We start from the raw sequence: 56,543 nt of genomic DNA, 5'->3' as shown, positions 1-56,543 counted from the left end.
GTTGACGTTGACGTAGCCGTCGGGGTTGTCGTCGACGTAGCCGATCCGCCAGGTCGCGCCGCCGTCGTCGCTGAGCAGGCAGTGGCCGCCGTTGTAGGCGCCCTCGGTGCCGTCGTGGCCGGCGGCCGGCGGCAGCGAGTGGTTGGCGGGCACCACGATCCGGCCCGCGTGGGGGCCGTGCCGGAGCTGGAGCGCGTGGCCGGGAGTGGTGGCGTACCAGCGCCATTCCGGCCGTTTCACGCTCGCGGTGATCTCGCGCGGGGCCGTCCAGGTGACGCCGTCGTCGGCGCTCTCCTGCACGAACACGCGGCGGCCGTCGGCGGCGGGCACCTGGCCGCGCCGGATCTTCGCCTCGGTCGCCGCCGGGCCCTGCCGCACCGACACCAGGACGATCCGGCCGTCGGAGGTCACCACCGGGGCCGGGTTGCCCACGGTGCCCCCGCGCGGCTCCTCGGCCACCACGCGGGCCTCGCTCCAGGTGTCACCGCCGTCGGCCGAGCGCTTGACCACCAGGTCGATGTGGCCGGAGTCGCCGGCCGAGCCGCGCCGCCCCTCGGCGAACGCCAGCACGGTCCCCGCCCGGGTGACCACGACGGCGGGGATGCGGAACGTGTGGAAGCCCTCGGTGCCCGCCCGGTAGGGCACGGACGTCGCGTACGCCATCCGGCCACGGTAGGAGGGACGGGTGAACGGCGGGTGTCCGTCAGCTGAGCTCCGAGAAGCGCTCGATCTGGTCGGTGCGGCCGGACACCAGGATGATGTCGCCGTAGGACAGCTCGGTCTCGGCCGTGGCGTACGTGAACGCCTCGCCCTCCTTCTTGACCGCGACGACCGTGACGCCGTACTTGCGCCGCAGGCCCGACTCCCCCAGCGGGGTGCCCACGTACTCCTTGGGCGGATGGGTCTTGATCAGCGCGAAGTTCTCGTCGACCTCCATGTAGTCCAGCAGCCGGCCGCTCACCAGGTGCGCCACCCGCTCGCCCATGTCGAACTCGGGCAGCACGACGTGGTGCACGCCGACCCGGCTCAGGATGCGCCGGTGCTGCTGGCTGACGGCCTTGGCCCAGATGTCGTCGATCTCCAGCTCCACCAGCAGCGAGGCGGACAGGATGCTCGCCTCCAGGTCGCCGATCGCCACCACGGCCCGGTAGAAGTCGGGCACGCCGAGCTGCTGGAGCGCGTCCAGGTCGGTGGCGTCGGCGGTGGCGAGGTGGGTGATGTGGCCCGCCAGCGCCTGCACGATCTTCGGCCGGTGGTCGATGGCCAGCACCTCGGTGCCCCGGCGGGTCAGCTCCAGGGCGAGCGAGCTGCCGAACCGGCCCAGCCCGATGACCACCACGGGGTCATTGCGCTTCTCAACCAACGATCATCCGCTCCTCAGGTAGTTCGTAATGCCGGGTCCGCTCCTTCAACGCCAGCGCGGAGCCGATCGTCAGCGGGCCTATCCTGCCGACGAACATCAGCAGGACCATCAGCACCTGGCCCGGGACCGTCACGTCGGCGGTGATGCCCGTCGACAGCCCCGCCGTGCTGAACGTGGCCACGACCTCGAACAGCACCCGGTCGAGGCTGTGCGGGGTGAGGACGAGCAGCACGTAGGTGCAGACGGCGACCAGGCCGGCGCTCATCATCGTGATCGTGACGGCCTGGCGCTGGGCCGACTCGGAGATCTGCCGGTGGCCGATGTTCACCTTGGACTCGCCGCGCAGCTCGGCCCACATGACGAAGGCCAGCAGCCCGAGCGTGGTCACCTTGATGCCGCCGGCGGTGCCCGCGCTGCCGCCGCCGATGAACATCATCAGGTCGGTGAACAGCCAGCTCGACGGGTAGAGCTCGCCGATGTTGACGCTGTTGAACCCGGCGGTGCGCGCCATGGACGACAGGAAGAACGCGGCGAGCAGCTTGCCCGAGTCGTCCAGCGCGCCCAGGGTGCCGGGGTTGCGCCATTCGGTGGCCAGGTAGACCAGGGTGCCGAGGACCAGCAGCACGATGGTGGCCACGACGGTGATCCTGGTCAGCACGCTCCACCGGCTCGGGTGCCGCCAGGACTTCAGCAGCTCGAACACGACGGGGAAGCCGAGCCCGCCCACGGTGACGGCGGCGGCGATCGTCAGGCAGATCCACGGGTCGGTGACGAACCCGATGACGTTGTCGGACCAGAGCGTGAAGCCCGAGTTGTTGAAGGCGGAGATGCCGTGGAAGACGCCCAGGTAGAGCGCCTCACCGATCGGCTCGTCGTAGCCGATCAGGAAGCGCAGCGTGAAGACCACGGCCGCGATCGCCTCGCACACCAGGCTGAAGACGACGACCTTGCGCACCACCTTGCGCATGTCGGCCATGGTCGGCGTCTTGGTCTCGGCCTGGGCGAACAGCCGGGCGCGCAGCCCCAGTCGGCCCGACACCAGCACGGTGAACACCGTGGCCAGCGTCATGATCCCGAGCCCGCCGATCTGCACCAGGCCGATGATGACCACCTCGCCGAACGTCGACCAGTGCGTGGGCGTGTCGACGACGACGAGCCCGGTCAGGCAGACGGCCGAGGTGGCCGTGAACACCGCGGTGAGCCAGCCCGGGGACAACCCTTCGGTCGTGGCGAAAGGGAGCATCAGCAGCAGCGTGCCGATCAGCGCGGCCGTGCTGAATCCCGTCGCGATGACCTGCGCGGGGTGGCTGTAGCCGCCGAGTGAGAAAGAGGCGGCTCGAACACGTCTCATCAGGTGCGAGGCTCCAGCAGGAAGCAATGAGATGGTCGAGGATATACGGCGCCGTCACGGTTCCGTATCGACCCCCGATTCCCAGGGAACTACCAGGAAGGATGAGTAGTCTCCCTCTGCATGAGCTGGCAGCGTAAGATCAGCAAGGCGCTGGTCAGGTTCACCGGATTCCAGGTCAATCGAGTAGGGAACCAGGGTATTGCGAAGGCGGCGGCCCCCGCGCCCGCCAAGCCGGCCGAGGTCGAGATCCGGCCGCCGGCGGACCCGGCGGCGGACCGGCTCCTCACCGCCCCCGTCTTCATCATCTCGCCGGTGCGGTCCGGCTCCACCCTGCTTCGTTCGATCCTCAACGCTCATTCGGCACTGCACGCCCCGCACGAGCTCCACGTGCGGCGCCTCAGAGTGGAGTTCGGCACGACCCTGGCCAGCAAGGCGATGGCGGCGCTCGGCCACAACCAGGCCGATCTGGAGCACCTGCTCTGGGACCGGGTCCTGCACCGCGAGCTGGTCCGCAGCGGCAAGCGCTACATCGTGGACAAGACCCCGGCGAACGCCTTCGCCTACGAGCGGCTCGCCACCTGCTGGCCGGACGCGCGGTTCGTCTTCCTGCTGCGCCACCCCGCCTCCATCGCGACCTCCTGGCACGAGGCCAGCCCCGACAAGCGCACCCCCGACGAGGCCGCGCTCGACGCGCTGCGCTACATGAAGGCGGTGCAGCGGGCCAAGTCCGCGCTCCCCGGCCTCACCGTGCGCTACGAGGACCTCAGCGCCGAGCCGGAGAAGGTCACCCGGGAGATCTGCGAGTTCCTGGGCGTGGAGTGGGAGGCCGGGATGCTCTCCTACGGCGAGCAGACGGTCATCCAGAAGGGCCTCGGCGACTGGCGGGACAAGATCCGCACCGGCACCGTCCAGCCGGGCCGCGAGCTCCCGCCCGAGGAGTCCGTCCCCGAATCGCTCAAGCCGATGTGCCGGAGCTGGGGGTACCTCCCGTGAAGATCCGCTACCTGATGCTGCACGCCTACGGCATGGGCGGCACCATCCGCACCGTGATCAACCAGGCCAACGCGATGGCCGAGTACGGGCACGACGTGGAGATCATCAGTGTGGTGCGGCGGCGGGAGAAGGCGCAGTTCGCCATCCACCCGGGCGTCCGGGTCAGCACGCTCGTCGACCAGCGGCAGGGCAGGCAGGCCGACTCGCTGCCGCGCAAGGCGTGGCGCCGGGTGCGCGGCAAGATCGTGCCGCGCGGCGAGTTCGCCGCCGACTACTTCACCGAACGGGTGGAGAAGGCGGTCATGGACTACGTCGCCGGGCTCGACCACGGCATCCTGGTCACCACCAGGCCCGCGCTCAACCTGATCGCCGCCCGCCGGGCCGGCAAGGGCGTGGTCAAGGTGGCCCAGGAGCACATGAACCTGACCGCCTACCCCGAGACGATCCGGCGCGACATCGCCCGCTACTACGGCAGGTTCGACGCCGTCGCCGTGCTCACCAAGACGAACCAGCGCGAATACCAGCAACTGCTGCCGGGCGCCCGGATCGTGCAGATCCCCAACGCCGTGCACAAGGTCGACCAGGAACGTTCCCGCCAGGAGAACCCGGTCGTCCTCGCCGCCGGGCGGCTCGTGCCCCAGAAGGGGTTCGACATGCTCATCCCGGCCTTCGCCGAGGTCGTCAGGGAGCACCCGGAGTGGCGGCTGCGCATCTTCGGCACCGGCCCGCGCAAGCCCCAGCTCGCCGCCCGCATCGAGGAGCTCGGCATGACCGGGCACATCTCGCTCATGGGCCGCACCGACCGGCTCGACGCGGAGCTGGCCGACGCCTCCGTCTACGTGCTCAGCTCCCGGTTCGAGGGGCTGCCGATGGTGATGATCGAGGCCATGACGCACGCGCTGCCGGTCGTGGCCTTCGACTGCCCGACCGGGCCGCGCGACGTGCTGACCGACGGGGTCGACGGGGTGCTGGTGCCGCCGCGCGACACCGAGGCGCTCGCCGCCGCGCTCAAGGAGGTCGTCGCCGACCGCAGGAAGCGCCTGGAGATGGGCGAGGCCGCCGTGGTGACCTCGCGCGCCTACGGCCCCGACGTGGTGATGCCCCAGTGGGCGGACCTGTTCGCCGAGCTGCTCGGCGAACCGGCCCGCCGCTGACGGTGACGGCGGCTACCAGTCGCCGTCACCCTCCTCCTCGCCGCCCTCGAACGCCTCCTCGATGAGCTCGCCGGCGACCATGCCGCCGACCACGCCCATCGCCCCGGCGGCGACCATCCCGCCGAGCCCGCCGCCCCCGTGGTGGTGGCGCTCCTCGTGGTAGTGGTGGCCCTGGTGGTGGTGGCCGCCGCCGTAGGCGCTCAGCCCGGCCAGCCAGCCGCCGATCTCGGCCGCCCAGTCCTTGTGCAGGGCCTCGTCGTGCCCGACGCGGAAGCGGCCGATGGCGTCGCCGTAGCCGCCGGAGCGCTTGTCGGCCTCGATGACGACGTGCATCCCCTCGGCGTCGGCGACGAACGTGAGCTCCGCCTCCTTGATCTGCCCGGGCGGCCCGTAGAACTCGATCTCCTGGTAGACCGGCAGCTCCTGGTGGATGCCGTGGATGCGGCCCACCTCCACGTCCGCCGACTTGAACGCGAACCCGAGCTGCAGGAACGCCTCCATGACCCGCTGCTGCGACGGCAGCGGCTCCACGCTCAGCGGGTCGAGGTCGCCCTTGTCGACGGCCTTGGCGATGGCCAGCTCGGTGCGGACGCCGAGCCCCATCCCGGTCAGCGGCTGCCCGCCGACCTCGCTCACCGGCGTCTCCCACGGCACGGCGACCTCGAACGGGATCGTCCGCTCCTCCCCCTTGGCCAGCGTGAACGGCCCCGAGACCCGCATCCGGTGCAGCTCGGCGAGCCCGTGGGCCTCGCCGTCGCCGATCTCCGCCTCGGCCCGGGCGACCAGGCCCAGCGTGACGTGCTCGATTTCGGCGTCGAAGTCGCCGCCCTTCAGCCGCACCTCACCCGCCAGGAGCCCGCCGGGCCGCACCCGCGGGGTGGTGAGGACGGTGTCGACCGAGGGGGCTCCGACGCCGAAGGCGCCCAGCATCCGCTTGAAAACCACGTGATTACTCTCCGTTCCGGTACGGCTGGCGTACCGGAGAACGATCACCGGTGCGGCGCGGTTCCCGTCATTCCCTGGCGGTCTTGAGCATCAGCTCGGCCACGGCGACGTCGACACTCTGGCTCAGCGACACGTGGCCGAGCAGGTCGGTCTGCCGCAGCACGTTGACCAGGTGGGGGGTGGGCCGGGCCAGGATGACCTCGCCGCTGCCCTCGGCCCGCATGCGTTGCAGCACCGCGGCCAGCACGCCGATGACGGAGGAGTCGTAGAACATCAGGTCGGCCAGGTCGAACACGAGCACCGGGCCGGGCGACCAGTCCCACACCGCGTCGACGTGGGCGCTGAACCGTTCGCGCCCGGCGTGGTCCAGCTCGCCGGCCGCCACCAGGACCGTGCACTCCCGGTGCCGGACCGTCTCGATGCGCAAAGCGGCCACGCACTACGCCTTCCCCGGGGTCCTGCCGTTAGTCCGGTGACTCGGGGGTAGGACGTAGGCCGTGACCGCCCCCTCAGTCGCCCCCCGGATCGCCGGTGAGCTCACCCGTGAGGTCGCGCAGCATCGAGCGCAGGACGCGGTCGAGCGCGGCGCTCTCGCCGGACGGCACCAGGGCGGCCAGCCGGTGCAGGTTGGCGGCGTGGTCGGTGAGCGTGGCGTCAATCACCCGCCGGCCCTCGCCGGTGAGCGCGATGCGGAAGCTGCGCCGGTCGTCGGGGTCGAGGCTGCGCTCGACGAACCCGGCGGCCTCCAGCCGGTCGAGCCGGTTGGTCATCCCGGCGCGCGAGAGCCGCAGCACCGCGGACAGCTCCGACGGGATCATCGTGTACGGGCTTCCGGCGCGGCGCAGCGCGGCCAGCACGTCGAACTCGCCGGGGCGCAGCCCGTGGCGGGCGAAGACGCGCTCGACGTCCGCCTCCAGCAGCCTGGTGACCTGGACCAGCCGGGCGAACAGGCCGAGCGGCTCCAGGTCGAGATCGGGCCGCTCCCGGCGCCACTGTCGCAGGACGGCGTCCATGGGGTCGGGTTCGGCGGTCATGGTCAACGATTCTACGGAGGTGAGACCACGATCACATCGATCCGGATACGCGGCATTCGTGAGGCCTATATGGTTTGGGACGGGGTTGAATTGGCTATCGGGGAGGTTCCTGCACCATGAGCCGGGGTACGAGCATCCTTCGTCTGACCGGGGCCGCCGCCGCGGCGGGCGTGCTGGCCGCGGCCATCGCCCTGCCGGCCATCGGCGGCGCCGGCGCGATGTTCGTCAGCGCCTCGGAGGACCTCAACCTCAAGCCCGAGGACCTCAAGGAGCCGCCGCTGGCGGAGAAGACCACGGTCCAGGACGCCAAGGGCAACGAGATCGCCACCTTCTACGAGGAGTACCGCGAGGTCATCCCGCTCTCCCAGGTGGCCGAGGTGATGAAGACCGCGATCATCTCCATCGAGGACTTCCGCTTCTACGAGCACGGCGCCATCGACATCGAGGGCACCATCCGCGCCCTCGCCAAGAACCTCAGCTCCGGCGGCATCGCCCAGGGCGGCTCCAGCATCACCCAGCAGTACGTCAAGCAGGTGCTGGTCAACTCCGCCGTCACCGACGAGCAGAAGGCCGCGGCGACGGAGGCCAGCTACGCCCGCAAGCTCAACGAGCTGCGCTACGCGATGGCGATCGAGGAGAAGTACACCAAGGACCAGATCCTGGAGAAGTACCTCAACATCGCCTACTTCGGCGCAAGTGCCAACGGCGTGGAGGCGGCGGCGAAGCGGTTCTTCGGCGTCTCGGCCTCCGAGCTGGACCTGGCCCAGGCCGCCACGCTGGCCGGAGCCGTGCAGAACCCCAACAGGACCGACCCCAACCTCGGCAGGAAGCAGCGCGCCGCCCTGCTGGAGCGCCGCAACATCGTGCTCAACCGGATGGCGGAGCTCGGCAAGATCACGCCGCAGCAGGCCGAGGAGGCCAAGGCCAAGAAGCTCGGCTACAAGGGCACCCCGCTGCCCGGCGGCTGCGAGACCAGCAAGTACCCGTACTACTGCATGTACGTGCGCGCCGAGGTGCTCGGCAACCCGATCTTCGGCAAGTCCAAGACCGAGCGCGCCCAGCTGCTCAGCCGGGGCGGCCTGACGATCCGGACCACGCTCGACCCCAAGATGCAGAAGGCCGCCGAGGCCGCGATCAAGAAGCACGTGCACGCCTCCGACCGCCCGGTGGCCTCCGAGGCGCTGGTCGAGCCGGGCACCGGCCAGATCAAGGCGATGGCGGCCAGCCGCAAGTACGGCAACAACAAGCGCAAGAACGAGATGTCGTACAACGTGGTCGCCAACGCGGCGCACGGCGGCGGCGTGGGCTTCCAGCCGGGGTCAACGTTCAAGACGTTCACGCTGCTCACCGCCCTCAAGGAGGGCATGAAGATCAACGACGGCCTGTCGGTGGGCGCCGGCTACCGGGCGCCCGGCTATTCGACGTTCAAGAACTGCAAGGGCGAGAGCATCGGCGACCCGTCGCACACCGTCACCAACGACGAGGGCTCGGGCGGCTTCAAGACGCTGCAGACCGGCACCTGGGGCTCGGTCAACACGTTCTTCATGAAGCTGGAGGAGAAGGTCGGCCTCTGCGACACGATCAAGACCGCGAAGTCGCTGGGCATCGAGCGGGCCGACGGGCTGCCGCTGCTGGAGTTCTCCACGTTCACGCTCGGCACGAACGAGATGGACCCGGTCACCGTGGCCAACGCCTACGCGGCGATCGGCGCCCGGGGCAAGTTCTGCGAGCCGATGGTGATCACGCAGATCACCGACCGCTACGGCAAGGTCAAGAAGTACGACCCGAAGTGCAAGCAGGTGCTGGACCCCGAGGTGGCCGACGCGGCGGCGAACGTGCTGCAGGGCGTGTTCACCCACGGCACGATGCGGGGCGTGGGCGGGATCGGCCGTCCGGTGGCGGGCAAGACCGGCACCTCCGACGCGCAGGCGACGGCCTGGTTCGCCGGGTTCACGCCGGACCTGGCGGGCGCGGTGAGCATCGGCGACCCGCGCGGGGCGCAGAAGTACAAGCTGAACGGCGTCACCATCGGCGGCAAGTACTACGGCTCCGTGTTCGGCGCGAGCGTGCCGGGGCCGATCTTCAAGGACACCATGATGGCGGCGCTCAAGGGCACCAAGGCGACGCCGTTCCACCCGATCAACACCGCGCGCTTCGGCGGCTGCGGCTCCAGCTGCGCGCCGGTGCAGCGGGACCGGGACGAGGCCGGCCAGCGGGAGGACCTCGAACTGGGTGACGGCACCGTGCGCTTCGACGACGGGATCGGCCGCTGAGCTCACCGTCTTCCTTACTCGCTGCCAATGGCCCAGTACAGAGGGCCTGTTAACGGCGGCGAAACATTGATAACGTGGGAGCGCTCCCAGGGATCTTCGGCGCGAGGTGCTGAGAATGTCCGAGCAGCCCACTTTGGCACAGGTCGCGGCGGCCGCTGGGGTTTCCCCGGCAACCGCCTCCCGAGTTCTCACCGGCTCCGTCCGGGTCAGCACGTCGACCCGCAGGCAGGTCTACGAAGCGGTGTCCCGGATGGGTTACGTGCGCCAACGAGCCCCCAGGGGATCGGTGTCGAGAGCCGCCGCGACAGGCGTGACCGCGGTCGTCTGCGATCATCTGCCGCGATTATTCTCCGAACCGTACTACGCGCGGCTCCTGTCGGCCACCGGCGCCGTCGTCGCCGAGCACGGCACCCATCTGATGGTGACGACCGTCAACCCCGCCTCGTCCACGCTGCCCACGCTGTCCGGCGCAGTGCTGCTCATCGGCGCCCGTGAGCGCCATCCCCTGGCCATCAAGCTGTGCACCTCCGGCATCGCGGTGCGCAACATCGGCCGCCCGCCCCACGACCTCAAGCTCCCGTTCGCCGACGTCGACAACCAGGACGGCGGCCGGCAGGCGGCCGAGCACCTGCTGCTCACCGGCCGCCGCGCCGTGGCGGCCATCGGCGGCCCGCCGTCGCTGCCCGCCGCCCGCGACCGGCTCGACGGGCTCGTCCGCACCCTGCGCGAGGCCGGCATGGCCGAGGTGCCCGTCGCCTACGGCGACTTCACCGCGGCCTCCGGCACCCACGCCATGCAGTGGCTGCTGCGCCACGCTCCCGGCCTGGACGCGGTGTTCGCCGCCTCCGACCTGATGGCCGCCGGCGCGATCCAGGCGCTGCGGCGGGCCGGCCGCCGGGTGCCCGCCGACGTCGCGGTGATCGGGTTCGACGACGCGCCCGTCGCCAGGCACACCAATCCGACGCTGACCACGGTCCGCCAGCCCGTTGAGGAGGTCGCCACCATCGCCACCCGGCTCCTGCTGTCAGGAACGACGGGCATCGACCCGATCCTCCCCACGGAACTGGTCATCCGTGACTCGGCATGAGCCCGGGGACATCCTCGCCCGCAGGTACCTGCTGCTGGACCCGCTGGCCACCGGCGGCATGTCCGTCATCTGGCGGGCCTTCGACCAGTCGCTGCAGCGGGTCGTCGCCGTCAAGGTGCTGACCTCGTCCCTGCAGACCGGTCTCGTCGACCGGATGCGCGCGCGGAGCGAGGCCAGGGCCGCCGCCCGGTTCATCCATCCGGACGCGATCGAGATCTACGACTACGGGGAGGCCGTTACCGCCAACGGGGAGGTCGCGGCCTACGTCGTGATGCCGCTGCTCGACGGCACGCCGCTGGCCGAGCGGGTGGCGGGCGGGCCGCTGCCGTGGCCGCGCGCGGCGGCCATCGGCGTGCGGCTGGCCCGCGTGCTGGCCGCCGGGCACGCGCGCGGGCTCGTGCACCGCGACGTCACCGGCGAGAACGTGCTGCTGACCGCCGACGGGCCGAAACTGCTCGACTTCGGCATCGCGGCCTGGGCCGGCGACCCCGACGACGACCGCGGCACCCCGCCGTACGTCGCCCCGGAGCGGCTCGACGGCGCCCCCACGCATCCGGCCGTGGACGTGTACGCGCTGGGCGTGCTGCTGTTCACCATGATCACCGGGCGGACCCCGTACCCGGAGACCACGTGGGAGGAGATCGAGGCGGCGCGCCGCACCTCGCCGGCGCCGCGCCCGGCGGGGGCGCCGCACGCGGTCGCCACGCTCTGCCAGCGCTGCCTGGACCCGGACCCGGCCCGCAGGCCCACGGCCGACGAGGTGGCCACGGCGCTGGCCGCCGCGCTCACGCTGCCCAGGCGGCTGCGCAAGGGCCTGGCGGTCGTGGGCGCGGCGGCGGTCATGTCGGTCGCCGCGTCGCTGGCCATGTCGGTGCTCGTGTGGTTCCAGCCCCCCGCCGAGCGGGCCGGGCCGGAGGCGGGCCCCTCGCCCACGGCCGCGGCGTCGTTCCCGGAGTCCGAGCTGTTCACGCGGTCCGAGCCGATCCCGCAGGCCGAGCCGTTCCCCGGGTCCGAGAGCCCGCCGGTCGAGGCGCGGACCATGCGGCAGGCCGTCGACGGGTTCCACAGCGCGCTGGAGACCGCCGTGTGCGGGGCCACCGACGGTGACGTGGCGCTCGACCTGAAGCAGGTGCTGCGCGGCGTGCTGGTGACGCCGGGCCAGGAGGAGACCGGGCTGGCCTCCCTGCGCCGCAAGCTCACCGACCGCGAGCGCGAAGGGAGGCTGACCCCGGGGTGCCGGTCGGCGCTGGAGGTGTCGCTCAACGAGATCACCGCCGCCCGGCGGGCGCCCTAGAAGGCGCAGGTGTAGCCGGAGGGGAGCTGGGTGCTCGACGCCGGGCGGGTGGCCTGGAAGCCGAACGTGGTGCTCGCGCCGGGCGCCAGCGTGCCGTTGTAGGGCAGGCTGGTGGCCGTCACCGTCTGGCCGCTCGTGGTGAGCGTCGCGCCCCAGGAGCCCGCGATCGCGTGGCCCGCGGGCAGCGTGAACGTGACCGACCAGCGGCTCGCGCCGGAGGAACTGCCGTTGGTGACGGTCACCGGCTGGATGACGTAGCCGGTCGACCAGCTCGTCTGGGTGGTGGGGGTGACCTCGCAGTCGCCGCCGCCGCTGCCCGGCAGGGTGGTGGCCGTGACCGCCGCCGACTCCGGCGAGGTGTTGCCGGCGCCGTCCCTGGCGCGGACCCGGTAGCTGTAGGTCGTGGCGGGGGCCAGGCCGGTGTTCGTGAACGACGTGGAGGCGGTGGTGCCGACCTGGGTGTAGGCGCCGCCGCCGGTCGAGCGCAGGATGTCGTAGCCGGCCAGGCCGCTGCCGCCCGAGTCGGTGGCGGCGTTCCACGACAGGGTGGTGGCCGTGGCGGTGGTGTTCGCGGTCCGCAGGCCCGACGGGGTGGTCGGCGGGGTGGTGTCGGTGCCGCCGCCCGTGGTGGTGAACGAGAAGTCGTCCACGGCCAGGCCCGCGCCGCCGATCCACGGCTCGAAGCCCGCCTGGACGCTCGTCAGATACCAGGAGCGCTGCCCGTAGCCTCGGCTGACCACGTCCGCGTAGAACGTGTCGATCGCGAAGTCGATCGAGGTCGCCGGGGAGGTGCGGACGTAGGAGATGACGTTCCAGCCGATGTTGCCGAACCAGACCTCCCAGGAGGACCCGGCCAGGTTCACGGTGCCGACGCGGTTGCCGATCGGCTGGATGGAGCCCTGCCGGTTGAGCCAGATCATCAGCTCGGCGCCGGTGTTCTGCCCGTCGGTGCGCGGCGTCGGGTCGAACCACAGGTCGTAGGAGGCGTTGTACGTGCCGCTGCCCGGATAGGTCATGCGCACGCTGGAGCGCAGGTTGCCGAAGCCGCTCGCGCTCGCCTGCATCGGCAGGCCGCTGCCGGTGGTGCAGTTGGCGTAGTGGCACCCCGCGTAGATCGACGGGTAGCCGGCCGGGGCCCCGCTGGTGGAGTTGTTGTGCGCGGACTGGGTGACGGTGAAGCCGCCGCTCTGGTCCACGTCGATGCACTGGGCCGTGTCGGCGCCCCAGACGTTGTTCTGGACGATGTAGCGCCCGCTCTGGACGCTCGTGGAGCCGTACTTCTCGCAGATCACCGGCGCGGCCTCGGCCGGGGCGGCGACGATGAAGGTGGCGAGCAGGAATCCGACGAACAGGTATAAGCGCCTCATGGCACGCAGGATTCGCCAGCGTCCGGACGCCCGGCAACCGGCCGGGGGCGGCGGGCCGGGCCGTCACAGCGCGCACCAGGGGAAACCTGCACGGTGATCGGCTGAAAGTTTCACGCCACGTTGTCGAACGAAGTGAAGACGTGTTGTAATGCGGCCACGCGAGTGCTGCCGGGCGGGCGGGTCGTGGCGGGTTCCTTCGTCATGCGAGCAAAGGAATCACCCATGAGAGTCTTCCGTTCGGCGGCCGTGGCGGTCGCCGCGGCCCTGGCTTTGATCACCGCGGCCTTGGTCGTCCCGGCCCAGGCGCACGGCGTCACCATGTTCCCCGGCAGTCGCACGTTCCTGTGCTGGCAGGACGGCCTGCGCGAGAACGGCGCCATCCAGCCCTACAACCCGGCCTGCGCGGCAGCCGTCGCGCAGAGCGGCACCACGCCGCTCTACAACTGGTTCGCGGTGCTGCGCTCCGACGCCGGGGGCCGGACCACCGGCTTCATCCCCGACGGCCAGATCTGCAGCGCCGGCACCGGCGGCCCGTACGACTTCACCGCCTACAACGCCGTGCGCAACGACTGGCCGCTGACGCACCTGACGTCGGGCGCCAGCATCACCATGCGGCACAGCAACTGGGCCGCGCACCCGGGCTCGTTCGTCTACTACGTCACCAAGAACGGCTGGAACCCGAACGCCCCGCTGAAGTGGTCCGACCTGGAGCAGTTCGGCAGCGTCAGCAACCCGCCGCAGTCGGGCGGGCCCGGCGGGCTCAGCTACTACTACTGGAACGTGCAGCTGCCCTCGGGCAAGAGCGGCCGGCACATGATCTTCGTCCACTGGATCAGGTCGGACAGCAACGAGAACTTCTACAGCTGCTCCGACGTCACCTTCGACGGCGGCAACGGCGAGGTCACCGGGGTCGGCCCCGGCGGCAGCACGTCCAGCCCCAGCCCCGACCCGACCATCACCCCGACCGACCCGCCGCCTCCCGGGGGCTGCACGGCCACGCTGCGCGCCACCGACACCGGCTGGGCCGGCCACTTCCAGGGTGAGGTGACCGTCCGCAACACCGGCACGACCGCGATCAACGGCTGGAAGGTCAACTGGACCTTCAGCGGCGGCCAGGGCTTCGAAGGCTCGCCCTGGAACGGCGTGCTGAGCGGCCAGCCGCCGTCGGTCGAGGTGAAGAACGCCTCCTACAACGGGCAGATCGCGCCGAACGGCTCCACCACGTTCGGCTTCAACGGCACGGGCAGCGTGCCGAGTCCCGTGCCCGCGCTGACCTGCACGCCCGCGTAGGTCATCGGGATGCTGGAAGACATGCGGAGGCCGCGGGCGCGGCGGGGACGGGTCATCGCCGTCACCGCCGTGGTCGTGGCCTCCGTCGCCGGGGCGGCGGTGGCGGCGAACCTGTGGCGGCCCGGGCTGCCGTCGCAGCTCAGGGAGCCGCTCGCCGCCCGGGTGACGGAGATCCTGGAGAAGTCGTCCCCGGCCGAGCACCACGAGCACGGCCACGAGTTCGGTGAGGACGCGGGGCGGGTCGTGTGCGCCGTCGAGCCGTTCGGCGTCGCGCCGGAGAACGCCGCCACCGTGTCCGAGGTGCGGTGGGTCTACGCCCGCCACATGTGCGCGATCACCGGCGCGGGCGCCGAGTGGGCGATGTCGGTGCGCGTGTCGGGCCCGCTGGCCGTGCGCCTGCACGACCCGGTCGAGGTACGGGTGCCGGAGCCCGGCGCCGGCTATCCGGAGCGGGTCAGGCTGGTCATCCCGCCGCGCCTGCACGAGGAGGCGTTCGCCGAGTTCGCCGATGACGAGGTGATCGAGGCGGCACGCCGGCGGTTCACCGAGGCGCGTTAGCGGGCAGGTCGAACGCGGCCGGCGAGAGGGGGAGGACTCTCCGGGCCGGCCGCGTTCACGCCATCCGGGCGGGATGGTGTCGTAGGGGCGGTTCACAGCAGGGGGACGGGCCTCACCTCCTCAGGGGCGTGGTACGGGGGTTCAGCCGGCGCAGGCGTAGCCGGAGGCCACGCTGGTCGAGCCGCTGGGCCGGCTGGCCTGGAAGCCGAACGAGGCCGGCAGCGAGGCGTTGTAGCCGAGGTTCCTGGCCGTCACCTTCTGTCCGTCGACCGTGACGGCGGCGTTCCAGGAGCCGACGATCGTGTGCCCGGCGGGCAGGGTGAACGTGACGGTCCAGCCGGAGCCGGTGCCGGTCACCGAAACGGGCGAGACCACGTACCCGTTGCCCCACTGGCTGCCGACGGTCGCGGTGACCTCGCAGTCGCCCTCGCCGCCGCCGGGGAGCGTGCTGAACGCGGTGGTGGGTGAGGGCGCCGACTGGTTGCCCGCCGCGTCCCTGGCCCGCACGTACACCGTGTAACCGGTGCCGGGGGTGAGCCCGGTCAGGCTGATCGACGGGGTGGCCGAGCTGCCGAGCAGGGCGCCGCCGCTGTCGTGGACGTCGTAGCGGGTGACGCCCACGTTGTCGGTGGAGGCGGTCCAGGTCAGCGTGGCGCCGGTGGTGGTGATGCCGGAGGCCGCCGGGGCGCCCGGGGCGGTGGGCGGGGTGGTGTCGTCCGGGCCGCCGCCGCCGTAGATCGCGGCCTCGCGGGCGGTGGCGGCGATGCCGTCGGCGCCGTTGAACAGCCGCTGGCCCCACGGGGTGAGCTGGTCGACGTCGAAGTTCGTCACCTGGTCGAGGTACTCGACGCCGCCGCCGTTGCCGCTCCACGACCAGCCGAGGTAGCCGAGGCCGCGGCTGACGGCCTGGGCCATGATCGTGTCCTCGTCGGGGTTGCCGTCGGAGTGGTTGTGCCCGAACTCGCCGACGACCAGCGGCAGCCCGGCGGTGCGGAAGGCGTCCATGTAGGAGGTGATCTCCGCTGCCGTGTCGAAGACGCCGTACATGTGGACGGAGAAGATCGTGTTCTTGTCCGGGTCGCTGTCGAAGACGGCCCGGGCGTTGTCGCGCATGGTGAACTGCCAGTCCTGGCCCCAGTTGGGGGCGTCCACCATGAGCGCGTGGTCGAAGCCGTTGGCGCGCAGCTTCTGGATGGCGGCCGTGGTGGCGGCGGCCCAGCCGGGGGTGACGGCGTTGTTGCCGACGGGCTCGTTGCCGATGTTGACGATGACGTAGTCTTCCTGGCCGGCCAGGGCGCTCTTGACGCTGATCCAGTAGTCGGCGGCGGCGTCGAGGGTGACGGCGCCGCTCTGCTCGCCGTAGCCCGTCGTGTCGTGATTTTCCAAGATGCAGATGAGTTTGTTCTGCTTGCACAGGGACACGACGTTGGCCACGTCGGCGACGCCGTTGGCGGTCCAGCGCCCGCCGCTGAGCACCACGCGGACGGCGTTGGCGCCGAGCGACTTGATGTCGGCGAACGCCCGGGTCTGCGAGGTGTACCAGGTGTGGGCGTGGCTGGTGCCACGGATGACGAACTCCTGGCCGCCCTTTTCGACGATCTTCGTGCCGCTGACGTGCAGGCCGGTCGCGGCGTGGGCGGGAGAGGCGATCAGGACGACGGGGAGGAGCAGGAGTGCCGCCAGCGCGGCGAGCCGGGATCTCATGTGGTGCCTTTCGCTGGGAGGTCCCGCCCCCCACCGGGGAGGGCGGGACCCGGGTTCTCAGGCGGTGGTGCAGGTGATCGGGTCAGGGGTCGCCCCGCTGCCCGACGCGATGAAGCCGAAGGAGGCGGTCCCGCCGGGAGCGAGCGCGCCGTTCCAGGCCTCGTTGCCGACGGTGAGCGTGCCGCCGGACTGGCTGTGCTTGCCGCCCCAGAGCTGGCTGACGGTGCCGGACTGCGCCCAGGAGACCGTCCAGCCGCCGATCGCCGACGTGCCGGCGTTCTTCACCGTCACCTCGGCCTGATAGCCGCCGCTCCAGGAGTTGACCAGCTTGTACGTCGCCGTGCAACCGCCGGTGGGCGGCGGCGTGTCGGTGGTGGCGAAGGACGTGCTCGCCGACGGCTCGGAGCTGTTGCCTGCGGCGTCCCTGGCCACCACGTGGACCGTGTACTCGGTGTCGGCGTCGAGCCCGGTCAGCTCGAAGGTCGTGCCCGGCGCGGTGCCCGCCTTCTCGCCGTCCAGGTAGACGTCGTAGCCGCTGACGCCGACGTTGTCGGTGGCCGCGGTCCACGACAGCCTGGCCGTGGAGCCGGTGATCGCGGAGACCGCCGGCTTGCCCGGGGCGCCGGGCGGGGTGTCGTCCTCCTCCTCGGGCCCCGGCGGGTTGCCCCAGATCTTGGTGGCGCCGCTGTAGAGCGTGATGTTGGAGGTACGGGCCGGCGTCGTGCCCGGCGTGGTCGGGATGCCCCGGTACGACCAGTCGTTGGCCGGGTCCCAGGTGCCCGCGCTGGCGATGCGGAACTGCACCTCACGGCGGTGCTGCGACTGCCCGGCGGGCGCGATGTCCTGCCCGGAGCAGTCGATGGCCGCATAGTAGGTGCTGCCGCCCGCCGCGTGCAGGGTCGGCGCCGCGCACTGGGTGTACGCCGACGACACCGTGATCTGCGACGCGGTGGTCGCCCCGTCGAGCGTGAAGTAGTAGCGGAACGACCCGTCGGACAGCACCCGGGCGGGCCAGCCCGACTGGTTGCGCACGATGGCCTTGATCTCGGTGAAGTTCGTGCCGGAGGCGTTGACCCCGGCCTCCACGAAGATCTCCGGCCCGTCGGGCGTCTCGGCGACCGGGAAGCCCGCCGCCGGCGCGCCGCCGTACTCCTTGTAGAGCCGGGCGAGCGCGCTGGTGAAGCCCGCGTTGTAGTCGGTGGCGACCTCGTTCATCACGTAGTCGTCCCGCTTGTCGGTGTAGGCGTCGTCCGGGTCAGGCGGCCCGCCGACGAGCGCGCCGTACAGCGTGTGACGGCTTTCCACAGGTGTGGATATCTGGTCCGTCCACGAGCCGTGCGCGGTCCGGTGGTGCGGCGCCTTCGGCGGGTTGGTGCCGAACCCGACCACGTACGAGGAGTTGCGCGGATTGTCGCCGAGCGCGTAGTTGATCTGCCGCACCGCGAAGTCGTGGTAACGGGCCTTGCGCGTGGCGTCGCTGATCGAGTCGCTGTGCACGAGCGCCGCGAACGCCGTGTTGGCCGCGTACCGCAGCGACCCCCACCGGTCCAGCACCGCCTGGCCGCCCGGCGAGTAGCGCACCTTCGAGCCGTTCACGCCGACCGTCCACCAGTCGAGCCAGCGGTTGGCGTCGTCGAGGTACTTCTGCTTGCCGGTCAGCTTGTGCAGCAGCACGTAGGCGCCGTAGGACTTGTCGTCCCAGGCGATGGTCCACTTGTACGACTTGATGGAGGTCTGGGGCTCGGTGCCGAGGCTGTCGTAGGTCGACTCGGCCTTGGTCAGGAAAGCCGGGTCGTCGGTGGCCCTGTACAGCCAGATCGCGCCCCAGACCAGCTCATCGGTGAACCCGCTCCAGGAGTTGTAGTAACCCTGGGCGTCGGTGATGCACTCGCTGTACTTCTTCCTGACCGTGTCGGCGAAGGAGTACAGCTGCTTGGCATGCGTCACCAGCTTGTCCGCGTACGCGGGGTCGGTCGGCCGGAAGACGATCGAGGAGGCGGCCATCGCCGCCGCCGTCTCGCCCGCCAGGTCCGACCCGCCGCACGACGCGTCGATCTTGTACGCCGGCCGGTCCATCGCCATGGCCTCGGCCGGGCCCCACCAGGCGTGGTCCCTGCCGCCGTGGCCGACCTGGCCGTAGAGCGTGTTGGGCGACGGGTGCGCCTTGACGAAGTAGTCGTTGACGAACCTGAGGTTGTTGAGCAGATGGGTGAGCTGGCCGGAGGCGGCGTAGGCGTCGCGGTACTCGACCGCGCCCCAGGCCAGCATGGTGGCGGAGAACGCCATCGGGAAGCCGAACTTCACGTGGTCGCCGGCGTCGTACCAGCCACCGGTGAGGTCCAGGCCGACGTCCGCGCCGTCGTCGAGGCCCGAGTCGCCGCGCCAGTTGACGCGGTTCCAGTCGGGCAGCTCGCCCGACTGCTGGGCCTCGTAGAACCAGAGCGACTTCTGCAGCGCCTCGCCGTAGGCGAATGCCGGGGCGGCGGAGGCGGGCGGCGCGGCGACGATCAGGGGCACGGCGAGGGCCGCCGCCGCGACGGCGGCGACCCTCTTCACGAGCGGGTTGTTCACGGGAAGAGCCGTCCGAACTCCGCCAGGGCGACGGCCACGTCGACCTGCGCCCAGAAGCGGTGGTAGTTGAACGTGGGAGCCGGCCCGGTGCCGTCCAGGTAGGCCTTGACCTCGGGCCAGTCGGGGTCGTTCTCGTAGAAGGACCTGATCGACAGGAACGTCGAGTCCGAGTTGATCGGGTCGCCGTTCGGCATCGTGCCGGTCCAGCCCGCGGGCACGTGGACCGGGTCGTCGATGCGCTGGTAGTCGGTCTTGGTCTCCTCGACCGAGACGCCCTTGTCGTCGCGGTTCTCCCACACGGCGTCGAGCAGCGCCTTGGCCGTGTCACGGGCCTCGGCGTGGTTCGCCCGGGCCGCGTAGTACATCAGCACCTTGGCGTAGGAGCCGGCCACGCCGACGTCCTGGGTGTGGTTGACGACCTCGACGTGCAGGTCGGGGTTGGCCGGCGGCATGCCGGACGTGGCGTTGAAGTTGCCCGCCGGCTGGCCGGTCCAGCGCAGCGTGGACGGGATCTGGTAGTCGCCGCCGGCGCCGACCGTGGTGTTGTCGAGCGCCCAGGCCACCCACTTGTCGAGCAGGGCCTTGGCGTCGGCGTTGCCGGTGACGTTGTACAGCTCGGCCACCCGCTCCATGGTCCACGCCTGGAAGCCGAACCACTGGTTCGACGGCGGGTCATGGTAGACCGGCTGCCAGTCGTAGGCCATGCCGTGGAACTTGGGCAGGTTCGCCGGAGGCGTGGCGTAGTGTCCGTTCCAGCTGTTGGTCGCGCCGCCGGCGATGGCGCCTTCGGCCGACTGCAGCCAGGTGTAGAACTGGAGCTGCCGGGTGAGGCTGGTGCTCCAGTCGGTGGCGCCGGTCGCGCTCTCCGGCCGCAGCTCGGCCACGTTCGACAGCGCCCAGGCCGCGAACGGGTTCTGATAGCCGGAGTGGTTGTGGCTGGAGCCGATCCGCCAGGCCCAGCCGGCGTTGGAGTCGGTCGCGCCGCCCCAGGCGTAGTACCAGGACAGCAGGTAGCTGGCGGAGTTCTTGCCGGTGCCGGCCGGGCACGACGGGCTGGTGCAGCCCGGCTGCTTGAAGTACTTGTCGTACATGGCGTAACGCAGGTAGTCGCCCATCTTGGCGGCCTTCTCCACGGTCGCGGAGATCTGGTCCGCCTTGCCCTGCGCCTTGGCCCAGGTCAGCGCCCAGTACGCCACCTGCACCGCGCGCGCGTCGGCGTCCGGGGCGTTGGTGTACTTCCACTGCTTGGCGTAGGAGGAGTCCTTGATGAACAGGTCCAGGTAGCCGTTGGTGCCGCCGTGCGCGAAGGTGTCGCAGGACGGCTGCGGGATCGTCTCGAAGACCGACTCCTCCGGGCCGCGCTGGTAGGTGTTGATGTAGGCGGGCTTGGTGGTGCCGTCGCCGCAGCGGCCGAAGCCGTAGGTGTTGTCCACGTCGAGCAGCCAGTGCATGCCGTAGACGTCACGGGTGCCGTACGCGGTCTGCAGCTCGTTGGCGATCGGGTCGGAGCCCACGCTGACGCCCTGGTCGATCTGCGACGGGTAGTTGCTGATCTCCAGGTGCTCGGCCGCGTACGTGGCCGGCTTGGCCGGGTTGTAGAAGGAGTTCGTCGGCTGGTCCCTGGTCGCCGGGATGATGTACGTCTCCATCGACTCCCAGGCGTCGTTGAACTTCGTCCAGTCGCCGGTCACCTGGCCGTAGACCGCCTCCAGCCACAGGTAGTAGCTGTAGGCCTCGGAGGTGGTCTCGTGCCCGTGGTCGGGCGCCTCGACCATGAACGTCTCCACCGAGTGGTACGGCACGCCCTCGGGCGAGAAGTAGCCGTTGGCGGGGTCGTGCAGGTCGTTGTACATCTCAGTGAAGCGCTGGATGTACTCGTTGTCGCCGCCGGGCAGGTCGTCGTCCGCCTCGGTGGCGGTGACGTCGACCGGGTCGTAGCCGGTGGCGCTCACCCTGAACACCGCGGTGCCGGCGGAGGTGTCGGCGTCGTCGGCGGCCGACAGCGTGACGGTCTGGGCGGTGTTCCAGTTGGCCGTGGTGAAGGTGCGGCCGGCCCCGGCGCTGACGGTCAGGTCGGCGTCACCGCTGGCCCGCGCGGTGTTCACGGTCACGCTCGCGGCCGGCTGGCGCGAGAGCTTGACGGAGAACGTGGCGGTGCCGGTCTCCGGTACGGCCACGGACTGCGGGCTCACGACGAGCGCCGGCGTGCTGTCGGAGCCGACGGCGATGCCGACGGGCGCGGAGTTCGTGGTGGCGCCGTCGTTGTCGGTGGCCCTGGCGGTGATCGAATAGCTGCCGGCGGCCACGTTCTGCCAGTTGTAGGTGTAGGGCGCGCTGGTGTCGGTGCCCAGCAGGGTGGAGCCCTGGTAGAAGTCGACCTTGGAGACCGTGCCGTCGGAGTCGGCGGCGGTCGCCGCGATCGGCACGGTGGCCGGGGCGGTGAACGTCTGGCCGGCCGTGGGCGAGGTCAGGGAGACCGTGGGCGCCTCGTTGTCGTCCTCGCCGCCGCAGGTGGTGCCGTTGATCGCGAACGAGGTGGGGGCCGGGTTGCTGCCGGTCCAGGAGCCGTTGAAGCCGATGGAGGTGCTGGCCCCGGTGGCGAGGGCGCCGTTCCACGGCATGTTCTTGGCGGTCACCCGGGTGCCCGACTGGCTCCAGGTGGCGCTCCAGCCCTGGTCGTACTTCTGTCCCGTGGTCGGGAAGTCGAAGGTCAGCGTCCAGTTCGTGAGCGGGTCGCCGAGGTTCTTGATGGCCACGCTGGCGGTGAAGCCGCCCTGGTTCGAGCCGCTGTTCCACTGGTTGGCGGTGTAAGTCACCTCGCAGGCGACGGCCGCGCTGGCGGGGGTCTGGGCGAGCACCGTGGTGGTGCTCGCCACCAGGACCAGCGCCGCGGCCGCGGATAACCGCCTGGCCAGGCGCGTGAGGAAGGGGCGGGGTCTGTGACTCACGGTTTCTCCATGGGAGTAGGGGGGTGGGAGCGCTCCCATGCCGCATTGTGCGCTTCGGCGAGGAGGAGATGTCAACGAAATGGCGTCCGGGTGACGGCCGGATTTCCTCTCACCTGCCTGCGTGGCATGAAAGTTTCACGGTGCTTGCCTGGCATCGCGCGAGCGTGTGGCCCGCCGGGGCCTCGGCGGGCCACCGGTCGCTGTACACATTTATGAATGGCCGCCCACTATGGGAGCGCTCCCACTCACCACAGGAGATGATGATCCGTGAAACTCCTACGCGGCCTTCGGAGATGGGCCGTCACCGCGACAGCCACCTGTGTCGCGGCCGCCGGTCTCGTCGCCGGGCAGACGACCGCCGCCCACGCCGCGGTCTCCTGCGACGTCGTGTACACCCCCAACTCGTGGACATCCAGCCCTGGTCAGGGAGGTTTCACCGCGAACCTCACGCTGAAGAACCTGGGCGACCCCCTCAACGGCTGGACGCTGGCCTTCGACTTCCCCACCACCACCCAGAAGTACACCCCCAGCGGGTGGGGCGCGGAGATTAGCCAGTCGGGCACCCGGGTCACCGCCAAGAACATGCCGTGGAACGGCGCCCTCGCCACCGGGGCCAGCACCACCATCGGCTTCAACGGCACCTGGTCCGGCACCAACCCCAACCCGACCACGTTCACCGTGAACGGCACCACCTGCGGCGGCCCCGGCGGTGAGACCCCCGCGGTCGTCACCTCCGCCAGCTCCGTCGCCGTCAACGAGGGCGGCACCGCCACCTTCACCGCCAAGCTGTCAGCCGCCCCCTCCTCGAACGTGACCGTCAGCACCTCGCGGACCAGCGGCGACGCCGACCTGAGCGTCACCTCCGGCGCCTCGCTCACCTTCACCCCGTCGAACTGGAACACCGCGCAGACGGTCACCCTGGCCGCCGCGCAGGACGCCGACACGACGGCGGGCACCGCGGTCTTCACAGTCGGCGGCACCGGCGTCACCTCGACCACGGTCAACGCCACCGAGGTCGACGACGACAGCACCCAGGAGCAGTCGCTCATCGTCACCCCGACGTCCGTGACCGTCCCCGAGGGCGCCACCGGCGCCTACACCGTCCGCCTGGCCACCCAGCCGTCCTCCGGCGTCACCGTCACCACGACGGCCGGCAGCGGCGACGCCGACCTCACCGTGAGCTCCGGCGCCTCCCTGTCGTTCAGCACGGCCAACTGGAACACGCCGCAGACCGTGACCCTGGCCGCCGCCCAGGACTCCGACGAGGTCAACGGCACCCGGACGTTCACCGTCGCCTCCACCGGCCTGACCTCCCGCACGGTCACCGCCACCGAGGCCGACGACGACGGCGACACCACCCCCGTCCACGTCGAGAACCCGTACGCCGGAGCCACCGGCTACGTCAACCCGAGCTGGTCGACGAAGGCCGCCGCCGAGCCGGGCGGCGCCGCCATCGCCAACACCTCGACCGCCGTGTGGATGGACCGCATCGCCGCCATCGAGGGCCCCGGCGACGCCCTGGGCCTGCGTGAGCACATGGACGAGGCCGTGCGGCAGGACGCCGCCAACGGCGCCACGCCGCTGACCATCCAGGTCGTCGTCTACAACCTGCCCAACCGCGACTGCTCCGCCCTGGCCTCCAACGGCGAGCTCCGCATCTCCGAGAACGGCTTCAACCGCTACAAGGCCGAGTACATCGACCCGATCGCCGACATCCTCGACGACCCGCAGTACGCCAACCTGCGCATCGTCACGATCATCGAGCCCGACTCGCTGCCCAACCTGGTGACCAACATCAACACCTTCGCCGACTGCCGCGAGGCCAACGGCCCCGGCGGCTACGTCGACGGCGTCCGCTACGCGCTCGACAAGCTGCACGCGATCACCAACGTCTACACCTACGTCGACGCCGCCCACCACGCCTGGCTCGGCTGGGACTCGAACTTCCAGCCGTCGGTCGACCTGTTCCATCGCACCGTCACCGGCACCGCGGCGGGCGTGGACAGCGTGGACGGCTTCATCGTCAACACCGCCAACTACTCCGCGCTCAAGGAGCCGCACTTCACCATCAACACGACGGTGAACGGCACCACGGTCCGCCAGTCCAAGTGGGTCGACTGGAACTACTACGTCGACGAGCACACCTTCGCCACCGCCCTGCGCAACGCCCTGATCGCCAAGGGCTTCCGCTCCGGGCTCGGCATGCTCGTCGACACCTCGCGCAACGGCTGGGGCGGCAGCGCCCGCCCGTCCGGCCCGAGCACCGCGACCAACGTGGACACCTTCGTCAACGAGTCGCGCGTCGACCGCCGCCTGCACGCCGGCAACTGGTGCAACCAGAGCGGCGCGGGCATCGGGATGCGGCCGACGGCCAACCCCGAGCCGGGCTTCGACGCCTACGTGTGGATCAAGCCTCCGGGCGAGTCGGACGGCTCCAGCAAGGAGATCCCGAACACCGAGGGCAAGAGGTTCGACCGGATGTGCGACCCGACCTACACCGGCAACGACCTCAACGGTCACAACATGTCCGGCGCGCTCGCTGACGCGCCGATCTCCGGCCAGTGGTTCTCGGCCCAGTTCCGCCAGCTCGTGCAGAACGCCTACCCGCCGCTGTCCTAACCCCTGATCACAGGGCCCAGGCCGCCGGATCAACCCCCGGCCTGGGCCCTGTAACCATGTGTCAGCCCCTGCTGCGCCACTCCGACACGATCCGCTCGACGTCGTACGGGACGAGGTTGTGCGGCGGGCCGGACAGCCCGGTCCTGATGGCCTCGCGGATCCGGTCGTTGATCTCGTTGACGATCAGCCGGACCTCCCCCTCGGACCTGGCCTCGGCGGCGGCCGCGAGCGCCTGTTCGGCGTCCTTGCGCAGTTGCAGGCTCGGCGGGAGCGGCATCGACAGCCCCTCGCTCTCCAGCTTCTGCTTGATCCACCAGTGCTCGTCGTACGGCTTGTCGGCCCCGGGGAGCGGCTTGCCGGCGCCCGGCAGGTCGTCGAACTCGCCGCGTTCCTGGGCTTCCCTGATCTGCCGGTCCACCCAGCTCTCGAACTGCATCCCGCCCGGCTTGCGCTCGGTCACCCCTGGTCCCTTCTCCCTACGCGAGGTTGTGGTGCGGGGCGGCGGGCGGCCGCCAGCCCAGCATCGCCTCAGTCATCCGCACGGACGCCACGGTCGCGGGCACGTCGTGCACCCGGACGATCCGCGCCCCGCGCAGGATCGCCATCACGTTGGCGGCGATGGTGCCCTCGGTCCGCTCCCCCTGCGGGCGGCCGATGCTCTCCCCGATGAAGTCCTTGTTGGACAGCGCCACCAGCAGCGGGTAGCCGACGGCGGCGACCTCGTCCAGCCGGCGCATCAGCTCCAGCGAGTGGTAGGTGTTCTTGTTGAGGTCGTGGCCCGGGTCGATGACGATGCGGTCGGGGGCGATCCCCGCCGCCAGCGCGGCCTCCACCCGCTCGCGCAGGTAGGCGGTGACGTCGGTGACGATGTCGGCGTAGTCGGGCCTGAACACCCGGCGCCCCGGCCCGCCCAGGCTGTGGGTGACGACCACGGTGACGCCGGTGCGGGCGGCGACCTCGGCGATGCCGGGCTCGCGCAGCCCGTTGGTGTCGTTGAGCACGTCGGCGCCCGCGGCGATCGCGGCCTCGGCGACGGCCGCGCGGTGGGTGTCGACGCTGATCACCGCGTCGGTGACGCGCCGCACCTCGGAGATCACCGGCACGACGCGGTCGATCTCCTCCTCGACGCCGATCTCGGCCTGGGCGGCGCTGAAGGCGAACCCGCCGATGTCGACCCAGTCGGCGCCCTGCTCGACCGCTCGCGACGCCGCCTCGACGGCCCGTTCGAGGGCGAAGGTCCGACCCTGGTCGTGGAAGGAGTTGGGGGTGCGGTTGACGATCGCCATGATCGCCACCTGTCGCCGGAAGTCGAACTCGCGCCGCCCGATCCGCCGCACCGGGTGGGACATCTCGGGCGGGGCAGTGCTCACTCCACCGGTCACGACACCATCCCCTTACGAGCTCGGGCCACCTGCTTGGCAGCCTACCTTCCGGGGAGGCCGGGCTTCCGGCCGTGTCGGGCGGTGAAATGTCAGGCGGTGAAGCGCATGCGGTGGCTGTCGGTGCCGACGCGGATGCGCCTCATCCGGGGGCGGGACGCGCACGGGCGCCGGGGCAGGCGCATGGCGAGATCGACGACGGTTCCGCAGGGACCGGTGTGGAAGTCGGCGTCGTCGCACAGCCGTTTGATCAGGAAGATGCCGCGGCCGGTGCCAGAGGTGTCGGGCGGGCGGTGACGGCCCTCGACGTAGCCGTTGGGGATGCCGGAGCCCCGGTCCGCGGTCTGGGCGCGCAGGACGCCGTCGGCCGTCCACAGTCTGAGCGTGCCGTGCCCGCCGGCGTGCGTCACGACGTTGATGACGCTCTCGTGAACGGCGAGGACGAAGTCCTCAAGCCTCGGGCCGGCCAGTCCGGCCCCTGATGCGTGCCGGGCGACGGCCTGCCGGATTCCGGTGACCTCCCGGCGGCTGATGGGCTGGGTCATGAGCGTGCGCATGGCAGCAGCTTCCTAGCGACGTTCCTCGTCATCGGCGGGCCGCGCTTCTGGACCTCACAAGGCTCCCCACTGCCCTGACAGCCGGGCTTCACACCTTCGACCGCCCGCCGATCCCGGTGGCGAACTCACGCAGCCGCCTCGGCGCGCTGTCGGGGGCGAGCGGCGCGGTGTCCATGCCGGCGCCGTCGTGCAGGCCCTCCAGCAGCGCCTTGATCGCGTCGGGCGCCGAGTGCCTGGGCGTCCAGCCGAGCACGTGGCGGGCGCGGTCCACGTTCATCAGCGGGATGCGCAGCGCCAGCTCCAGCAGGCCGGGCGCGGCGGGGATGAGCCGCAGGTGCCAGCCGGCGGCGACGGCGGCCCGCGCGACCCCGGCCGGGATCGGCACGGTCCTGGCGCCGAGCAGCTCGGCGAGCTCGGCCGGGCCGAGCACCGGCTCGGCGGCCAGGTTGAACGCGCCGGTGACGGGCTTGGTGACGGCCAGGCGGTAGGCCTCGGCGGCGTCGTCGGCGTGCAGGATCTGCATCTTGAGCCCGGGGATGTCGGGCACGAACGGGATCCGGCCCGCCCTGACCAGCCTGCGCGGCAGCAGCGGCCCGGCGAACAGCCTGCGCTGCTCGGTCGCCGCCTGCCGCTGGAAGATGAAGCCCGGCCGCATCCGCACCACCCGGACGCCCGGGTTGTCGTGCTCGAACACGTCCAGCACCCGCTCCACGTACGCCTTCTCGCGCCCGTACGCGGCCCCCGGGTAGCCGTGGGTGGGCCAGGTCTCGTCGACCCGCACCTCCTTCGGGCCGGGCGAGTACGCGCCGACGGATGAGGCGTGGACCAGCGCGGGCACGCCCGCCTGGGCGACGGCCTGGAAGACCCGCATGCTGCCGAGCACGTTGGCCCGCCAGGTCGCGGTGGCGTCGCGGGTCGGCTGGAACAGCCAGGCCAGGTGCACGACCGCGGCGGCGCCGTCGAAGATCTGCGCGAGATCGCTGGTGACGACGTCCGCCTTGACCCATTCGGTGCGGCCGGGACGCCAGCCGGGCAGCCTGCGGGCGACGCCGACGATGGACGTCACGCTCTCGTCGGCTTCCAGGGCCCGGATCACGCTCGTGCCGACGTTGCCCGTCGCACCCACCACCACGACTCTCATGGCGCACCGCCTGCCCCGTCAGAAAGGGACGAAACGCGCTGGTCAGGGTTCGATCAGCACCTTGATCGCGCCGTCCCGCTTCTTCTGGAACATCTCGTACGCCTCCGGCGCCCGCTGCAACGGGACCCGGTGCGTGGCCAGGTCCATCACGCCGAGCGGATCGGCGTCGTCGGTGACCAGCGGCATCAGCGCGCCGACCCACCGCCTGACGTGCGCCTGGCCCATCCGCAGCGAGATGCCCTTGTCGAACATGCGCAGCATCGGCATCGGGTCGGTCATACCGCCGTAGACGCCGATGACGGAGATCACGCCGCCGCGCCGTACGGTGTCGATGGCCTGGTTGAGTGCGGCGAGGCGGTCCACGCCCGCGTGGCTCATGAGCTGGGCGGCCAGCGCGTCGGGCAGCGCGCCCGTCATCGTCTGGGCCAGCTTGGCGGCGGGCGAGCCGTGCGCCTCCATGCCGACGGCGTCGATCACCGAGTCGGTGCCGCGCCCCCGAGGTGAGCTGCCTGACCGCCTCCGGCACGTCGGTGGTCTCGCTCGCGTCGACGACCTCGACGCCGTGTCGGCGGGCCATCTCCAGCCGCTCGGGCACGCCGTCGACGCCGATGACCCGGTGGCCGAGGTGGCGGGCGATGCGGGCGCACATCTGGCCGATGGGGCCGAGCCCGAAGACCGTGAGGCTGCCCCCGTCGGGCAGGTGCGCGTACTGGACGGCCTGCCAGGCGGTGGGCAGCACGTCCGACAGGTAGACGAACCGCTCGTCGGGCGGCCCGTTCGGCACCTTGATCGGGCCGAACTGGGCCTGCGGCACCCGCAGGTACTCGGCCTGGCCGCCCGGCACCTGGCCGTACAGCTTGGTGTAGCCGAACAGCGCGGCGCCCATGCCGTGCTCGCGGACCTGGGTGGTCTCGCACTGGGCGTACAGCTCCATGCCGCACATGTGGCAGTGGCCGCAGGAGATGTTGAACGGGATCACCACCCGGTCGCCCGGCCTGAGCGTGGTGACCTGCGAGCCGACCTCCTCGACGATGCCCATCGGCTCGTGGCCGAGGATGTCGCCCTGGGTCATGAACGGCCCGAGCACCTCGTACAGGTGCAGGTCGGAGCCGCACAGGCCGGTCGTGGTGACCTTGATGACGGCGTCGTTCGGTTCCTTGATCTGCGGGTCGGGGACGTCCTCGACCCGGACGTCGCGCTTGCCGTGCCAGGTGACGGCCTTCATGGCAACTCCTCAGGATCGGCTTCACGAGCCGCATACCCCCACAAAGCACCCCTAGGCCGGGGAGCGCGAATCGCCTCCAGGTGTCATGACAAACCCTCGGACCAGGCGTTCTTCAGTCCGGAAAAACTCCATCCGGTAAACATGCTTTACACCCTCCGTATTCGGTGAGTAACTACTGGTAGCGAACGGTAGACAGAAGGAGCCCGGCACCATGACGGTGAGCTTCACCCCCAACTTGCTGGGGCCGCGGATCGACGACCGCCTGATCGGCTTCCTCGACGAGTGGCAGGCGCCGGTCTCGGACCCGGACGTGGTGGCGGCCTACCGGTTGCTCGTCGAGTTCATCCTGGGCGGCGGCAAGCGCATCCGCCCGCAGCTGTGCTACTGGGGGTGGCGGGGAGCCGGCGGCGACGACTGCGACGAGATCATCAGCGCGGCGGCCGCCCTTGAGCTGTGCCACGCGGGCCTGCTCATCCACGACGACATCATGGACGGCAGCGATCTGCGCCGCGGCCAGGCCACGGTCCACCGCAGCCTGGCCCGGCTGCACTCCGGGCCCGGCGCCGAGGCGTTCGGCCGGGCGGGCGGCATCCTGCTCGGCACGCTCAGCCTCGCCTGGTCCGACACGCTGCTGTCGTCGTGCGGGGTGGAGCCCGTCCGGCTGCGGGCGGCCCACCACCTGTTCGACACGATGCGCACCGAGGTCATCAGCGGCCAGTATCTGGACATCCTCGCCCAGCTCCGGGCCGGCGTCAGCGTCGAGCAGGCGCTGACCACGATCCGCTACAAGACGGCCAAGTACACCGTGGAGCGGCCGCTGCAGATCGGCGGCGCGCTCGCCGGGGCCGAGGCCGGTCTGCTGCGCGCCTACTCGGAGTTCGGGGTGCCGCTGGGCGAGGCGTTCCAGCTGCGTGACGACGTGCTCGGCATGTTCGGCTCGTCGGGCGAGACCGGCAAGTCGGCGCTCGACGACCTGCGCGAGGGCAAGCAGACCGTCCTCTACGCGCACGCCGTCCAGCGGGCCACGCCCGCCCAGCTCGCCTACCTGCGCGCCTGGCACGGCAACCCCGACCTGACCGAGGAGCACGCCGCCGAGGTGTGCCAGATCATGACCGACACCGGCGCGCTCGCCGAGGTCGAGTCGATGATCGACGATCGGGTCCGCACCGCGGTCCGCGTCCTCGACGCCACGGCCATCGAGGCCGAGGCCCGCGTCGCGCTCACCGTCCTGGCAGCCGAGCTGGCGCACCGCGACAGCTAGACCGGCCCCGGGCACGGCGGGCGCTTCGTGCTGCCCACTGACGGTCACCGACCGTAACTGAACTTTCCTCTCAGTAACGTCCAACCTTCTCCTGATTGGTGGAGCACGTGACAGAAACGACAGAATCGACCGCACCGGTCAACGGCAACGGGCACCAGCTCAGCCTGAGCACCGACGCCGCGCGCAACCTGGCGACGACCACCAAGACCGCGCCCCAGATGCAGGAGATCACCTCCCGGTGGCTGCTCAAGCTGCTGCCCTGGGTGCAGACCTCCGGTGGCGTCTACCGGGTCAACCGCCGCCTGACCTACACGCTGGGCGACGGCCGCATCACCTTCAGCACCACCGGCTCGGAGGTCCGGGTCGTCCCCGCCGAACTGTCCGAACTGCCCATGCTGCGCGGCTACGACGACATCGAGGTCCTCGAAGCGCTCGCCTACCGCTTCGCCCAGCGGGAGGTCGAGCCCGGCGAGGAGATCGTGCGTGAGGACGAGCCGGTCGACCAGCTCGTGCTCATCGCGCACGGACGTGTCGGCAAGGAGGCCCAGGGCGCCTACGGCGACACGCAGAACCTGGGCGTGCTCGCCGACGGCGACTACCTCGGCGAGCAGTTGCTGTCCGGCGGCGGCCAATGGGAGTTCTCCGCCAAGGCGAAGACCGCCACCACCGTGCTGACGCTGTCGCGGGAGGACTTCCAGCAACTGCTGGACCGCTCGCCAAGCCTGCGCGAGCACCTGGAGGCGTGGCAGGCGGCCAGCGATCGGGCCAGCAACGACTACGGCGAGGCCGCGATCGACATGTCGTCCGGGCACAGCGGCGAGCCCGTGCTGCCCGGCACGTTCGTCGACTACGAGCTGAGCCCGCGTGAATACGAGCTGAGCGTCGCCCAGACCGTCCTGCGCGTGCACAGCCGGGTCTCCGACCTCTACAACCAGCCGATGAACCAGCTCGACCAGCAGCTCAGGCTGACCGTCGAGGCGCTGCGCGAGCGTCAGGAGGACGAGCTGATCAACAACCGCGAGTTCGGCCTGCTGCACAACGCCGACTTCAGCCAGCGGGTGCGCACCCGCACCGGCCCGCCCACCCCCGACGACATGGACGACCTGCTGGCGAAGGTGTGGAAGGAGCCGGCGTTCTTCCTGGCCCACCCGCAGACCATCGCCGCCTTCGGCCGGGAGTGCAGCAAGCGCGGCCTCTACCCGCAGTCGAGCGAGGTCAACGGCCACCGGGTGCCCGCCTGGCGGGGCGTGCCGATCTTCCCGTGCAACAAGATCCCGGTCTCCGGCCGGCGCACCAGCTCCGTGCTGCTCATGCGCACCGGCCAGGAGAACCAGGGCGTGGTCGGCCTGCACCAGACCGGCATCCCCGACGAGTACCAGCCGAGCCTGTCGGTCAGGTTCATGAACATCAACGAGAAGGCCGTCGTGTCCTACCTGGTCAGCGCCTACTACTCGGTCGCCGTCCTGGTGCCCGACGCGCTGGCCGTGCTGGAGGACGTCGAGATCGGGCGCGAGGACTAACAGAGCATTTCCGGCCAGGGATTGGTGGTGTTTCGGTTGTCGGAGTTGGAGGCACGGCTGAGCCTGGACACGGCGGCGGCGCGCAAGCTCGCCACGACGTCCAAGACGGCTCCGCACATGCGGGAGATCTCCCCGCGCTGGCTGCTGCGCGCGCTCCCCTGGGTGGAGCTCGCGGCCGGCACCTACCGGGTGAACCGCCGCCTCACCTACGAGACGGGCGGCGGCCGGGTGGCCTTCTCCCATACGGGGACGCGGCTGCGGGTGGTGCCGCCGAGCCTCACCGAGCTGCCCTTCCTGCACGGGTACGAGGACCGGGACGTGCTGGAGTCCCTGGCCGGAATGTTCGAGCAGCGCGAGTACGTGCGCGGCGAGGTGATCGCCAGGGAGGGATCGCCGCAGAACGAGCTGATCCTGCTCGCCCACGGCAAGATCGCCAAGCTGTGCACGAGCACGTACGGCAACAGCGTCGCGCGGGGCATGCTGTCGACCGGCGACCACGCCGGCAGCCGTGCGGACAGCCGATCGACGCCGTGGGAGGTCACGCTGGCGGCACGCACCGCCTGCGCCGTGCTGGCCCTGCCCTGGCAGGCGCTGGACGACCTGGCCGCGCGCCGGCCGTCGCTGGGCGAGCACCTCGCGCGGCGACCGGCCGGCCCGGCCAACAAGTACGGCGAGGCGGCGATCGACCTGCTGTCCGGGCACCGCGGCGAGGTCGTGCTGCCGGGCACGTTCGTCGACTACGACCCGGGCCCCCGCGAGTACGAGCTGAGCGTCTCCCAGGCGGTGCTCAGGATGCACACCAGGGTCGCCGACCTGTTCAGCAGCCCGATGGACCAGACCGAGGAGCAGCTCAGGCTCACGATCGAGGCGGTGCGCGAGGCGCAGGAGCGCGAACTGGTCAACAACCCGGACTTCGGGCTGCTCCACAACGTCGCCCCGGGACAGCGGCTGACCACCCGCACCGGGCCGCCCACCCCCGCCGACCTCGACGACCTGCTCTGCCGCAGGCGCAAGACCCGCTATTTCCTGGCCAACCCGCTGGCCATCGCCGCGTTCGGCCGGCAGTGCAGCGCCGCCGGCGTCTACATGGACAGCGTCGTGCTCGACGGCAGCACGCTGGCCGCCTGGCGCGGGGTGCCGATCCTGCCCTGCGACAAGATCCCGGTCAGCCGGGCCGGCACCAGCTCGATCCTGGCCATCCGCACGGGCGAGGACGAGCAGGGGGTCGTCGGCCTGCACCAGACCGGCGTCCCCGACGAGCACCGGCCCGGCCTCAGCGTGAAGGTGATGGGCATCGACGAGCGGGGGATCACCACCTACCTGGTCAGCGCCTATTACTCGGCCGCAGTGCTCGTGCCCGACGCGCTGGGCGTGCTCGGGGACGTCGAGGTACACAGCTGACCTTCACCTGATCTTCACAGCCGAACGGAGCCACGATGGCGCAACCCTTTGACCTGCCGGACTTCTACGTCCCGTATCCGGCCCGGCTCAACCCCCACCTTGAGGAGGCCAGGACCCACTCCAAACAGTGGGCCAGGAAGATGGGCATGCTGGAAGGCTCGGGCATCTGGGAGGAGGCCGACCTCGACGCGCACGACTACGCGCTGCTGTGCGCGTACACCCATCCTGACTGCGACGCCACCGAGCTCAGCCTGATCACCGACTGGTACGTGTGGGTCTTCTTCTTCGACGACCACTTTCTCGACGTGTTCAAGCGGACGGGCGACCGCGAGGGCGGCAAGGCGTACCTGGACCGGCTGCCCGCCTTCATGAGCACCGCGAGCCCCGAGCCGGTCAACCCGGTCGAGGCGGGGCTGGCCGACCTGTGGGCGCGCACGGTGCCCGGCACGTCGGCCGACTGGCGGGCGCGTTTCACGGAGAGCACCCTCAACCTGCTGAACGAGTCGCTGTGGGAGCTGTCCAACATCAACGCGGGCCGGGTGCCCAACCCGGTCGAGTACATCGAGATGCGCCGCAAAGTCGGCGGGGCGCCCTGGTCGGCGGGGCTGATCGAGCACGCGGCGGGCGCCGAGGTGCCTGCCGTGATCTCCGCCTCGCGGCCGATGCGGGTGCTGCGCGACGCCTTCTCCGACGCCGTCCACCTGCGCAACGACATCTTCTCCTACCAGCGCGAGACGCAGGAGGAGGGCGAGCTGAGCAACGGCATCCTGGTGCTGGAGACGTTCCTCGGCTGCTCGACGCAGGAGGCCGCCGACGCGGTCAACGACCTGCTCACCTCGCGGCTGCAGCAGTTCGAGCACACCGTCGCCGTCGAGCTGGGGCCGCTGTTCGTCGAGCACGGGCTCGACCCGCTGAGCTGCGCCGGCGTGCTCGCCTACGTCAAGGGGCTGCAGGACTGGCAGTCAGGCGGTCACGCCTGGCACCTGCGCTCCAGCCGCTACATGAACCAGAACGCCTCCGCCCCGGCGCTCGGCATGAAGTCGGTCGTCGACCTGCTGGGGCTCAAGCGCGTCAGGTCCTACGCGCACGTGCCGTACGAGAAGGTCGGGCCGCTGCCGGTGCCGGACCTCTACCAGCCGTTCGCGCCGGAGCTGTCACCGCACCTGGAGGCCGCCCGGCGCAACGTGGTCACGTGGGCGCACCGGATGGGGCTGCTGGAGGCGCAGCCCGGCATCACCGGCTCGGCCGTGTGGGACGAGGACAAGCTGATCGACTACGACCTGCCGCTCTGCGCCGCCGGACTGGACCCCGACGCGACACCCGAGGAGCTCGACCTGTCCTCGGCCTGGCTGGCGTGGGGGACCTACGGCGACGACTTCTTCCCCGTCGTGTTCGGCCACGGGCGCAGCCTGGCCGCCGCGCGGGCCACCGTGGAGCGGCTGTCGCTGTTCATGCCGCTCGACGGCGTCACCTACCCGGCGCCCATCAGCCCGCTGGAGCTGTCGCTGGCCGACCTGTGGGCGCGCTCGGCCGGGCCGATGAGCCAGGGCGCGCGGCGTACGTTCCGGGCGGCTATCGAGAAGATGGCGTCGAGCTGGCTGTGGGAGCTGGCCAACCAGGCCGAGAACCGGGTGCCCGACCCCGTCGACTACGTGGAGATGCGCCGGCTGACCTTCGGCTCGGACCTGACGATGGCCCTGTGCCGGCTGGCCCGGGCCGACCGGATCCCGCAGGAGGTCTACGACAGCGGGCCGATGCGCTCGCTGGAGAACTCGGCCCAGGACTACGCGACCCTGCTCAACGACGTCTACTCGTACCAGAAGGAGATCGAGTACGAGGGCGAGCTGCACAACGGGGTGCTGGTCACGCAGTGCTTCTTCGGCTGCGACCGCGACACGGCGCTGCGCATCGTGGTCGACCTGCTGGAGTCGCGGATGCGGCAGTTCCAGCACGTGGCCGCGCACGAGCTGCCGGTCGTGTTCGACGATCTCGGGCTGGGCGACGACGGCCGCAAGGCGGTCGCCGAGTACGTCACCGAGCTGGAGAACTGGATGTCGGGCATCTACGTGTGGCACCGCGACTGCCGCCGTTACGACGAGGAGTCGCTGCGCCGGCACCACCGGCCGCCTCGGCCCAAGCTGGCCGGGCCCACCGGGATCGGCACGTCGGCCGCGCTGATCCTCTAGCCGGTCCTTCGGGTGGGCTTCAGGGCACGGCCACCGGGCGGGATCCGTCGAACCAGCCCATCAGCTCCAGCATGCGGCGCTGGCATGGCGTGACGTTGCGCAGGCGGATCCACCGCTCGGCCGGGGGCAGCGCGGGCAGGGCCAGCACCCGGATGCCCGACAGGTCGACGAACGTGAGGGCGGCGGTGTCGACGGTCAGGTGCGGGCAGCCGTCACGCCACAGGGCCAGCGCGCGGGCAAGCGCGGGGCTGTTGGTGATGTCGACCTCGCCGCAGAGGCTCACGGCGGGGTCCGGCGGCGCGGCCAGCGCGACGATCCGTAGCTGCTGGTCCTGGTAGAGCAGTCGCTCCATCTGGTGCACACCCCCCATCGCTCCGAGTCCGGGGGTCGGTCACCGCAGCAGCGGCAACCGAGAACCAGGTTACACGAACTATGTTTCTCTTTGTAATGTTCGCGAGAAAAATGACCGTTTACAGCACTTTTATAGAAGGAATGGTCCGATGAGCGTTTCACTCCCATCGGACCGCTGATCGGGGCCGGAGCCGGGCATGCGAAAGCCCCGGCACTGGTGGTGCCGGGGCCGATCAGATTGCCCGTACGCCTGTCACACGCTGGTGCCACGACCCGGCGGCTCCGGGGCTCCCCGCGTCCGGGGAGGTGCGGGCCGGCCGGGCCGTGCGCGCCACCGGCGCCGCGGGATCAGTCCTCGACGTTGCTCAGGACGTTGCCCTCGACGTCCTGCAGGTGCAGGAAGGTCAGCACGTCGATGTACTTGACCGAGTCGTTGAGGACGTCGTTGGCCAGCGCCACGTCGTCGATGATGGAGAACTGGCTGAGGATCTGCTGGCCGGTGTTGCTGACGTTCGGGCCGACGTCGGCCGAGGCCACGCCCGCGGAGAAGCCGAGCGCGAGACCGCAGATGGCGGCACCGGCGAGAATGCGACGCATCATTTGTAGAACTCCTTCGTAGGAATCGGCGCGGAAAGCGCGTCATCGCGATTGTGTTCGCTGTGCTTTCGAGATGCCTCGGACAACGATCGCGTATCGCGGCTTCGACGGGCAAGGCGAGGCGCCTAAACCTAGGTCAAAACCGATTCACGAGAATCGTCGTGGGCATCGCGCCACCATATGTCCGGATTTATCAGGATTCGTCTGGTGGCTTTGACGGATTTTCTTTCACGTTATGGCCATATGCGCCTCTCGCCTCCCCAAAAGGGTGTTTTGTCCCCATCGGTCGAGAGGAAAGCTCTGGGACAGCAGCGCCGGCATCGAGAGCCGGTGAAACGAGTCGCAGAAGCGGTGGATTGACCATGGAGGCAAGACGCACATTTATCGTGATGGCCCTGGCGTGTGTGTTCACCGGCACGCTGGATTGCGCGCCGGCAGTGGCTCGCGACTGCGGCCCTGAATGCGGGCCGCGTTATTCCGAAACCTTTCACGCGGACCGGGCCGCCGCGGGCGCCATCGCGGTGCGGGCCGCGATCGAGATGATCGGCGTCCCGTACTCATGGGGCGGCGGCGGGGTGGACGGCCCCGGATTCGGCATCGGAAAGGGTGCGAAGACCAAGGGATTCGACTGCTCCGGCCTCACGCAGTACGCGTGGGCCTCGGCCGGGGAACTGATCGGCCGCACCACGAAGGAGCAGTGGCGATCAGGTGCCCGCGTGCCCAAGGAACAGGTGCGGCCCGGGGACCTCGTCTTTTACGACAACGATCCGCGGCGCTCCGGCCCCGAACACGTCGGCCTGGCCGTCGATCGCGAGCGTATGGTCCACGCCCCCTATACCGGCGCGTTCGTCCGGCTCGACCCGCTGGACCGGCCGACGTTCATGGGAGCCGTCCGGCCGACCGAGGAAAGAGCGGCGGACGCCGGCCTCTGACGCGCGGCCCCGGACGGCCTGCTCGATGGAGCAGGCCCTCCGGGCCGCCCGCCACCCGGCCCGTCGGTGCGCACCGGGCTGCCGTGGCCTCGAGTATCCACGGCCGCCCTTCCGGGAAACGTCCCGGCGTTTCAACCGGGACCCGGGCGGGGTGACGGTTCACCGGCTTTTGCCGGCGAGCTTTTCAGGTCGAGCGCCGATTTCCCGTCGCTCCTAGTCCTCGACGTTGGCCAGCAGGTTCAGCTCGACGTCCTGCAGGTGACCGACGGTGCCCAGGTCGATGTACTTGACCGAGTCGTTCAGGACGTTGTTCAGCGCGGTGACGTCGTCGATGACGCTGAACTGGCCGATGATGCTCTGGCCCGTGTTGCTCGCGCTCGGGCCGACGTCGGCCGAAGCGGCGCCGGCACAGAAGCCCAGCGCGGCGCCCACGATGGCTGCACCGGCAAGAATGCGACGGATCATGTTTCGTTCCTCCATTGATCGGCGCCTGAGAATTCCAGCGCCTTAGTCGTTTCTGCAGGGCTGTGAGGTGCCGCGGATAACAATTGCGGCAGCGGGCCGGAACCGCAACCGGATCTTCTCAGACCGAGGTCAAGGGGCGGCCTCGGTTTCTTGGCGATCGACACCGCCGCCGAACACAAATGCCGCGGCCGATCCGCGCAATCGAAACGGCATTTCTTTTGGCCTCACCCGGTGATGACGTAGCCGTTCACGCACCGGTGGGAAACCGACGATCACCCGCCGCTTGGGAATCGCGCGCGCCCGCAATACGCCGTGAGGTGTAGCGGCGGTGCCGCCTCTGGTCCGACGCGCGCCCCCCGGGACGCGGGTCACGATGGCCAGGAGTTCGTTCGGGAACCGGAGGTAAAGATGACTGCGATACGACCGCGTACCCGCAAGTCACTGCTGGTCATCCACATCGTCGCCTCGGTCGCGCTGCTGGGCGAGGTATGGGGACTCGTGGTGCTCAATACTGCGGCGACACTCACGAATGACCTCGCTTTGGCCCACGCCGCCTACCGGTTGATGCCCGCGCTCGTTTTCGCGGGCGGGATACCGCTCAGCATGCTGTCGCTCGTCACCGGCGTCCTGCTCGGGCTGACGAGCCACTGGGGGGTGCTGCGCCACGTCTGGGTCGCGGCCAAGCTGGCGCTGCTGCTCGCCACGATCTGCGCGGGGATGTTCCTGTTCGACCCCGAGGGCATGGCCGCCGCCACCGAAGGCGCCGCCCAGGTGGCCTCCTCACGGCAGTGGGCCCAGGTGGCCTCGCTCGGCTGCCAGCTCGCGATGCTGATGCTGGCGACCGGCCTGTCCGTCTTCAAGCCGCGAACCCGGATGTCACGGCTGCGCCCCGCGAGATAGGACAGGACCATGGAAACCGATCTGGTCACGGCGGCCGTGACCCGGGCCGAAGAGGCGTCGTTCGCCTACTCGTGCGATCCGGGCGTCGGCCGCCTCCTCGCCGCACTCGCCGCCGCCGTCCCTGAAGGCGGGCGCGTCCTGGAGTTGGGCACCGGCGCCGGCGTCGGGCTCGCCTGGCTCGTCAGCGGCCTCCTGCCGCGCACCGACGTCACGGTCACGAGCGTCGAACGCGACCCCGACCGCGCCGCACTCGCCGCCCGCGACGGCTGGCCCCCCTTCGTCGACCTCCGTACGGGCGACGCCCTGGACCTGCTCGACCGGCTCGGCGCCTTCGACCTGATCTTCGCCGACGCCACGGGCGGCAAGCACGTCGGCCTCGACCGCACCATCGCCGCCCTCCGCCCGCGCGGCATCCTCCTCGTCGACGACCTCGCCCCGGCCCCCGGCTGGGACGACGACCTCATCCGCAAGCAGCGCGCCGTCCGCGACGCCCTGCTCGCCCACGAACGGCTCGTGGCGGTCGAACTCGACCACGCCTCCGGCCTCGTCCTCGCCACCGCCCGCTGACCCTTGCCACCCACCCTCCCCTGCGCGGCACCCCCACCACGTGCCCTCCCTTTGCGGCACTCGCCGCTCAACCCAGAAGCCGGAGTGCGGGTGGGGAGCGGCCCACACCCCCGGCGGGCCGCCCGGGAGCCGCCTGGGTGCCGCCCAAGGGGTCAGTCGGAGAGGCGGTCGAGGGCTTCGGAGAGGCGGCGGAGGGCGGCGAGGGTGTCGCGGGCGGCGGGCAGCCCCAGCTCGGCCACCAGCCGGTCGGCGAGCTCCTGGTGGGCGGGATCGATGCGGGCGATGGCGGCCCGCCCCTCCGGGGTGGGGTTGAGCAGCTTGGCCCGCCGGTGCGCCGGGTTGGGCAGGTATTCGGCCAGCCCCTTCTCCACCAGCAGGTCGGCGATCCGCTGGACGCCCTGACGGCTCATGCCCATCACCCTGGCCACCCCGGAGACCGGCAGCGGCTCGTGCAGGATGGCGCCCAGCACCTGCCACCAGGCGGCGGTGAGCCCGGCGGGCCTGGCCAGCTTCTCGGCGACGTCGAGAAACTGGCCGTTGAGCCGGAAGACCGTCAACGCGCTGCCCGACAGCAGCTCGCCCGTTTCGCTCATGCCGCCATCAGCACCTCGTACGCCGACGCGTCGCTCTTGGCGAAGAGCCGGTACCAGGCGTCGAGCACCTCGGGCGTGTAGACGTCGAGCCGGCGGAAGATCTCGCGGGCGAAGGCGACGGGCTCGGTGGGCCCGGCGGTGATCAGGTCGCCATCGAGCACCGCGTCGCGGTCCTGGTAGCGCTTGGCGCCCCCGTACCCCTGCTGGGCCTCCAGGTACTGCAGCACGGCGCTCGTGTGGTCGCGGTCGTCGAGCAACCCTTCGCGGGCGATCCCGGCGACGGCGCCGCAGATGGCGGCGACGGGCACCCCGGCGTCGAGGAACGCGCGTGCCTTGCTGGCGTACGGAGCGAGGTCGTCGCCGGCGTCCCACAGGTCGGCGCCGGGCAGGATGAGCAGGCTGCTGTCCTGCGGCGTGAGCGCGTCGAGCGTCAGGTCGGGAACGATCCGCATGCCGCCGGCGGTGGTCACGGGCTCGCCGGTGAGCCCGACCGTGACGATCTCATAACTGCCGGGCTCCCGGTGGAAGCGGCCACTGCGCAGGTGGGCGGTGGCGTGTCCGGTCTCCCAGTCGGCCAGAGTGTCGTAAACGGCTACATGCACGGGCTTTGTCTTCGTCGTCATGACAACATACTGTCATAACGACAACATGCTGTCAACTCCAACCCGTGCGAGGATAGGCGCATGGCAGAGATCGTCGGCGGGGGACCTCCGGTCAACGACGCCGAGCGGCGGGTGATCACCTACCTCCGGGATCACGCACCGGCCGACTGGCTGCTGCTGCACAACGTCGAGGTTCCGCGCGGAGACGACGTCTTCGAGGTCGACCTCCTCGTGCTCACCGGCCACTCGCTCGTCGTCGTCGACGTCAAAGGCACCCGCGGCCGCATCGAGGTGTCGGGTTCGCGGTGGTTCCCGCCGCGGCGGGAGGCGTTCGGCTCGCCGGTGGCCAAGCTGCGCGGCACCGCCAAGGCGCTCAAGGGACTGCTCGTCTCCAGAGCCACACAGCTCGAACGCGTCTACGTCGACAGCCTGGTGGTGCTCACCTCGCCCGACGCCCAGCTCGTCGACCCCGCCGGGCGCGACGCCGTCAACGTCACCGACCTGCCCCGGCTCATCGCCACGCTGAGCGACGTCTCCCGGGTCAGGCGCGGGTGCAGCCCCGACGCCAAGCCCTACTTCGCCGCGATCCTCGACGCGCTCAACCAGACCGTACGGCGCAGCACCGCGCCCCCGCGCTACGGCAACTGGGAGGTCGAGGAGCAGCTCGGCGGCGACGCCAGGATCACCGAATACCGGGCCTTCAACGCCACCCTGCCCGGCAGCGAGACCGTGCTGCTGCGCGTCTACCAGGCCGACCCGCTGGCCGACCAGGAGTCACGGGCCGCCGAGCGGCAGCGCATCGCCAACGCCTACCAGTCGCTGGCCCGCATCCCGCCCCACCCGAGCCTGGTGCGCCCGCGCGACTTCTTCGCCATCGACGACGAGAGCCGGTTCGTGCTGGTGCTCGACGACGTCCACGGCCAGGCCCTCCACCTGCGGCTCGGCCAGGGCGTACGCCTGACCGTGATCCAGGACATGCTGAGCGGCCTGGCCCACGCGCACGCCCACGGCGTCATCCACCGCGCGCTCACCCCGGCCAGCGTGCTGGTGACCGACGACGGGCACGCGGTGCTGACCGGGTTCGACTACGCCAAGCCGGGGCCGCGCAACTACACCGTCGCCCACGAGCTGCACAACGTGCTCGACGCCCACTACGTCGCGCCCGAATGCCACGAACGGCCCGACCGGATGACGGCCGCCTCCGACGTCTACGCCGCCGGCGTGATCGCCTACCAGCTCCTCACCGGCGACCTGCCCGCCGGCCCCGACGCGCACGGGCCCGACGTGCCCGACGTGGTCCGGCGCATGCTCGACCACACCCCGGCCAAGCGCCCCACCGCCGCCGAGGCGCTCGACATCCTCCGCCACCCGCCGGCGCCCGCCCCCGAATCCCGGCTCAGACGCCTCGTCCGCCGCTTCGTCCCGGGCTCCTGACCTGCATACATACATTTTCTGATATTCGTACGTTCGCGATATCGCTATTAGACATGAGCTGATCACGTCTGGTTTGCTCCTGCCCTCTGACAGCGAACAGCGAAGGACTTGACATGCTCCGTTCCCGGCAGGCCCTGCGATCGGCCGCCCTGGCGCTCTCCCTCCTCGCCGGCGGCGCCACCCTCCCGGCCACCGCCGCGCCCGCGACCGCCGCCGCCGTGCACCTCGCACCCGGCGCGACGGCCAAGAAGGAACTGCGCGCCCTGGAAGCCGCCTTCCAGGGACGCATCGGCGCGTACGCCGTCGACACCGCCACCGGCCGGACTGTCGCCTACCGCTCGGGCGAACGCTTCCCGCTGCTGTCCACGTTCAAGGCCCTGCTCTGCGGCGCCGTCCTCCACAAGGCGCGCACCGCCGAGCCCGGGCTGCTCGCCAAGCGCCTCCACTGGACCGCCGACGACCTCGTGACGCACTCCCCCGTCACCGAGAAGCACGTCAAGGACGGCCTGACCGTGGCCGCCCTGTGCGAAGCCACCATCACCACCAGCGACAACACCGCCGCCAACGTGCTCCTCAAGGAGATCGGCGGCCCCGCCGCCGTCACCCGCTACCTGCGCACGCTCAAGGACCCCATCTCGCGGCTCGACCGTACGGAGCCCACGCTCAACGATTGGACGCCCAAGGAGAAGCGCGACACCACCACCCCCGCCGCCGCCGCCCGCGACCTGCGCGCCCTCACCGTCGGCGACGCCCTGCACCCCAAGGACCGGCACCAGCTCAACGCCTGGCTGATCGCCAACCAGACCGGCGACACCCGCATCCGCGCCGGCCTGCCCAAGACGTGGCGCATCGGCGACAAGACCGGCACCAACGGGTCCCGCGGGCTCGCCAACGACATCGCCGTCATCTGGCCCGCCAAGGCTTCCGCCCCGATCATCATGACCATCTACACCAACCGCACCGACCCGGCCGACCCGGTGGACGACAAGGTCATCGCCTCCACGGCCACCATCCTCGCCCGCGCCCTCAACACCCTCTGACCGCCTGGCCGACAAGCCCCTCCCCAAAGGGGCCCCGTACCCCGGAGGTGCGGCGCCGCGCCCGAGGGAGGGCAGGCGCCCCCGGGAGAGGCGAGCGCCCCCGCGAGGGCGGGCGCGCCCCCGGGAGAAGCAGGTGCCGCGCCTATGGCCGGCGGCCCGCCCCGAAGGGCCCCTGCCCGAAGGGCCGCATGCCCCCGCGGAGATGGTGGGGCCGCGCCCCCGGGAGGGACGGACGCGGCCCTCGGGAGGCCGGGCGGCGGGCCGCCTCCCCGAAAGGGCCCCTGCCCGAAGGGCCGCATGCCCCGCGGAGACGGCGGTGCCGCGCCCGAAACAGGGCCGGTACGACCCCCGGGAGGGCGGGCGTCGTGCCTTGGGCGGCGGCTTGCCCTCGTGGACGGCCGGCGTGTCCCGTTGGTTCGCGCGCTCCCGTGGGGGGGCCGGGTGGGGCCGAGGGTGTGCGTGGGCGGGTGGTGGCCCTTTCGGGAACGTGCGCCACTTCGGCGGGGTGGCCGTGTCGGCGGGGTGGCCGCGCCGGGGGCGGGGGCGTTGGGCGGTGGGGCGTACGGGTTAGGCGGGGAGGGTGCGGCGGAGGGCGGTGGCGTGGGCCTGGTAGTCGAGGGCGAGGCCGGTGCGGCCGGCAGAGAGGTGGAGGTCGGCGAGCAGTTGGGTGGTGGAGGCTTCGCCGCTGCGGTCGCCGAGTTCGCGGAAGACGAGGAGGGAGCGTTCGAGGCCGGCAGAGGCGGGGGCGAGGTCGCCGCGGGCGACCTGGAGGCCGGCGAGGCTTTGCAGGGCGTAGGCGCCGCAGTGCCGGTCGCCGAGGGATTCGAAGATCTCCAGGGCGTGGCGGTGGAAGGACATGGCCTGGTGGAGGTGGCCCATCTGGAGGCAGACGCAGCCTTCGCGGTGGGAGTCGCCGAGCTCCTGGGCGAGGCGCATGGCCTGGGTGAGGGATTCGGACGCCTGGGCGAGGTCGCCGGCGCGCAGGCAGGCGCGGCCGATGGCCTGGCGGGCGAACGCCTCGCCGTGCTGGTCCCCGGCGGCGAGGAACATGGCGAGGGCGCGGCGGAAGTGGCCGAGGGAGCGGGCGTGGCGGCCGCGGAACTGGTGGACGGCGCCGAGCCCGCAGACGGAGGTGGCTTCGGCGCGGAGGTCGCCGAGGTCGTGGAAGAGGCGGCGGGAGCGGGTGAAGCCGTCGGCGGCCTCCTCGTACCGGTCGCGGTAGAGGGCGACCTGGGCGAGGCCGCGGAGCATGGCGGCTTCGCCGTACGTGTCGCCTGCGGCGCGGGCGGCGGCCAGGGCGGCGGTGTGGGTGCGCTGCCAGGTGTCGAGGTGGCAGCGCAGGTCGAGGTAGGGGACCATGGCGGCGGCCAGGCCCCAGGCGGAGGCGGCGAGGCCGGTGCGGGCGGCGACGGTGACGGCGGCGGCGAGTGTGTCGTGTTCGGCTTCGAACCAGGAGAGCGGGTCGGCGGTGAGCCGGTCGAGGAGGGGTTCGGGGAGCCGCCAGCGGGGGGCGTCGGCGGCGGTGAGGCCGAAGACGGTGGTGGGCAGGCGGGCTCGGGCGTGTTCGGTGGTGGCGGTCCAGGCGGCGAGGACGCGGGCGAGCCCGTCGCGGTGGGGGGTTCGTGAGGTGGAGTGCTGGCGGATGAGGTCGGGCAGGCGGTAGCGGGGCTGGCCGACGGGGTCGGTGCCGACGAGTTCGAGGAGGTTGACGTCCACGAGCAGGTCGGTGACGTCGTCGGCGCGGTGCCGGTCGAGGGCGGCGGCGACGACCCAGCCGGGCTGGGGCGCGGCGCCGAGCAGGCCGAGGGTGGCGAGGGTGCGGGCGGCTTCGGCGGGCAGGTGGCTGTAGCTGCGGTCGAGGCGGGCGCGTACTTCTTCGAGTTCGCCGAGGCGGTCGTCCTGGAGGCGTTGCCGCAGGACGGACAGGGACCAGCCGGGGCGTCCGGCGAGGCGGGCACCGGCGCTGCGGAGGGCGAGAGGGAGCCGGCCGCAGGCGGTGACGATGGCGAGCGCGTCGGCGCGTTCGCGGGCGACCCGGTCGGGGCCGGCGATCCGGGCGAGGAGGCGCAGGGCGTCGTCCTCGGGCAGTTCGGCGAGGGTGACGTGGCGGGCGCCCGGCAGTTCGGTGATGCGGCGTCTGCTGGTGATGATGACGGCGCTGTCGTTGCCGGGGAGCAGGGGGCGTACCTGGGCGGCGTCGAGGGCGTCGTCGAGCAGGATGAGCATCGGTCGTTCGGCGAGCAGGGAGCGGAGCAGGGCGGAGCGTTCGTGGAGGGTGGGCGGGGGGCGTTCGGCGCCGAGGGCGCGGAGGGCTTCGGCGAGCAGGTCGGCGGGGTGCCTGCCGCCGAGGTCGAGGTGGAGCTGTCCGTGGGGGAAGCGGGGCCGGAGGAGGTGCGCGGCGCGTACGGCGAGGGCGCTCTTCCCGGCGCCGGGCGGGCCGGTGATCACGGCGACGGCGGCGGGGCGCGGGCGGGTGAGTGCGGCGAGTTCGGGCTCGCGGCCGGTGAAGTCGGGGATGTCCGGGGGGAGCTGGTGCGGGGTGGTGGGGAGGGAGTCGTCGGCGAGGACGGTCTCGTAGGCGCGGCGGAGTTCGATGCCGGGTTCGACGCCGAGTTCGTCGACGAGGCGGGCGCGGATGCCGGCGTAGGCGCGTAACGCCTCGGCTTTGCGTCCGCCGGCGTGGAGGGCGAGGATGAGGCGGCTCCACAGGTCCTCGCGGTAGGGGTGTTCGGCGAGGAGGGCGCGCAGTTCGCGGACGGCTCCGGCGTGGTCGGCCCGGTCGAGGCGCTGGGCGATGAGTTGTTCGGCGGCGCGGAGCCGTGCTTCGTGGAGGGGGTCGAGGCGGCGTTCCCACAGGGGGCTGCCGGGCAGGTCGGCGAGGGGGGCACCGCGCCAGAGGGCGAGGGCGTCGGCGTAGCGGCCGTGTTCGACGTGGTCCTGGAAGACGAGCAGGTCGAGCGTGTCGGCGGGGACGTCGATGGCGTAGCCGGATCCGGCGCCGCGCAGGGCGTCGCCGGCGCGGGCGGCGCGGGACAGGTCGGCGCGCAGGGAGCTGACGTAGGTGCGCAGGTTGGCCTGGGCGGAGCGGGGCGGGCGCTGCGGCCAGAGGACCTCGGCGAGCTGGTCGCCGCCGACGACCCGGCCGGCGTCCAGCAGCAGGGTGGCGAGCAGCAGCCGTGGCTTCCTGCCGGAGATCCGGACGGGACGTCCCGCTGACCGGACTTCCAGCGGCCCGAGCACGTGAAAAGTGACCGTCATGACCGCATCAGCTCCTCTTTGGAGGCCTGACAGCTTTTTGTATCGGTTCTGGATGTTCTTTGTGCGGTGAATCTCGACCCTGGGTTCAGAGCCCCTCCCGGAAAGGATCACCCGATGAGGTTCAGCGGAGCAATGGTCGCGGGTGTCGCACTCTTACTCAGCATAGGAACGGCGTCCACGGCCTCGGCCGACCCGTCGCTCGACCCGGAGCCGTCGTCCGACAGCGTCGGGATTCTGGCCACCAACTTCCAGCTGCCGTTCCCCTGCGGGCAGTCCTGGAACGGCAACTCCAGCGCGAGCAGCGCGCACCAGTCGTGGGAGATCGACTTCAACCGGGGCAGCACGGCCGGCGCCGACCTCGGCGACACGGTGGTGGCGGCGGCGTCGGGCACGGTGGGCATCTCGGCGCACCAGGGCTCGGCGAACGGCTACGGCAACCTGGTCAGGATCGACCACGGCAGCGGCTGGTCCACCTACTACGCGCACCTCAACACGCGGTCGGTCAGCGCGGGCCAGTCGGTCTCGCAGGGCCAGAAGATCGGCACGGTCGGCAACACCAGCAAGCCGGGCAACAACATCAGCCCGCACCTGCACTACGAGGTGCGGCAGGGCACCGGCTACCCGGACAACATCCGCAAGGCGGTCTTCAACGGCGTCACGTTCGGCTATCCGGTCCAGACGCTGACCTCGCGCAACTGCGGCGGCTCCAGCAACCCGTACACGCCGCAGGAGGCGTGCGGATCGGGCTACGACGTGATCGACTCGGCCGGGCTGGGCACGTCGGGCACGGTCTACCTGCTGTACAACAACGGCAACGGCAACAACTGCGTCGTCACGATGAAGCACACCTCGCTGGACACGCCCACGGCCACCACCGCGTATCTGGAGGTGCAGGGCAGCACCCGGAAGACCGATTCGGGCAACTACTCCTACTATGCGGGTCCGGTGTACGCGTACGCGCCGGGCAAGTGCGTCCGGTGGGGCGGCAAGGCGGGCTCGTCCACGTACGACAGCCCGTTCGAGCACTGCGGCTCCTAGAGCGCGTCGAGGATGTCGATGACGTAGAGCGTCGGCTCTCCCCGTGAGCTGGTGGGCGAGCCGATGGCGACCCGGCCGCCGACCCGCTGGCCGCGTAGGCCGTCGACCCAGCCGGGCGGCACCGTGTCGGGGGTCAGCCGGTAGGCGCTCGGGCCGCCGCGCTTGTAGGAGGAGTCCACGACTTCGCGTGTGGGCCAGGAGGCCGCCACGTACTGGATGACGATCTTGTCCCCGGGCATGACCTCGGCCCCGGACCCGCCGATGAGCGTGCGGGCCGGGGCCGCCGGCGTGAGGTCGGCGGGGACGGTGGGCAGCGGCCGGCCCACCAGGCGGGCGTCCGGCGGGTAGCCGCCGATGATGTCGAAGACCACGACGAGCGTTTCGGCGGGCGGGACGCCGTCGAGGCGCATGTCGGGCCCGAGCGTCTGGACGGCGGGGCCGACGAGCAGCACCCGGCTGCCCGCCGCCCGCCCGATGAGGGCTTCCTGCCAGGTGCGGGGCACCGCGCGCCCGTCGAAGACGACGGTGACGGGCTGGTTGGCCTCGTACGTGCTCAGGTGCGGCTCGTTGCCCGACCAGCGGCGGATCTCGACGTCGGCGAGCACCACGTCCCCGGGCATCGTGCGCCGTCCGGCGCCGTGGGAGAGCAGGACCACCCGAGGCGTGCGTCCGGGTTTGCCGGGCGGGATGGTGACCTCGGGCGGGGCGCCGACGGGGCCGGCGACGACGGGCAGCGTGCCGCTGTCGGCGACGCCACAGGAGGTGGCGAGCACGAGTACGGCGGGCCAGAGCAGGCGCACGATTCCTCCCGGTGCGAGATCCGCCCGCTTCCTTGCCGGGATCACCACAAGGCATGCCCACCTGCTGACAAAGGCGCGGCACACTAAGGGGCGTGAGCAAGCCGAACCTGGCCCGCAGGGTCGCCGAAGCCGCCGAGCTCGCGCTGACCCGCAACAAGTACGTGACGTTCCTGGACGTGGTGACGGGTCTGCGCTGGCTGCATTCGCGTCATGTCGACACCTGGCGGCAGGGCCGGGCGGCCACGCTGGCGGAACTGGCCGCCGTCGACGAGGACCGCCTGGTGGCCACGGCCGCGCTGCTCGGCGACTGGGCGCGGGCCAGGGGGCTGCGCCCGGTGGAGACGCCGTACGTGTCGGGCAGCCGTGACCGGCGGCCGTTGCGGTTCACGGGCGGGGGCGGGCAGGAGGCGTTCCGGGTGCACTGGCTGTCGCCGGACCTGAGCGAGGCGCGGGTGCGGCAGCTCACCGAGCGGCAGAGCAAGGCGCCTGATCTGGTGGTGGTCGCGCCGCTGGAGGCGTGGACGTGCGCGTCGTGCCGCGACACCGGGCCTTATCTGATCATGGAGGACGACCGGCCGCACTGCCTGACGTGCGCGGATCTGGATCATCTGACGTTCCTGCCGTCGGGTGACGCTGCGTTGAGCCGCCGGGCCAAGCAGGAGAGCCGGCTGTCGGCGGTGGTCGTCCGCTACAACCGGCGGCGCAAGGTCTACCAGCGGGCCGGGCTGCTGGTGGAGGAGGAGGCGCTGGCGCGGGCCGAGGAGCGCTGCCTGGCCGACGAGGAGGTGCGGCTGCGCCGCCGCGAGCGTGACGCGGTGCGCCGGGCCGAGCAGGACGTGGAGTTCCAGGCGCGGATGGCGGCGGAGATCGCCCGGCTGTTCCCCGGCTGCCCGCCGGACAGGGCGCGGGAGATCGCCGAGCACGCGGGGCTGCGCGGCAGCGGCCGGGTGGGCCGCACGGCGGCGGCCAAGGTCCTGGACGAGAACGCGATCACGCTGGCCGTGATCGCGTCCATCCGTCATCGCGACACCGACTACGACGAGCTGCTTATGTCGGGGGTGCCTCGTATGGTGGCCCGAGACCGGATCAGGGCCGCGATCGACCGCAAGCTTGAGGAGTTCCGGACATGACCGACTGGCACGACATCCGCGAGGAGCTGCGCGCGTTCGCGCTCGGCCTCCCCGAGACCCACGAGGACCACCCGTGGGGCGAGACCGTGATCAAGGTGAACAAGAAGGTGTTCCTGTTCCTCGGCATCGACGAGCGGACCGAGAAGTGGGACCCGACCTTCGGCGTCAAGCTGCTGTCGGAGACGCACGGACACGCGCTGACCGTGCCGGGGGCGGCGCCGAGCGGCTACGGGCTCGGCAAGGCCGGCTGGGTGACGGTGCCGTTCCTGGCCGAGCTGCCGGAGACCGAGGTGCTGCTCGACTGGGTCGAGGAGAGCTACCGGGCCATCGCCCCCAAGCGGGCGGTCAAGCTACTGGACGGCCAGCCGTAGCGCGAAGCCGACCAGCAGCACGCCGGTGACCCGCTCGACCCGGGCGCGCACCCGGGGCGTGCGCAGCAGCGCGCCGACCCGGTCGACGATCAGGTTGTAGAGGCTGAACCAGAGCGCGTAGAGCACGGCGATGATGCCCGACAGCAGCAGCGCGCTGCTCAGCGTGTCGCCGTGCGACGGGAGAAACTGCGGCAGCCACGTCACGAACAGCAGCAGCACCTTGGGGTTGAGCAGGTTGGACAGCAGGCCCCTGCGTACGTGGACGAGCGGCGAGCCGCCGGGCGCCGACTCGGCGGCCTCGGCGGTCTCGGCGGCCTTGCCGCGGCTCGACAGCAGCGCGTGGACGCCGAGCCAGAGCAGGTAGCAGATGCCCAGCCCGCGCACCACGGTGAAGGCGGTGGGCGAGGCCACGAGCAGCGCCGACAGGCCGATCGCGGCGGCGGCGGCGTGCACGGACAGGCCGAGCAGGCCGCCGAGCATGGTGAGCAGCCCGGCCATCCGGCCGTGGGCGAGCGAACTGCGCATGATCAGGGCCGCGTCGGGCCCGGGGATCATGATCATGACAAGCGTGGTGACCACGAAGGTCAGCAGCATGGCGGGGGTCTCCCGGAGCTGGAGGCGCGCTCCGGTCGACCCGCTCGTGCGCAGGCCGCACGGTGACGCGGGCGAACATCGGTGAAGTGCCTTGTGGGCAAGCCGATGTTACCTGGTCAGGTGACCGCGAGCCGCCGCGCGTATCGGTCGTCGCGCCAGAGCTCCTTCTCCAGCACCTCCAGCAGCGTGGTGGCCGCGTCGTACACGTCGGTGTAGCGCGTGTAGAGCGGCGCGAGGCCGAAGCGCAGGATGTCGGGGGCGCGGAAGTCGCCCTGCACGCCCCGGTCGATGAGCGCCCGCATGACCGGGTAGCCGTCGGGGTGGCGGAAGCTGACGTGGCTGCCGCGCCGTTCCGGGTCGGCGGGCGAGGCGAGCTCCAGCGCATCGCCGACGAGCTCGACGAACAGCTCGCCGAGCGCCACGCTCTTGGCCCGTAGCCGGTCGAGCGGCACCCGGTCCCAGATGTCGAGGGCGGCCTCCAGCGCCGCGAACGACAGCACGTGCGGCGTGCTGATCGCGAACCGCCTGATGCCCTCGGCCGGGCGGTATCCGCTCTCGAACGCGAACGGGTCGGCGTGGCCGTGCCATCCGGACAGCGTGTTCACGGCCGTCGCGTGGTGGCGCGGGTTCACGTACAGGAAGGCGGGGGCGCCGGGGCCGCCGTTCAGGTACTTGTACGTGCAGCCGACGGCGAAGTCGGCGGCCGAGACGTCCACGCGCAGGGCGCCGACGCTGTGGCACACGTCCCACACCATGAGCGCGCCCGCGGCCTGCACCCGGGCGGTCACCTCGGCGACGTCGTGCCGTTCTGCCGTGCGGTAGTCGACCTCCGACAGCAGCACCACGGCGGCGTCGTCGAAGCGGCCCTCGGCGAAGTCGCGGATCTCGTAGCCGGCGGCCAGCCCTTCGATCATGTAGTGGTCGGTGGGGAAGTTGTTGACGTCGGAGACGATCACGCGGCGGTCCGGGCGCAGCCGCAGGGCCGCCGAGACGGCCTGGTGGACCGCGATGGACGTGGTGTTGCCGGCCACGACCTGGCCGGGCCCGGCGCCGATGAGCGGCGCGATGCGGTCGCCCACGCGCAGCGGCTGGTCGTACCAGCCCGCGCTGTTCCAGCCGCCGACGAGCTGCACGCCCCATTCGTCGGTCACGGCCTGGTTCACCCGTTCCGGAGTGCGGCGCGGCAGCGCGCCCAGCGAGTTGCCCACGAGGTAGATGACGCCTTCGGGCAGCGCGAACTCGTCCCTGAAGTCGCGCAGCGGGTCGTCGGCGTCCAAGGCGAGGCAGCGGTCACGGTCCTGCAACGCGTCACTCCTTCGGGGGGATTGTGGCAATCACCCGATTGATGCCATTTTCGTACTGTCTGGCATACCAGTTCTGGACCGGGTTGTGCGAGGTGTCGTCGAGCCTGAGCTTGCCGCGCGGGCTCTCCAGCTCCCCCACCCCGGCCAGCGCCTCCCCCAGGTCACCGCCGCGCGCCGCCGCCCGATCGATGAGCCGCATCGCGTCCCAGCTCTGCAACGCCACCACCGACGGGTTCTTGCCGGTACGCGCCCGCCAGGTGGCGACGAACGCGGTGTTGGCCGGGTTGTCCAGCGCCGGCGAGTAGCTGCCGACGCTGGTGATGCCCTCGGCGTCCCGGCCGATCGCCGCCAGCACGTCCTCGTCCACGAGCTGCTGGCAGGCCAGCAGCTCGATCCGGGCGTCGTAGCCGAGCTGCCTGAACGCCTTGACGAACGTGACCGCCTCCCCGCCCGCGTAGAACGCGTACAGCAGCTCCGCCTCCGGCGGGATCCGCTCCAGGTACGGCTCCAGGTCCCCGACCTTCCCGTACGGCGTCAGGATGCGCGTGAGCGGGCCCGCGCCGTACCCCTCCTCGAACCCGTCGAGCGTCTCCACGCCCGCCGAGTAGTCGGAGGCCATGAGCACCACGCCGGTCCGCCCGTAGCGCTCGGCGGCGTAGCGGCCGGCCGCCTCGCCCTGCTCGCGGTTGGTGTAGGAGACGCGGAAGACACCGGGGCCGCCCAGCTCGTCGGCGCCCGCGTTGGCGATCACCACCGGCGTGCCGTCCGCCGCCTCGGCGACCGACACGGCGACCGGCGAGGCCAGCAGCCCGGTGATCACGTCGGCGCGCTCCTGGCTCACCAGCCGCCGGGCCTCGCGCCCACCCCGGTCGGCGGCGCCCGCGTCGTCGGCCACGACCAGCCGGGCCGGCCTGCCGCCCAGCCTGCCGCCGTGCTCGTCCAGGTAGAGGCGCATGGCGGCCTCCATCTCGTCGCCGAGCATCGCGTACACGCCGGTCTGGGAGATGATCGCGCCCACCGTGAGCTCGCCGTCGTCGCGGGCCTCGGTCGGGGCCGGCCCGCCGCAGCCGGCGGCCAGCAGCACCAGCAACCCGGCCACGGGCAGGCGCATGGGTGCTCCCTTCGTCAGCCCAGGAACGCCCCGGCGTTGCCGCTGAGCAGCTTGGCCCGCGCCTCGTCGGACAGGAAGCCCGCCTTGCGGACCAGCGCGCCGACGGGCGACTCGCCGAGCGGGTAGGGGTAGTCGGAGCCGAGCATCACGTGGTCCTCGCCGATCGTGTCGACGAGCAGCCGCAGCGCCCGCTCGTCGAAGACCACGGTGTCGACCGCGAACCTGCCGAGGTAGGCCGACGGCGGCCGCTCCGAGACGCCGACCAGGTCGTCGCGCCGGTGCCAGGCGTTCTCGAACCGGCCCAGCCAGAACGCGAACGACCCGCCGCCGTGGGCGAAGCAGATCCGCAGCGTATCCGGCACCCGGTCGAAGACGCCGCCGAGGATCAGCGCCAGGATCGACAGGTGCGTCTCGGCGGGCATCCCGACCAGCCACTGCGCCATCCACCGCTCGACGCGCGGGCCGCCGGGCATGTCCCACGGGTGCACGAAGACCGGCACGCCGCGTTCGGCGCAGTGCTGGAGGAACTGCACGATCCCGGCGTCGTCGAGGTCGCGGTCGCCGACGTGGTTGCCGATCTCCACGCCCCGGTGCCCGGCCGCGATGCTCCGGTCGAGCTCCGCGCAGGCCAGGTCGGGGTCCTGGAGCGGCACCTGGCAGAACGGGATCAGCCGGTCGCCGTCGCAGATCTCCAGCGCGAGGTCGTTGAAGATCCTCGCGACCCGTACGGCCTCGGCGGCGGGCCTGTCGTAGGCGAAGAACACCGGCGTCGGCGAGACGACCTGCCGGTCCACGCCGTCGCGGTCCATCGCGGCCAGGCGGACGTCGGGGTTCCAGCAGTCATCCTGGATCTTCCGGAAGTTCCGGTCGTTGACGAGGATGGTCGCCTCGCGCTCCGACTCGATCCGCAACCGGGGCGCCCCCGGCCAGCCCAGCTCCGGCCAGCCTCGGGGCACGTGGTGCGTGTGGATGTCGGTGATCATCAGCCCTTGCCAGGATGGAGCGTGCCGCAGGAGTCACAGGTGCGCGCCTTCTCGTCGGTGTAGAAGGCGTTGAAGACCGGCGGCAGGTCCTTGACGATGTCACGCACCTGCAGCTCGACCTCGTGCACCAGCGCGGCGCACTGCGGGCAGTACCACTGGAACCGCTCCAGGACCCCCTCCGGCCGCACCCGTTCCACCACCAGCCCGACCGAGCCCTCCTCGGGCCGCTGCGGCGAGTGGGGCATCCCGGGCGGCAGCAGCCACATCTGCCCCTCCCGGATGTGCACGGTGTCGGGCCCGTCGTCGGTCATCACGTTCACGTGCATGTTGCCGCGGACCTGGTAGAACAGCTCCTCGTACGGGTCGATGTGGAAGTCGGTGCGCGCGTTGGGCCCGCCGACCACCATCACGATGAAGTCCTCGGCCCCCTCGAACACCACCTTGTTCCCGACCGGGGGCTTGAGCAGATGGGCGTGCTCGTCGATCCACTTGGTGAAGTCGATGGGCGGGATCATGATCGCTCCTGGGGGTGGTAGGCGACGGCTTGCATCTCGATCAGCAGGTGGGGGTGCGGCAGCTGGTGCACCGCGACCGTGGTCCGCGTCGGGCCCTCCTCGTCGAAGAACTCGGCGTAGACCTCGTTGTAGCCCTTGAAGTCGTTCATGTTGACCAGGTACGTGGTGATCTGTACGAGGTCGGCCAGCGAGCCTCCGGCGGCCTTGAGGATGTCGCCGATGTTCTCGATGACCGCCCTGGTCTGCTCGCGGATGTCGAGCTCCGGCGCGCCGTGCTTGTCGACGCGCACGCCGACGAAGGTGTTGTCGGGCCGCCGCGAGCTCGTGCCCGACACGTACAGGAAGTCGCCTGCCCGCTTCACGTGCGGGAACCTGCCGAGCGGTGTCGCCTTGCCACGCACCTGCAGTGCCTCGCCCCGATCAAGGCTCACTGGGAGAACACCGCCCGCACCGAGCCCAGCCCGTCGATGTGCGCCTCGAAGGCGTCGCCGGGCTCCACCGGCACGACGGGGCCGAGCGCGCCCGTCAGCACGACGTCACCGGCGCGCAGCGGGTGCGCGGTGCGGCCGAGGGCCCCGGCCAGCCACACGGCGGCGTTGAGCGGGTGGCCCATGCAGGCCGCGCCGGACCCGGCCGACACCTCCTGCCCGGCGCGCGTCATCCGCATGACGGCCAGCCGCAGGTCGGTCCCGGCCAGCGGGACGGGCGTGTTGCCCAGCACGAACGCGCCCGCGGAGGCGTTGTCGGCGACGGTGTCGGCCGGCGTGATGTCCCAGTCGGCCACGCGCGAGTCGGCGATCTCGACGGCGGGCAGCACGAAGTCGACCGCCCGGATGACCTCCGCGACGGTGAACGGCCCGCCCACCAGGTCGGCGCCCATGACGAAGGCGATCTCCGCCTCGGCCCGGGGCTGCAGGAACCTGCTCACCGGCACGGGCAGCCCATCAAGGTAGGACATATCCGCATAAAGCATGCCGTAGGTGGGTGTGTCGATCCCGAACTGCTTCTGCATCAGCGGATTCGTCACGCCGATCTTCCGCCCGACCAGCCGCCGCCCCTCGTCCAGCGCCCGGGCTGTGTTGATCTCCTGTACGGCGTAGCCCTCGGCCAGGGTGCTGACCAGGTCCCGGATGGGCGCGCACGGCTTGCCCGACCGGGCCGCCTCCAGCAGTCGGTCGGCGGCCTGTCCACGCGCATCGACTGCCTGCGACCATTCATCGTGCATCGGGGTACTCCAGCTTGATCGTAATCGTGGTGGGCTCGGAATAGAAGTCGAGCGACCGTGTCCCACCTTCCCTGCCAATGCCCGACAGCTTGACGCCGCCGAACGGGGTGCGCAGGTCGCGCAGATACCAGGTGTTGACCCAGACGAGCCCGGCCTCGATCCGCTGCGCCACCCGGTGCGCCCGGTCGAGGTTCGCCGTCCACACGGTGGCCGCGAGCCCGTAGTCGCTGTCGTTGGCCAGCGCCACCGCCTCGCCCTCGGTGTCGAACGGCGCGACGTGGCAGACCGGCCCGAAGATCTCCTCGCGGTTGAACGCCGACGACTCCGGCAGCCCGGTCACCACGGTCGGCTCCACGAAGTAGCCCCCGTCGCGCGCGTCGCCGAACTCCGGCACGCCGCCGCCGGTCACGAACGTGGCCCCCTCGTCCCGGGCCAGCGCGTAGGCGCCGAGCACCTTGTCCCGGTGCTCGGCCGAGATCATCGGCTGCGGCTCCACCTCGCGCGCCCGCGCCGCCAGCCGAGCGCAGAACTCCTCGAACACCGGCCGCTCGACGTAGAGCCGCTCGGTGCACAGGCACACCTGGCCGCCGTTGGTGAACACCGACCTGGCGCAGCCCTCGACCGCCCTGTCGAGGTCGGCGTCGGCGAACACCAGGCCCGCGTTCTTGCCGCCGAGCTCGAAGGAGACCGGCCTGACCCGGTCGGACACCGAGCGCATGATGGCCGTGCCGGTGCGGGTGGAGCCGGTGAACGTCACGCCGTCGACGCCGGGGTGCTCGACCAGGAGCCGGCCGCTGGTCCCGTACCCGAAGATCACGTTGACCACGCCGTCGGGCAGGCCGGCGTCGGCGCAGATGTCGGCGAACAGCGACGCCGAGCCGGGGGTGTTCTCCGACGGTTTGACCACCACGGTGTTGCCCGCCATCAGCGCGGGCGCGAGCTTCCAGGTCATGAGCAGGAACGGCAGGTTCCACGGCACGACCACCGCGACCACGCCGAGCGGCCTGCGGATCGTGTAGCTGAGCACGCCGGGCAGGTGGAACGCCTCGTCGGGGCGCTGCGCGGCGATCTCGGCGAACGCCCGGAAGTTGGCGGCGCCGCGCGGGATGTCGAGCGTGCGGGTCTGCTCCAGCGGCTTCCCGGTGTCGGCGATCTCGGCGGCCACCAGGTCGTCGAAGCGGGCCTCGATGCCGTCGGCGAGCCTGCGCATCCACCCGGCGCGCTCGGCCGCGGGCAGCGCCGCCCAGCCGGGCGCGGCCGCGGCGGCGGCCTCGACGGCCTGCCGGACGACCTCCTCGTCCGCCTCGCGCGCCTCGCCGGCCCGCGCGCCCGTCATCGGGTCATGGACGCCGAACGCCGGCCCCTGGGCCACCCGCCGGCCGCCGATGAAGTGGTTCAGCACCGAGCTCGCCTCCTCGCTCTGCATCGTCTCTCGCCGGCGGGCGCCGCGCCATGCCGCTCCTGCATGATCGCGGAGACCTGTCCTGGGAGTCATCTTCTCGTAGCCACGAA

The 56,543-nt window shown here is 71.2% G+C and carries 49 protein-coding genes and 1 pseudogene (1 of these 50 running past the window's edge); 20 read left to right on the top strand and 30 right to left on the bottom strand.

Annotation, left to right across the window (positions count from 1 at the left end; translation table 11 throughout):
• The 3 genes in view from AB0G11_RS01385 to AB0G11_RS01375 are tightly spaced (at most 40 nt apart) and all read right to left on the bottom strand, a layout consistent with a single transcriptional unit that may run on beyond the window.
• On the bottom strand, positions 1-663 hold the 5' portion of the coding sequence (locus tag AB0G11_RS01385) for a sialidase family protein (protein WP_219501574.1). 429 nt of this gene lie to the left of the window's left edge; the window shows 663 of its 1,092 coding nt (coding positions 1-663); its start codon is at positions 661-663; the stop codon falls past the left edge of the window.
• 40 nt (positions 664-703) lie between these two features.
• Positions 704-1,363, bottom strand: a complete 660-nt coding sequence (locus tag AB0G11_RS01380; protein ID WP_219501572.1) for a TrkA family potassium uptake protein — start codon at positions 1,361-1,363, stop codon at positions 704-706.
• Positions 1,356-2,714 (bottom strand): potassium transporter TrkG, encoded by a 1,359-nt coding sequence (locus AB0G11_RS01375; protein ID WP_357583169.1) that lies wholly within the window; start codon positions 2,712-2,714, stop codon positions 1,356-1,358. Before AB0G11_RS01375 ends, AB0G11_RS01380 begins: the two co-directional genes overlap by 8 nt.
• A 120-nt stretch (positions 2,715-2,834) precedes the next feature.
• Between AB0G11_RS01375 and AB0G11_RS01370 the strand changes: the two genes are divergently transcribed.
• Positions 2,835-3,707 carry a sulfotransferase gene (locus AB0G11_RS01370; RefSeq protein WP_357583167.1) on the top strand — a complete coding sequence of 291 codons (873 nt, stop codon included), beginning with the start codon at positions 2,835-2,837 and terminating at the stop codon, positions 3,705-3,707.
• Positions 3,704-4,861, top strand: a complete 1,158-nt coding sequence (locus AB0G11_RS01365; protein WP_219501567.1) for a glycosyltransferase family 4 protein — start codon at positions 3,704-3,706, stop codon at positions 4,859-4,861. The genes AB0G11_RS01370 and AB0G11_RS01365 overlap by 4 nt, the downstream gene beginning before the upstream one ends.
• A gap of 12 nt (positions 4,862-4,873) precedes the next feature.
• Here the strand turns inward: AB0G11_RS01365 and AB0G11_RS01360 are convergent, their stop codons facing one another.
• The 3 genes from AB0G11_RS01360 to AB0G11_RS01350 all read right to left on the bottom strand — a co-directional run bounded on the left by AB0G11_RS01360 (position 4,874) and on the right by AB0G11_RS01350 (position 6,840).
• Positions 4,874-5,806: a sporulation protein gene (locus AB0G11_RS01360; protein ID WP_357583165.1), complete on the bottom strand. Its 933-nt coding sequence runs from the start codon at positions 5,804-5,806 to the stop codon at positions 4,874-4,876.
• Between the two features lie 67 nt (positions 5,807-5,873).
• On the bottom strand, positions 5,874-6,242 hold the full coding sequence (locus AB0G11_RS01355; protein WP_219501555.1) for an STAS domain-containing protein: 369 nt from the start codon (positions 6,240-6,242) through the stop codon (positions 5,874-5,876).
• A gap of 73 nt (positions 6,243-6,315) precedes the next feature.
• Positions 6,316-6,840 (bottom strand): MarR family transcriptional regulator, encoded by a 525-nt coding sequence (locus tag AB0G11_RS01350; protein ID WP_357583163.1) that lies wholly within the window; start codon positions 6,838-6,840, stop codon positions 6,316-6,318.
• A gap of 116 nt (positions 6,841-6,956) precedes the next feature.
• Here AB0G11_RS01350 and AB0G11_RS01345 point away from each other — a divergent pair, with 116 nt between their 5' ends.
• The 3 genes from AB0G11_RS01345 (at position 6,957) to AB0G11_RS01335 (ending at position 11,494) form a co-directional block, all read left to right on the top strand.
• Positions 6,957-9,113 (top strand): transglycosylase domain-containing protein, encoded by a 2,157-nt coding sequence (locus tag AB0G11_RS01345; protein ID WP_219501553.1) that lies wholly within the window; start codon positions 6,957-6,959, stop codon positions 9,111-9,113.
• Between the two features lie 115 nt (positions 9,114-9,228).
• A complete protein-coding gene (locus AB0G11_RS01340; RefSeq protein WP_219501552.1) occupies positions 9,229-10,200 on the top strand; it encodes a LacI family DNA-binding transcriptional regulator in 972 nt (323 codons plus the stop codon).
• Complete coding sequence (locus tag AB0G11_RS01335; protein ID WP_219501551.1) at positions 10,187-11,494, top strand: serine/threonine-protein kinase; 1,308 nt, start codon at positions 10,187-10,189, stop codon at positions 11,492-11,494. Before AB0G11_RS01340 ends, AB0G11_RS01335 begins: the two co-directional genes overlap by 14 nt.
• Here the strand turns inward: AB0G11_RS01335 and AB0G11_RS01330 are convergent.
• The gene (locus tag AB0G11_RS01330; protein ID WP_219501550.1) at positions 11,491-12,861 is read right to left on the bottom strand and encodes a cellulose binding domain-containing protein; all 1,371 of its coding nucleotides are present in this window, start codon (positions 12,859-12,861) and stop codon (positions 11,491-11,493) included. The two genes, AB0G11_RS01335 and AB0G11_RS01330, sit on opposite strands and share 4 nt — an antisense overlap.
• 222 nt (positions 12,862-13,083) lie before the next feature.
• On the opposite strand from AB0G11_RS01330, the gene AB0G11_RS01325 reads away from it, so the two are divergent.
• Both AB0G11_RS01325 and AB0G11_RS01320 read left to right on the top strand, forming a co-directional pair.
• Positions 13,084-14,151, top strand: coding sequence for a lytic polysaccharide monooxygenase (locus AB0G11_RS01325; RefSeq protein WP_219501549.1), 1,068 nt, complete (start codon positions 13,084-13,086; stop codon positions 14,149-14,151).
• A 21-nt stretch (positions 14,152-14,172) separates the two neighbouring features.
• Positions 14,173-14,709 carry a hypothetical protein gene (locus AB0G11_RS01320; RefSeq protein ID WP_219501532.1) on the top strand — a complete coding sequence of 179 codons (537 nt, stop codon included), beginning with the start codon at positions 14,173-14,175 and terminating at the stop codon, positions 14,707-14,709.
• A gap of 141 nt (positions 14,710-14,850) precedes the next feature.
• Here AB0G11_RS01320 and AB0G11_RS01315 read toward each other — a convergent pair whose 3' ends face one another.
• From AB0G11_RS01315 to AB0G11_RS01305, 3 genes are read right to left on the bottom strand one after another with little or no spacing between them, the layout of a single operon-like run.
• Positions 14,851-16,413, bottom strand: coding sequence for a cellulase family glycosylhydrolase (locus tag AB0G11_RS01315; protein WP_357583161.1), 1,563 nt, complete (start codon positions 16,411-16,413; stop codon positions 14,851-14,853).
• Positions 16,414-16,470: 57 nt separating this feature from the next.
• Entirely contained in the window at positions 16,471-18,969 is a 2,499-nt protein-coding gene (locus AB0G11_RS01310) for a glycoside hydrolase family 9 protein (protein ID WP_357583159.1), read from the bottom strand.
• An 11-nt stretch (positions 18,970-18,980) separates the two neighbouring features.
• Positions 18,981-21,932, bottom strand: a complete 2,952-nt coding sequence (locus AB0G11_RS01305) for a glycoside hydrolase family 48 protein (protein WP_357583157.1) — start codon at positions 21,930-21,932, stop codon at positions 18,981-18,983.
• 267 nt (positions 21,933-22,199) lie between these two features.
• Here AB0G11_RS01305 and AB0G11_RS01300 point away from each other — a divergent pair, with 267 nt between their 5' ends.
• Positions 22,200-24,551 (top strand): glycoside hydrolase family 6 protein, encoded by a 2,352-nt coding sequence (locus AB0G11_RS01300; protein ID WP_357583155.1) that lies wholly within the window; start codon positions 22,200-22,202, stop codon positions 24,549-24,551.
• Positions 24,552-24,612: 61 nt separating this feature from the next.
• Here AB0G11_RS01300 and AB0G11_RS01295 read toward each other — a convergent pair whose 3' ends face one another.
• From AB0G11_RS01295 to AB0G11_RS01275, 5 genes and pseudogenes are all read right to left on the bottom strand, one after another.
• Positions 24,613-25,011: a DUF1992 domain-containing protein gene (locus tag AB0G11_RS01295; protein ID WP_357583153.1), complete on the bottom strand. Its 399-nt coding sequence runs from the start codon at positions 25,009-25,011 to the stop codon at positions 24,613-24,615.
• Between the two features lie 16 nt (positions 25,012-25,027).
• Positions 25,028-25,933, bottom strand: coding sequence for a dihydropteroate synthase (gene folP / locus AB0G11_RS01290; protein WP_357583151.1), 906 nt, complete (start codon positions 25,931-25,933; stop codon positions 25,028-25,030).
• Positions 25,934-26,022: 89 nt separating this feature from the next.
• Positions 26,023-26,487, bottom strand: a complete 465-nt coding sequence (locus AB0G11_RS01285; protein WP_219501523.1) for an ATP-binding protein — start codon at positions 26,485-26,487, stop codon at positions 26,023-26,025.
• 88 nt (positions 26,488-26,575) lie between these two features.
• Positions 26,576-27,628: an NAD-dependent epimerase/dehydratase family protein gene (locus tag AB0G11_RS01280; protein ID WP_219501521.1), complete on the bottom strand. Its 1,053-nt coding sequence runs from the start codon at positions 27,626-27,628 to the stop codon at positions 26,576-26,578.
• Positions 27,629-27,670: 42 nt separating this feature from the next.
• Positions 27,671-28,853, bottom strand: a pseudogene (locus tag AB0G11_RS01275) (zinc-dependent alcohol dehydrogenase).
• A gap of 211 nt (positions 28,854-29,064) precedes the next feature.
• On the opposite strand from AB0G11_RS01275, the gene AB0G11_RS01270 reads away from it, so the two are divergent.
• From AB0G11_RS01270 to AB0G11_RS01255, 4 genes are all read left to right on the top strand, one after another.
• Entirely contained in the window at positions 29,065-30,114 is a 1,050-nt protein-coding gene (locus AB0G11_RS01270; RefSeq protein ID WP_219501518.1) for a polyprenyl synthetase family protein, read from the top strand.
• 107 nt (positions 30,115-30,221) lie between these two features.
• Positions 30,222-31,634, top strand: a complete 1,413-nt coding sequence (locus AB0G11_RS01265) for a family 2B encapsulin nanocompartment shell protein (RefSeq protein WP_219501516.1) — start codon at positions 30,222-30,224, stop codon at positions 31,632-31,634.
• 36 nt (positions 31,635-31,670) lie between these two features.
• On the top strand, positions 31,671-33,035 hold the full coding sequence (locus AB0G11_RS01260; RefSeq protein WP_246644225.1) for a family 2B encapsulin nanocompartment shell protein: 1,365 nt from the start codon (positions 31,671-31,673) through the stop codon (positions 33,033-33,035).
• A gap of 35 nt (positions 33,036-33,070) precedes the next feature.
• Entirely contained in the window at positions 33,071-35,221 is a 2,151-nt protein-coding gene (locus tag AB0G11_RS01255) for a terpene synthase family protein (protein WP_357583149.1), read from the top strand.
• Between the two features lie 19 nt (positions 35,222-35,240).
• On the opposite strand, the gene AB0G11_RS01250 is transcribed toward AB0G11_RS01255, so the two are convergent.
• Positions 35,241-35,573 (bottom strand): STAS domain-containing protein, encoded by a 333-nt coding sequence (locus AB0G11_RS01250; RefSeq protein ID WP_357583147.1) that lies wholly within the window; start codon positions 35,571-35,573, stop codon positions 35,241-35,243.
• Positions 35,574-35,920: 347 nt separating this feature from the next.
• The gene (locus tag AB0G11_RS01245; protein WP_219501509.1) at positions 35,921-36,172 is read right to left on the bottom strand and encodes a hypothetical protein; all 252 of its coding nucleotides are present in this window, start codon (positions 36,170-36,172) and stop codon (positions 35,921-35,923) included.
• A gap of 359 nt (positions 36,173-36,531) precedes the next feature.
• Here AB0G11_RS01245 and AB0G11_RS01240 point away from each other — a divergent pair, with 359 nt between their 5' ends.
• Positions 36,532-37,101 carry a C40 family peptidase gene (locus AB0G11_RS01240; RefSeq protein WP_219501506.1) on the top strand — a complete coding sequence of 190 codons (570 nt, stop codon included), beginning with the start codon at positions 36,532-36,534 and terminating at the stop codon, positions 37,099-37,101.
• 213 nt (positions 37,102-37,314) lie between these two features.
• On the opposite strand, the gene AB0G11_RS01235 is transcribed toward AB0G11_RS01240, so the two are convergent.
• Positions 37,315-37,566 (bottom strand): hypothetical protein, encoded by a 252-nt coding sequence (locus AB0G11_RS01235; RefSeq protein ID WP_219501505.1) that lies wholly within the window; start codon positions 37,564-37,566, stop codon positions 37,315-37,317.
• A 408-nt stretch (positions 37,567-37,974) separates the two neighbouring features.
• Here AB0G11_RS01235 and AB0G11_RS01230 point away from each other — a divergent pair, with 408 nt between their 5' ends.
• The gene (locus tag AB0G11_RS01230) at positions 37,975-38,466 is read left to right on the top strand and encodes a hypothetical protein (RefSeq protein WP_357583145.1); all 492 of its coding nucleotides are present in this window, start codon (positions 37,975-37,977) and stop codon (positions 38,464-38,466) included.
• 9 nt (positions 38,467-38,475) lie between these two features.
• Entirely contained in the window at positions 38,476-39,033 is a 558-nt protein-coding gene (locus tag AB0G11_RS01225) for a class I SAM-dependent methyltransferase (protein ID WP_357583143.1), read from the top strand.
• 152 nt (positions 39,034-39,185) lie between these two features.
• Here the strand turns inward: AB0G11_RS01225 and AB0G11_RS01220 are convergent, their stop codons facing one another.
• Both AB0G11_RS01220 and AB0G11_RS01215 read right to left on the bottom strand, forming a co-directional pair.
• Positions 39,186-39,626 carry a MarR family transcriptional regulator gene (locus AB0G11_RS01220; protein ID WP_357583141.1) on the bottom strand — a complete coding sequence of 147 codons (441 nt, stop codon included), beginning with the start codon at positions 39,624-39,626 and terminating at the stop codon, positions 39,186-39,188.
• The gene (locus AB0G11_RS01215) at positions 39,623-40,249 is read right to left on the bottom strand and encodes a type 1 glutamine amidotransferase family protein (protein WP_219501496.1); all 627 of its coding nucleotides are present in this window, start codon (positions 40,247-40,249) and stop codon (positions 39,623-39,625) included. Before AB0G11_RS01215 ends, AB0G11_RS01220 begins: the two co-directional genes overlap by 4 nt.
• 60 nt (positions 40,250-40,309) lie before the next feature.
• Between AB0G11_RS01215 and AB0G11_RS01210 the strand changes: the two genes are divergently transcribed.
• Positions 40,310-41,662, top strand: a complete 1,353-nt coding sequence (locus tag AB0G11_RS01210; protein WP_219501494.1) for an NERD domain-containing protein kinase family protein — start codon at positions 40,310-40,312, stop codon at positions 41,660-41,662.
• Between the two features lie 113 nt (positions 41,663-41,775).
• Entirely contained in the window at positions 41,776-42,702 is a 927-nt protein-coding gene (gene bla, locus AB0G11_RS01205; protein WP_357583139.1) for a class A beta-lactamase, read from the top strand.
• A gap of 567 nt (positions 42,703-43,269) precedes the next feature.
• Here bla and AB0G11_RS01200 read toward each other — a convergent pair.
• Positions 43,270-45,960 carry a BTAD domain-containing putative transcriptional regulator gene (locus AB0G11_RS01200; protein WP_357583137.1) on the bottom strand — a complete coding sequence of 897 codons (2,691 nt, stop codon included), beginning with the start codon at positions 45,958-45,960 and terminating at the stop codon, positions 43,270-43,272.
• Positions 45,961-46,074: 114 nt separating this feature from the next.
• On the opposite strand from AB0G11_RS01200, the gene AB0G11_RS01195 reads away from it, so the two are divergent.
• Complete coding sequence (locus AB0G11_RS01195) at positions 46,075-46,998, top strand: M23 family metallopeptidase (protein WP_357583135.1); 924 nt, start codon at positions 46,075-46,077, stop codon at positions 46,996-46,998.
• On the opposite strand, the gene AB0G11_RS01190 is transcribed toward AB0G11_RS01195, so the two are convergent.
• Entirely contained in the window at positions 46,995-47,798 is an 804-nt protein-coding gene (locus AB0G11_RS01190; protein WP_357583133.1) for an FKBP-type peptidyl-prolyl cis-trans isomerase, read from the bottom strand. The two genes, AB0G11_RS01195 and AB0G11_RS01190, sit on opposite strands and share 4 nt — an antisense overlap.
• 92 nt (positions 47,799-47,890) lie before the next feature.
• On the opposite strand from AB0G11_RS01190, the gene AB0G11_RS01185 reads away from it, so the two are divergent.
• Positions 47,891-48,928, top strand: coding sequence for a DUF2293 domain-containing protein (locus AB0G11_RS01185; protein WP_219501484.1), 1,038 nt, complete (start codon positions 47,891-47,893; stop codon positions 48,926-48,928).
• Positions 48,925-49,299 carry an MmcQ/YjbR family DNA-binding protein gene (locus AB0G11_RS01180; protein WP_219501482.1) on the top strand — a complete coding sequence of 125 codons (375 nt, stop codon included), beginning with the start codon at positions 48,925-48,927 and terminating at the stop codon, positions 49,297-49,299. Before AB0G11_RS01185 ends, AB0G11_RS01180 begins: the two co-directional genes overlap by 4 nt.
• Here AB0G11_RS01180 and AB0G11_RS01175 read toward each other — a convergent pair.
• The 8 genes from AB0G11_RS01175 to AB0G11_RS01140 all read right to left on the bottom strand — a co-directional run bounded on the left by AB0G11_RS01175 (position 49,279) and on the right by AB0G11_RS01140 (position 56,457).
• Positions 49,279-49,893 (bottom strand): LysE family translocator, encoded by a 615-nt coding sequence (locus AB0G11_RS01175; protein ID WP_219501480.1) that lies wholly within the window; start codon positions 49,891-49,893, stop codon positions 49,279-49,281. The genes AB0G11_RS01180 and AB0G11_RS01175 overlap by 21 nt on opposite strands.
• Before the next feature lie 116 nt (positions 49,894-50,009).
• Positions 50,010-51,197 carry an aminotransferase class V-fold PLP-dependent enzyme gene (locus AB0G11_RS01170; protein WP_357583131.1) on the bottom strand — a complete coding sequence of 396 codons (1,188 nt, stop codon included), beginning with the start codon at positions 51,195-51,197 and terminating at the stop codon, positions 50,010-50,012.
• Positions 51,198-51,201: 4 nt separating this feature from the next.
• Positions 51,202-52,308: an ABC transporter substrate-binding protein gene (locus AB0G11_RS01165; RefSeq protein ID WP_219501475.1), complete on the bottom strand. Its 1,107-nt coding sequence runs from the start codon at positions 52,306-52,308 to the stop codon at positions 51,202-51,204.
• A 14-nt stretch (positions 52,309-52,322) separates the two neighbouring features.
• On the bottom strand, positions 52,323-53,291 hold the full coding sequence (locus AB0G11_RS01160; protein WP_357583129.1) for an amidohydrolase family protein: 969 nt from the start codon (positions 53,289-53,291) through the stop codon (positions 52,323-52,325).
• On the bottom strand, positions 53,291-53,806 hold the full coding sequence (locus tag AB0G11_RS01155) for a 3-hydroxyanthranilate 3,4-dioxygenase (RefSeq protein ID WP_219501471.1): 516 nt from the start codon (positions 53,804-53,806) through the stop codon (positions 53,291-53,293). The genes AB0G11_RS01160 and AB0G11_RS01155 overlap by 1 nt, the downstream gene beginning before the upstream one ends.
• A complete protein-coding gene (locus AB0G11_RS01150) occupies positions 53,803-54,207 on the bottom strand; it encodes a RidA family protein (protein ID WP_308125642.1) in 405 nt (134 codons plus the stop codon). Before AB0G11_RS01150 ends, AB0G11_RS01155 begins: the two co-directional genes overlap by 4 nt.
• Positions 54,208-54,233: 26 nt before the next feature.
• Positions 54,234-55,031: a fumarylacetoacetate hydrolase family protein gene (locus AB0G11_RS01145; RefSeq protein ID WP_219501467.1), complete on the bottom strand. Its 798-nt coding sequence runs from the start codon at positions 55,029-55,031 to the stop codon at positions 54,234-54,236.
• Positions 55,021-56,457, bottom strand: a complete 1,437-nt coding sequence (locus tag AB0G11_RS01140; RefSeq protein WP_219501465.1) for an aldehyde dehydrogenase family protein — start codon at positions 56,455-56,457, stop codon at positions 55,021-55,023. Before AB0G11_RS01140 ends, AB0G11_RS01145 begins: the two co-directional genes overlap by 11 nt.
• Positions 56,458-56,543: the final 86 nt, after the last annotated feature.

This window comes from Nonomuraea sp. NPDC023979 (assembly GCF_040639085.1).
GTDB lineage: Bacteria > Actinomycetota > Actinomycetes > Streptosporangiales > Streptosporangiaceae > Nonomuraea > Nonomuraea ceibae.
Note: the sequence above shows the minus strand (reverse complement) of the source record. Positions and strands in the feature narration are given on the sequence as shown.

Excerpts from the sequence above, each read along its gene's own strand:
- AB0G11_RS01375 (WP_357583169.1), bottom strand. The coding sequence starts at position 2,714 with ATGAGACGTGTTCGAGCCGCCTCTTTCTCACTCGGCGGCTACAGCCAC.
- AB0G11_RS01370 (WP_357583167.1), top strand. The coding sequence starts at position 2,835 with ATGAGCTGGCAGCGTAAGATCAGCAAGGCGCTGGTCAGGTTCACCGGA.
- AB0G11_RS01350 (WP_357583163.1), bottom strand. The coding sequence starts at position 6,840 with ATGACCGCCGAACCCGACCCCATGGACGCCGTCCTGCGACAGTGGCGC.
- AB0G11_RS01345 (WP_219501553.1), top strand. The coding sequence starts at position 6,957 with ATGAGCCGGGGTACGAGCATCCTTCGTCTGACCGGGGCCGCCGCCGCG.
- AB0G11_RS01340 (WP_219501552.1), top strand. The coding sequence starts at position 9,229 with ATGTCCGAGCAGCCCACTTTGGCACAGGTCGCGGCGGCCGCTGGGGTT.
- AB0G11_RS01330 (WP_219501550.1), bottom strand. The coding sequence starts at position 12,861 with ATGAGGCGCTTATACCTGTTCGTCGGATTCCTGCTCGCCACCTTCATC.
- AB0G11_RS01325 (WP_219501549.1), top strand. The coding sequence starts at position 13,084 with ATGAGAGTCTTCCGTTCGGCGGCCGTGGCGGTCGCCGCGGCCCTGGCT.
- AB0G11_RS01320 (WP_219501532.1), top strand. The coding sequence starts at position 14,173 with ATGCGGAGGCCGCGGGCGCGGCGGGGACGGGTCATCGCCGTCACCGCC.
- AB0G11_RS01315 (WP_357583161.1), bottom strand. The coding sequence starts at position 16,413 with ATGAGATCCCGGCTCGCCGCGCTGGCGGCACTCCTGCTCCTCCCCGTC.
- AB0G11_RS01285 (WP_219501523.1), bottom strand. The coding sequence starts at position 26,487 with ATGCGCACGCTCATGACCCAGCCCATCAGCCGCCGGGAGGTCACCGGA.
- AB0G11_RS01280 (WP_219501521.1), bottom strand. The coding sequence starts at position 27,628 with ATGAGAGTCGTGGTGGTGGGTGCGACGGGCAACGTCGGCACGAGCGTG.
- AB0G11_RS01270 (WP_219501518.1), top strand. The coding sequence starts at position 29,065 with ATGACGGTGAGCTTCACCCCCAACTTGCTGGGGCCGCGGATCGACGAC.
- AB0G11_RS01255 (WP_357583149.1), top strand. The coding sequence starts at position 33,071 with ATGGCGCAACCCTTTGACCTGCCGGACTTCTACGTCCCGTATCCGGCC.
- AB0G11_RS01250 (WP_357583147.1), bottom strand. The coding sequence starts at position 35,573 with ATGGAGCGACTGCTCTACCAGGACCAGCAGCTACGGATCGTCGCGCTG.
- AB0G11_RS01245 (WP_219501509.1), bottom strand. The coding sequence starts at position 36,172 with ATGATGCGTCGCATTCTCGCCGGTGCCGCCATCTGCGGTCTCGCGCTC.
- AB0G11_RS01240 (WP_219501506.1), top strand. The coding sequence starts at position 36,532 with ATGGAGGCAAGACGCACATTTATCGTGATGGCCCTGGCGTGTGTGTTC.
- AB0G11_RS01235 (WP_219501505.1), bottom strand. The coding sequence starts at position 37,566 with ATGATCCGTCGCATTCTTGCCGGTGCAGCCATCGTGGGCGCCGCGCTG.
- AB0G11_RS01230 (WP_357583145.1), top strand. The coding sequence starts at position 37,975 with ATGACTGCGATACGACCGCGTACCCGCAAGTCACTGCTGGTCATCCAC.
- AB0G11_RS01225 (WP_357583143.1), top strand. The coding sequence starts at position 38,476 with ATGGAAACCGATCTGGTCACGGCGGCCGTGACCCGGGCCGAAGAGGCG.
- AB0G11_RS01220 (WP_357583141.1), bottom strand. The coding sequence starts at position 39,626 with ATGAGCGAAACGGGCGAGCTGCTGTCGGGCAGCGCGTTGACGGTCTTC.
- AB0G11_RS01215 (WP_219501496.1), bottom strand. The coding sequence starts at position 40,249 with ATGACGACGAAGACAAAGCCCGTGCATGTAGCCGTTTACGACACTCTG.
- AB0G11_RS01210 (WP_219501494.1), top strand. The coding sequence starts at position 40,310 with ATGGCAGAGATCGTCGGCGGGGGACCTCCGGTCAACGACGCCGAGCGG.
- bla (WP_357583139.1), top strand. The coding sequence starts at position 41,776 with ATGCTCCGTTCCCGGCAGGCCCTGCGATCGGCCGCCCTGGCGCTCTCC.
- AB0G11_RS01200 (WP_357583137.1), bottom strand. The coding sequence starts at position 45,960 with ATGACGGTCACTTTTCACGTGCTCGGGCCGCTGGAAGTCCGGTCAGCG.
- AB0G11_RS01195 (WP_357583135.1), top strand. The coding sequence starts at position 46,075 with ATGAGGTTCAGCGGAGCAATGGTCGCGGGTGTCGCACTCTTACTCAGC.
- AB0G11_RS01180 (WP_219501482.1), top strand. The coding sequence starts at position 48,925 with ATGACCGACTGGCACGACATCCGCGAGGAGCTGCGCGCGTTCGCGCTC.
- AB0G11_RS01175 (WP_219501480.1), bottom strand. The coding sequence starts at position 49,893 with ATGCTGCTGACCTTCGTGGTCACCACGCTTGTCATGATCATGATCCCC.
- AB0G11_RS01165 (WP_219501475.1), bottom strand. The coding sequence starts at position 52,308 with ATGCGCCTGCCCGTGGCCGGGTTGCTGGTGCTGCTGGCCGCCGGCTGC.
- AB0G11_RS01160 (WP_357583129.1), bottom strand. The coding sequence starts at position 53,291 with ATGATCACCGACATCCACACGCACCACGTGCCCCGAGGCTGGCCGGAG.
- AB0G11_RS01155 (WP_219501471.1), bottom strand. The coding sequence starts at position 53,806 with ATGATCCCGCCCATCGACTTCACCAAGTGGATCGACGAGCACGCCCAT.
- AB0G11_RS01145 (WP_219501467.1), bottom strand. The coding sequence starts at position 55,031 with ATGCACGATGAATGGTCGCAGGCAGTCGATGCGCGTGGACAGGCCGCC.
- AB0G11_RS01140 (WP_219501465.1), bottom strand. The coding sequence starts at position 56,457 with ATGCAGAGCGAGGAGGCGAGCTCGGTGCTGAACCACTTCATCGGCGGC.